General features: G+C 72.0%; 52 protein-coding genes (1 of these 52 only partly in view). 23 read left to right on the forward strand and 29 right to left on the reverse strand.

What is annotated here, in order from left to right; translation table 11 throughout:
- Nucleotides 1-135: 135 nt before the first annotated feature.
- The 4 genes from AB0B66_RS11350 (at nt 136) to katG (ending at nt 4,909) form a co-directional block, all read left to right on the forward strand.
- Nucleotides 136-927 (forward strand): SDR family NAD(P)-dependent oxidoreductase, encoded by a 792-nt coding sequence (locus AB0B66_RS11350; RefSeq protein ID WP_360526649.1) that lies wholly within the window; start codon nt 136-138, stop codon nt 925-927.
- An 8-nt stretch (nt 928-935) separates the two neighbouring features.
- Nucleotides 936-2,033: an NAD(P)-dependent alcohol dehydrogenase gene (locus tag AB0B66_RS11355; protein ID WP_360526652.1), complete on the forward strand. Its 1,098-nt coding sequence runs from the start codon at nt 936-938 to the stop codon at nt 2,031-2,033.
- A gap of 151 nt (nt 2,034-2,184) precedes the next feature.
- Nucleotides 2,185-2,610 carry a Fur family transcriptional regulator gene (locus AB0B66_RS11360; RefSeq protein WP_360526655.1) on the forward strand — a complete coding sequence of 142 codons (426 nt, stop codon included), beginning with the start codon at nt 2,185-2,187 and terminating at the stop codon, nt 2,608-2,610.
- A gap of 22 nt (nt 2,611-2,632) precedes the next feature.
- A complete protein-coding gene (katG, locus tag AB0B66_RS11365) occupies nt 2,633-4,909 on the forward strand; it encodes a catalase/peroxidase HPI (RefSeq protein WP_360526658.1) in 2,277 nt (758 codons plus the stop codon).
- A gap of 52 nt (nt 4,910-4,961) precedes the next feature.
- Here katG and AB0B66_RS11370 read toward each other — a convergent pair whose 3' ends face one another.
- The 10 genes from AB0B66_RS11370 to AB0B66_RS11415 all read right to left on the reverse strand — a co-directional run bounded on the left by AB0B66_RS11370 (nt 4,962) and on the right by AB0B66_RS11415 (nt 15,342).
- On the reverse strand, nt 4,962-6,041 hold the full coding sequence (locus tag AB0B66_RS11370; protein WP_360526661.1) for a hypothetical protein: 1,080 nt from the start codon (nt 6,039-6,041) through the stop codon (nt 4,962-4,964).
- The gene (locus tag AB0B66_RS11375; RefSeq protein ID WP_360526664.1) at nt 6,038-6,649 is read right to left on the reverse strand and encodes a flavoprotein; all 612 of its coding nucleotides are present in this window, start codon (nt 6,647-6,649) and stop codon (nt 6,038-6,040) included. The genes AB0B66_RS11370 and AB0B66_RS11375 overlap by 4 nt, the downstream gene beginning before the upstream one ends.
- Nucleotides 6,650-7,999, reverse strand: coding sequence for a SagB family peptide dehydrogenase (locus AB0B66_RS11380; protein ID WP_360526667.1), 1,350 nt, complete (start codon nt 7,997-7,999; stop codon nt 6,650-6,652).
- Nucleotides 7,996-9,153: a hypothetical protein gene (locus AB0B66_RS11385; protein WP_360526670.1), complete on the reverse strand. Its 1,158-nt coding sequence runs from the start codon at nt 9,151-9,153 to the stop codon at nt 7,996-7,998. The genes AB0B66_RS11380 and AB0B66_RS11385 overlap by 4 nt, the downstream gene beginning before the upstream one ends.
- Nucleotides 9,150-9,656 (reverse strand): hypothetical protein, encoded by a 507-nt coding sequence (locus AB0B66_RS11390; protein ID WP_360526673.1) that lies wholly within the window; start codon nt 9,654-9,656, stop codon nt 9,150-9,152. The genes AB0B66_RS11385 and AB0B66_RS11390 overlap by 4 nt, the downstream gene beginning before the upstream one ends.
- Nucleotides 9,656-11,113: a hypothetical protein gene (locus AB0B66_RS11395; protein WP_360526676.1), complete on the reverse strand. Its 1,458-nt coding sequence runs from the start codon at nt 11,111-11,113 to the stop codon at nt 9,656-9,658. Before AB0B66_RS11395 ends, AB0B66_RS11390 begins: the two co-directional genes overlap by 1 nt.
- Complete coding sequence (locus tag AB0B66_RS11400; RefSeq protein WP_360526679.1) at nt 11,110-11,733, reverse strand: TOMM precursor leader peptide-binding protein; 624 nt, start codon at nt 11,731-11,733, stop codon at nt 11,110-11,112. Before AB0B66_RS11400 ends, AB0B66_RS11395 begins: the two co-directional genes overlap by 4 nt.
- Nucleotides 11,712-12,977, reverse strand: coding sequence for a YcaO-like family protein (locus AB0B66_RS11405; protein WP_360526682.1), 1,266 nt, complete (start codon nt 12,975-12,977; stop codon nt 11,712-11,714). Before AB0B66_RS11405 ends, AB0B66_RS11400 begins: the two co-directional genes overlap by 22 nt.
- Before the next feature lie 82 nt (nt 12,978-13,059).
- Entirely contained in the window at nt 13,060-13,221 is a 162-nt protein-coding gene (locus AB0B66_RS11410; protein WP_203692783.1) for a hypothetical protein, read from the reverse strand.
- A gap of 291 nt (nt 13,222-13,512) precedes the next feature.
- Nucleotides 13,513-15,342, reverse strand: coding sequence for a glycoside hydrolase family 76 protein (locus AB0B66_RS11415; protein WP_360526686.1), 1,830 nt, complete (start codon nt 15,340-15,342; stop codon nt 13,513-13,515).
- 192 nt (nt 15,343-15,534) lie between these two features.
- Here AB0B66_RS11415 and AB0B66_RS11420 point away from each other — a divergent pair, with 192 nt between their 5' ends.
- Nucleotides 15,535-16,839, forward strand: a complete 1,305-nt coding sequence (locus AB0B66_RS11420) for a serpin family protein (RefSeq protein WP_360526689.1) — start codon at nt 15,535-15,537, stop codon at nt 16,837-16,839.
- A gap of 19 nt (nt 16,840-16,858) precedes the next feature.
- On the opposite strand, the gene AB0B66_RS11425 is transcribed toward AB0B66_RS11420, so the two are convergent.
- Both AB0B66_RS11425 and AB0B66_RS11430 read right to left on the reverse strand, forming a co-directional pair.
- The gene (locus AB0B66_RS11425; protein ID WP_360526692.1) at nt 16,859-17,533 is read right to left on the reverse strand and encodes a PhzF family phenazine biosynthesis protein; all 675 of its coding nucleotides are present in this window, start codon (nt 17,531-17,533) and stop codon (nt 16,859-16,861) included.
- 100 nt (nt 17,534-17,633) lie between these two features.
- Nucleotides 17,634-18,845 (reverse strand): GNAT family N-acetyltransferase, encoded by a 1,212-nt coding sequence (locus AB0B66_RS11430; protein WP_360526695.1) that lies wholly within the window; start codon nt 18,843-18,845, stop codon nt 17,634-17,636.
- 153 nt (nt 18,846-18,998) lie between these two features.
- On the opposite strand from AB0B66_RS11430, the gene AB0B66_RS11435 reads away from it, so the two are divergent.
- Both AB0B66_RS11435 and AB0B66_RS11440 read left to right on the forward strand, forming a co-directional pair.
- Nucleotides 18,999-19,736, forward strand: a complete 738-nt coding sequence (locus tag AB0B66_RS11435) for a tetratricopeptide repeat protein (protein ID WP_360526698.1) — start codon at nt 18,999-19,001, stop codon at nt 19,734-19,736.
- A 44-nt stretch (nt 19,737-19,780) separates the two neighbouring features.
- Nucleotides 19,781-20,470, forward strand: coding sequence for a type 1 glutamine amidotransferase domain-containing protein (locus AB0B66_RS11440; protein WP_360526701.1), 690 nt, complete (start codon nt 19,781-19,783; stop codon nt 20,468-20,470).
- Here AB0B66_RS11440 and AB0B66_RS11445 read toward each other — a convergent pair.
- The 3 genes from AB0B66_RS11445 to AB0B66_RS11455 form a co-directional block, all read right to left on the reverse strand.
- Complete coding sequence (locus tag AB0B66_RS11445; protein WP_360526704.1) at nt 20,460-21,851, reverse strand: hypothetical protein; 1,392 nt, start codon at nt 21,849-21,851, stop codon at nt 20,460-20,462. The genes AB0B66_RS11440 and AB0B66_RS11445 overlap by 11 nt on opposite strands.
- Nucleotides 21,848-22,348 carry a SigE family RNA polymerase sigma factor gene (locus AB0B66_RS11450; RefSeq protein WP_360526707.1) on the reverse strand — a complete coding sequence of 167 codons (501 nt, stop codon included), beginning with the start codon at nt 22,346-22,348 and terminating at the stop codon, nt 21,848-21,850. The genes AB0B66_RS11445 and AB0B66_RS11450 overlap by 4 nt, the downstream gene beginning before the upstream one ends.
- Before the next feature lie 76 nt (nt 22,349-22,424).
- Complete coding sequence (locus AB0B66_RS11455; protein ID WP_360526709.1) at nt 22,425-23,582, reverse strand: GyrI-like domain-containing protein; 1,158 nt, start codon at nt 23,580-23,582, stop codon at nt 22,425-22,427.
- A 105-nt stretch (nt 23,583-23,687) separates the two neighbouring features.
- On the opposite strand from AB0B66_RS11455, the gene AB0B66_RS11460 reads away from it, so the two are divergent.
- Nucleotides 23,688-25,247, forward strand: a complete 1,560-nt coding sequence (locus tag AB0B66_RS11460; protein WP_360526712.1) for a glycoside hydrolase family 43 protein — start codon at nt 23,688-23,690, stop codon at nt 25,245-25,247.
- Here AB0B66_RS11460 and AB0B66_RS11465 read toward each other — a convergent pair.
- Nucleotides 25,232-25,645: a cupin domain-containing protein gene (locus tag AB0B66_RS11465; RefSeq protein ID WP_360526715.1), complete on the reverse strand. Its 414-nt coding sequence runs from the start codon at nt 25,643-25,645 to the stop codon at nt 25,232-25,234. The two genes, AB0B66_RS11460 and AB0B66_RS11465, sit on opposite strands and share 16 nt — an antisense overlap.
- 180 nt (nt 25,646-25,825) lie before the next feature.
- On the opposite strand from AB0B66_RS11465, the gene AB0B66_RS11470 reads away from it, so the two are divergent.
- Both AB0B66_RS11470 and AB0B66_RS11475 read left to right on the forward strand, forming a co-directional pair.
- On the forward strand, nt 25,826-27,034 hold the full coding sequence (locus AB0B66_RS11470; RefSeq protein WP_360526718.1) for an amidohydrolase family protein: 1,209 nt from the start codon (nt 25,826-25,828) through the stop codon (nt 27,032-27,034).
- A gap of 113 nt (nt 27,035-27,147) precedes the next feature.
- Complete coding sequence (locus AB0B66_RS11475) at nt 27,148-29,559, forward strand: EAL domain-containing protein (protein WP_360526721.1); 2,412 nt, start codon at nt 27,148-27,150, stop codon at nt 29,557-29,559.
- 14 nt (nt 29,560-29,573) lie between these two features.
- Here the strand turns inward: AB0B66_RS11475 and AB0B66_RS11480 are convergent, their stop codons facing one another.
- The 4 genes from AB0B66_RS11480 to AB0B66_RS11495 all read right to left on the reverse strand — a co-directional run bounded on the left by AB0B66_RS11480 (nt 29,574) and on the right by AB0B66_RS11495 (nt 32,722).
- Entirely contained in the window at nt 29,574-30,530 is a 957-nt protein-coding gene (locus AB0B66_RS11480) for an MASE1 domain-containing protein (protein WP_360526724.1), read from the reverse strand.
- Between the two features lie 37 nt (nt 30,531-30,567).
- Entirely contained in the window at nt 30,568-31,305 is a 738-nt protein-coding gene (locus AB0B66_RS11485) for a methyltransferase domain-containing protein (protein WP_360526727.1), read from the reverse strand.
- Nucleotides 31,306-31,344: 39 nt separating this feature from the next.
- Nucleotides 31,345-31,950 (reverse strand): TetR family transcriptional regulator, encoded by a 606-nt coding sequence (locus AB0B66_RS11490; RefSeq protein WP_360526730.1) that lies wholly within the window; start codon nt 31,948-31,950, stop codon nt 31,345-31,347.
- 64 nt (nt 31,951-32,014) lie between these two features.
- On the reverse strand, nt 32,015-32,722 hold the full coding sequence (locus tag AB0B66_RS11495) for an SDR family oxidoreductase (RefSeq protein ID WP_360526733.1): 708 nt from the start codon (nt 32,720-32,722) through the stop codon (nt 32,015-32,017).
- Nucleotides 32,723-32,869: 147 nt separating this feature from the next.
- Here AB0B66_RS11495 and AB0B66_RS11500 point away from each other — a divergent pair, with 147 nt between their 5' ends.
- Nucleotides 32,870-33,091: a hypothetical protein gene (locus AB0B66_RS11500; protein WP_360526736.1), complete on the forward strand. Its 222-nt coding sequence runs from the start codon at nt 32,870-32,872 to the stop codon at nt 33,089-33,091.
- A gap of 182 nt (nt 33,092-33,273) precedes the next feature.
- Nucleotides 33,274-34,155: a phosphotransferase gene (locus AB0B66_RS11505; protein WP_360526739.1), complete on the forward strand. Its 882-nt coding sequence runs from the start codon at nt 33,274-33,276 to the stop codon at nt 34,153-34,155.
- A 257-nt stretch (nt 34,156-34,412) separates the two neighbouring features.
- Here the strand turns inward: AB0B66_RS11505 and AB0B66_RS11510 are convergent, their stop codons facing one another.
- Nucleotides 34,413-35,219 (reverse strand): hypothetical protein, encoded by an 807-nt coding sequence (locus AB0B66_RS11510; protein ID WP_360526742.1) that lies wholly within the window; start codon nt 35,217-35,219, stop codon nt 34,413-34,415.
- A gap of 279 nt (nt 35,220-35,498) precedes the next feature.
- Here AB0B66_RS11510 and AB0B66_RS11515 point away from each other — a divergent pair, with 279 nt between their 5' ends.
- Complete coding sequence (locus AB0B66_RS11515) at nt 35,499-36,572, forward strand: hypothetical protein (protein ID WP_360526745.1); 1,074 nt, start codon at nt 35,499-35,501, stop codon at nt 36,570-36,572.
- An 18-nt stretch (nt 36,573-36,590) separates the two neighbouring features.
- Here the strand turns inward: AB0B66_RS11515 and AB0B66_RS11520 are convergent, their stop codons facing one another.
- Entirely contained in the window at nt 36,591-37,199 is a 609-nt protein-coding gene (locus AB0B66_RS11520; protein ID WP_360526748.1) for a VOC family protein, read from the reverse strand.
- A gap of 177 nt (nt 37,200-37,376) precedes the next feature.
- Here AB0B66_RS11520 and AB0B66_RS11525 point away from each other — a divergent pair, with 177 nt between their 5' ends.
- Nucleotides 37,377-37,964 (forward strand): NADPH-dependent FMN reductase, encoded by a 588-nt coding sequence (locus tag AB0B66_RS11525; RefSeq protein ID WP_360526751.1) that lies wholly within the window; start codon nt 37,377-37,379, stop codon nt 37,962-37,964.
- Between the two features lie 18 nt (nt 37,965-37,982).
- Here AB0B66_RS11525 and AB0B66_RS11530 read toward each other — a convergent pair whose 3' ends face one another.
- From AB0B66_RS11530 to AB0B66_RS11545, 4 genes are all read right to left on the reverse strand, one after another.
- The gene (locus AB0B66_RS11530) at nt 37,983-39,023 is read right to left on the reverse strand and encodes a magnesium transporter CorA family protein (RefSeq protein WP_360526754.1); all 1,041 of its coding nucleotides are present in this window, start codon (nt 39,021-39,023) and stop codon (nt 37,983-37,985) included.
- Between the two features lie 17 nt (nt 39,024-39,040).
- The gene (locus AB0B66_RS11535; protein WP_360526757.1) at nt 39,041-40,981 is read right to left on the reverse strand and encodes a zinc ribbon domain-containing protein; all 1,941 of its coding nucleotides are present in this window, start codon (nt 40,979-40,981) and stop codon (nt 39,041-39,043) included.
- Between the two features lie 205 nt (nt 40,982-41,186).
- On the reverse strand, nt 41,187-42,344 hold the full coding sequence (locus AB0B66_RS11540) for a DUF1996 domain-containing protein (RefSeq protein WP_360526760.1): 1,158 nt from the start codon (nt 42,342-42,344) through the stop codon (nt 41,187-41,189).
- 79 nt (nt 42,345-42,423) lie between these two features.
- A complete protein-coding gene (locus tag AB0B66_RS11545; RefSeq protein ID WP_360526763.1) occupies nt 42,424-42,999 on the reverse strand; it encodes a hypothetical protein in 576 nt (191 codons plus the stop codon).
- A gap of 89 nt (nt 43,000-43,088) precedes the next feature.
- On the opposite strand from AB0B66_RS11545, the gene AB0B66_RS11550 reads away from it, so the two are divergent.
- Nucleotides 43,089-43,700, forward strand: a complete 612-nt coding sequence (locus AB0B66_RS11550) for a hypothetical protein (protein ID WP_360526766.1) — start codon at nt 43,089-43,091, stop codon at nt 43,698-43,700.
- 26 nt (nt 43,701-43,726) lie between these two features.
- The gene (locus tag AB0B66_RS11555) at nt 43,727-44,812 is read left to right on the forward strand and encodes a DUF1996 domain-containing protein (RefSeq protein ID WP_360526769.1); all 1,086 of its coding nucleotides are present in this window, start codon (nt 43,727-43,729) and stop codon (nt 44,810-44,812) included.
- A 67-nt stretch (nt 44,813-44,879) separates the two neighbouring features.
- Here AB0B66_RS11555 and AB0B66_RS11560 read toward each other — a convergent pair whose 3' ends face one another.
- The gene (locus AB0B66_RS11560) at nt 44,880-45,629 is read right to left on the reverse strand and encodes a hypothetical protein (RefSeq protein WP_360526772.1); all 750 of its coding nucleotides are present in this window, start codon (nt 45,627-45,629) and stop codon (nt 44,880-44,882) included.
- Nucleotides 45,630-45,934: 305 nt separating this feature from the next.
- Here AB0B66_RS11560 and AB0B66_RS11565 point away from each other — a divergent pair, with 305 nt between their 5' ends.
- The 5 genes from AB0B66_RS11565 (at nt 45,935) to AB0B66_RS11585 (ending at nt 50,856) form a co-directional block, all read left to right on the forward strand.
- Nucleotides 45,935-47,653, forward strand: coding sequence for a ricin-type beta-trefoil lectin domain protein (locus AB0B66_RS11565; protein ID WP_360526775.1), 1,719 nt, complete (start codon nt 45,935-45,937; stop codon nt 47,651-47,653).
- Between the two features lie 36 nt (nt 47,654-47,689).
- On the forward strand, nt 47,690-48,088 hold the full coding sequence (locus tag AB0B66_RS11570) for a hypothetical protein (RefSeq protein ID WP_360526778.1): 399 nt from the start codon (nt 47,690-47,692) through the stop codon (nt 48,086-48,088).
- A 29-nt stretch (nt 48,089-48,117) separates the two neighbouring features.
- The gene (locus AB0B66_RS11575; RefSeq protein WP_360526781.1) at nt 48,118-48,987 is read left to right on the forward strand and encodes an oxidoreductase; all 870 of its coding nucleotides are present in this window, start codon (nt 48,118-48,120) and stop codon (nt 48,985-48,987) included.
- Between the two features lie 170 nt (nt 48,988-49,157).
- Nucleotides 49,158-50,102, forward strand: a complete 945-nt coding sequence (locus AB0B66_RS11580; protein WP_360526784.1) for an acyltransferase domain-containing protein — start codon at nt 49,158-49,160, stop codon at nt 50,100-50,102.
- A 34-nt stretch (nt 50,103-50,136) separates the two neighbouring features.
- Nucleotides 50,137-50,856 carry a hypothetical protein gene (locus AB0B66_RS11585; protein ID WP_360526787.1) on the forward strand — a complete coding sequence of 240 codons (720 nt, stop codon included), beginning with the start codon at nt 50,137-50,139 and terminating at the stop codon, nt 50,854-50,856.
- A 4-nt stretch (nt 50,857-50,860) separates the two neighbouring features.
- Here AB0B66_RS11585 and AB0B66_RS11590 read toward each other — a convergent pair whose 3' ends face one another.
- Complete coding sequence (locus tag AB0B66_RS11590) at nt 50,861-51,412, reverse strand: M15 family metallopeptidase (RefSeq protein ID WP_360526790.1); 552 nt, start codon at nt 51,410-51,412, stop codon at nt 50,861-50,863.
- A gap of 153 nt (nt 51,413-51,565) precedes the next feature.
- The gene (locus AB0B66_RS11595; RefSeq protein ID WP_360526793.1) at nt 51,566-52,234 is read right to left on the reverse strand and encodes a hypothetical protein; all 669 of its coding nucleotides are present in this window, start codon (nt 52,232-52,234) and stop codon (nt 51,566-51,568) included.
- A gap of 144 nt (nt 52,235-52,378) precedes the next feature.
- Between AB0B66_RS11595 and secA2 the strand changes: the two genes are divergently transcribed.
- Nucleotides 52,379-54,847 (forward strand): accessory Sec system translocase SecA2, encoded by a 2,469-nt coding sequence (gene secA2 / locus AB0B66_RS11600; protein WP_360526796.1) that lies wholly within the window; start codon nt 52,379-52,381, stop codon nt 54,845-54,847.
- Nucleotides 54,848-55,025: 178 nt separating this feature from the next.
- Nucleotides 55,026-56,740 carry the 5' portion of a multicopper oxidase domain-containing protein gene (locus AB0B66_RS11605; protein ID WP_360526799.1) on the forward strand. Its footprint extends 190 nt past the window's final position, so only the first 1,715 of its 1,905 coding nucleotides appear in the window; the start codon lies at nt 55,026-55,028; its stop codon lies beyond the right edge, outside the window.

The following is a 56,740-nucleotide window of genomic DNA, read 5'->3' on the forward strand; positions in this document are numbered from 1 at the left end:
CCCCGCCCCGGGGGGGGGGGGTGACTGGGCTTGGGGCGCGGGGGGGGGTTGCAACAACCCCACCGCTCCCTCCGGTGTCGGGGGGGGGGGGGGGGGCCCCCCCCCCCCCCCCACCCCACCCGGAACGGAGCGCCGATGACCGAACACGGCCCCCACCACGGCAAGGTCGCCGTCGTGACCGGCGGCGCGGGCGGCATCGGCGCCGCCTGCGCCGAACGCCTCGCCCGCGGCGGCGCGCACGTCGTCGTCGCCGACATCGACACCGAGCGCGGCAGCGCCGTCGCCGCCCGGATCGGCGGTGAGTTCGTCGCCGCCGACGTCACCCGGCTCGCCGACAACACCGCGCTGTTCGACACGGCCGTGGCCCGGTTCGGCCGGCTCGACGTCGTGCACCTCAACGCCGGGATCATCGGCGGCACCACCCCCGGCGACGGCTTCGACCTCGACCGCTACCGCCACATCGTCGCCACCAATCTGGACTCGGTGGTCTTCGGCGTCCAGGCGGCCCTGCCGCACCTGCGCGCCACCGCCGGCGCGGTCGTCGTGACGGCCAGCGCCGCCGCGCTGCGGCCCTCGATCGAGGTGCTCTACTCCGCGACCAAGAGCGCCGTGATCGGCCTGGTCCGCTCGCTGGCCCCGGTGCTCGCCGCGGACGGAGTCACCGTCAACGCGCTGTGCCCCGGCCTGGTCGACACCCCGATGATCGCCGCCCGCCAGGAGGCGATCCGCGCCGCGGGCGTGCCCGTCGCCGATCCCGCGCTGGTCGCCGACGCGCTGGAGGCCGTGCTGGCCGGCCGCGGCACCGGCGAGGCGTGGCTGGTCATGGCCGACCGCGACGTCGCCCCGTTCCCGTTCCCCGACCTGCCCGTGCCGGGCGCGCACCGGTTGCGCTACCGCGACGGCGTCCTGGTCACCGACCACAGCTAGGAGAGACCATGCCGACCAGCCGTGCCGCCGTGCTGCGCGCCAAAGGCGGACCTTTCGCGATCGAGGACGTCCGAATCGAAGAGCCCCGGCCCACCGAGGTGCTCGTCCGGGTCGTGGCCACCGGGCTGTGCCATACCGACCTGCTGGCCCGCGACCAGGTCATGCCGCCCGGTCCGCCCGCGGTGCTCGGCCACGAGGGCAGCGGCGTGGTCGAGGCCGTCGGCGCGGGCGTGCGCTCGGTGGCGGTCGGCGACCCGGTCGTGCTCGCCCCGGCGAGCTGCGGGCGCTGCGTGAACTGCCTCGGCGCGCACCCCATGCAGTGCCGGACTTTCCTCGGCCTCAACCTGCGCGGACGCCGCCCCGACGGCAGCACCGCCTACCGCGGCGCGGACGGCACGGAGCTGGGCGGCCACTTCTTCGGACAGTCCTCGTTCAGCGGGCTGGTCGTCGCCGACGAGCGTTGCGTCGTGCGGGTGCGCCCGGACGCGCCGCTGGAGCTGCTCGGGCCGCTCGGCTGCGGTTTGCAGACCGGTGCGGGAGCTGTGTTCAACGTGCTGAAACCGCGGCCGGCGGGCAGCATCGCCGTCTTCGGCGCGGGCGCGGTCGGCCTGGCCGCGGTGATGGCGGCGGCCGTCGCGGGATGCCGGGACATCGTCGTCGTCGACCTGCACCCCGGGCGGCTCGCGCTGGCCGCCGAGCTCGGCGCGACCGCCGGTTTCGACGCCGCGGACGACGACCTCGTCAAGCAGATCACCGAGGCCACCGGCGGCGGGGTGGACCACGCCGTGGACGCGGTGGGGCTGCCGCAGACGGTGCGTAACGCCGTCGACGTGCTCCACGTCGGTGGCAGCGCCGCGGTCGTCGGCTCGGCGGGCACCGGGCGGGAGGTGTCGCTGGACATCTCGCGGCTGTTCGGCCGCACGGTCACCGGTGTCGTGGAGGGCGACAGCGTGCCCGGCATCCTCATCCCGCAGCTGGTCGACCTGTTCCTGGCGGGCCGGTTCCCGCTCGACAAGCTGATCACCCGGTACGGCCTCGCGCAGGTCAACGAGGCCGCTGCCGACGCCGCGGCGGGACGGGTGGTCAAGCCGGTGCTCACGCACTGAGCCCGAAATTCGCCGTCCACAGCGTGTCCGGCACCGGGTGCCCTGCCCCGGTGCCGTAAAAATGCTGTCAAGAGCGCTGAAGAGGTGCGACACCACCCCGCAAACTCCGAAGTTAACTTGAATCGGTCCAGATTATGGCAATATTGAGCAGATGACGGGCTTCGAGGCGCAGCTGCGGGCGGTCGGCCTGCGGGTGACCAAGCCCCGGCTGGCCGTGCTCGCCGTGCTCGGCGAGCATCCGCACGTCGACACCGAGACGGTGATCGCCCTGGTGCGCGCCGAGCATCCCGCGGTCTCCCACCAGACCGTGTACGACGTCCTTCGCGCGCTCACCGAAGCCGGCCTGGTGCGGCGCATCCAGCCGGCCGGCGCGGTCGCCCGCTACGAGTCCCGCGTGGGCGACAACCACCACCACGTCGTGTGCCGCTGCTGCGGCGTCATCGCCGACGTCGACTGCGCGGTCGGCGAAGCCCCCTGTCTCACCGCGTCGGACGACCACGGCTTCGTGGTCGACGAGGCGGAGGTCGTCTACTGGGGCGTCTGCCCCGGCTGCGCGACCGAACGTTTTTCCCAGTGATCGGCCAGTTCGGAGGAAGCAGATGAGCGACACCCAGGACAACATGCCCGCCAGCGCGCAGGGCGTGGAGGAGAAGACGGCGGCCGGCTGCCCGGTCGCGCACGACTCGGTGACCGCGCACGGCAGCGAGAGCGAGAACCCGGCGATCCCGTCGCCGACCCCGAAGACCGGGGGGCGCCCGCGCACCAACCGCGACTGGTGGCCCAACCAGCTCGACCTGTCGGTGCTGCACGCCCACTCGGCCAAGGGCAACCCGCTGGACGAGGACTTCAGCTACGCCGCGGCGTTCGGCAAACTCGACGTCGAGGCGCTCAAGCGCGACATCACCGAGGTCCTCACCACCTCGCAGGACTGGTGGCCGGCCGACTTCGGCCACTACGGCGGCCTGATGATCCGGTTGAGCTGGCACGCCGCCGGCACATACCGCATCCACGACGGGCGCGGCGGCGCGGGCGACGGCGGGCAGCGGTTCGCCCCGCTCAACAGCTGGCCGGACAACGCCAACCTGGACAAGGCCCGGCGGCTGCTGTGGCCGGTCAAGCAGAAGTACGGCCAGCAGGTCTCCTGGGCCGACCTGCTCGTGCTCGCGGGCAACGTGGCGCTGGAGTCGATGGGCTTCAAGACCTTCGGCTTCGGCTTCGGCCGCGAGGACGTCTGGGAGCCCGAGGAGATCTTCTGGGGCCCGGAGGACGCCTGGCTCGGCGACGAGCGCTACGTCTCCGAGAAGGAGATGGCCGCGGGCGTCGGCGCGACCGAGATGGGCCTCATCTACGTCAACCCCGAGGGACCCAACGGCAACGCGAACCCGGCCGCGGCGGCGCACTTCATCCGCGAGACCTTCGCCCGCATGGCGATGAACGACGAGGAGACCGTCGCGCTCATCGCCGGCGGCCACACCTTCGGCAAGACCCACGGCGCGGCCCCCGCCGGCGACCACATCGGCCCGGAGCCGGAGGGCGCGCCGCTGGAGGCGCAGGGCCTGGGCTGGCTGAGCAGCAACGGCAGCGGCAAGGGCCCCGACACGATCACCAGCGGTCTCGAAGTGACCTGGACCGACCGTCCGACGCAGTGGAGCAACCGCTTCTTCGAGATCCTGTTCGGCAACGAGTGGGAGCTGACCACCAGCCCCGGCGGCGCGAAGCAGTGGGTCGCCAAGGACGGCGAGGCGATCATTCCCGACGCGTACGACGCGTCGAAGAAGCACAAGCCGACGATGCTCACCACCGACCTGTCGCTGCGCGTCGACCCGGCGTACGAGAAGATCTCGCGGCGGTTCCTGGCCAACCCCGACGAGTTCGCGCTCGCCTTCGCCAAGGCCTGGTACAAGCTACTGCACCGCGACATGGGCCCGGTCAGCCGCTACCTCGGCCCCTGGGTCCCCGAGGCGCAGATCTGGCAGGACCCGGTCCCGGCCGTCGACCACCAGCTCGTCGGTGACGCCGACATCGCCGCGCTCAAGGCGAAGGTCCTGGAGTCCGGGCTGACCGTCGAGCAGCTGGTCTCCACCGCCTGGGCCGCGGCCGCGAGCTTCCGGTACACCGACCGGCGCGGCGGCGCGAACGGCGCCCGGCTGCGCCTGGAGCCGCAGCGCAGCTGGGACGTGAACCAGCCCGCGCAGCTCGCCACGGTCCTGCAGACCCTGGAGGGCATCCAGCGCGACTTCAACGCCGCCGGTGGCGCGAAGATCTCGCTCGCCGACCTGATCGTGCTGGCCGGCTCGGCGGCGGTGGAGACGGCGGCGCGCGACGGCGGGTTCACGGTGACGGTGCCGTTCCGCCCGGGTCGCACCGACGCCACTCAGGAGCAGACCGACGTCGAGTCGTTCAGCGTCCTGGAGCCGCAGGCCGACGGGTTCCGCAACTACCTGCGGCCTGGCGAGAAGCAAATGCCGGAGGTGCTGCTCGTCGACCGCGCGTACATGCTCAACCTGACCGCGCCCGAGATGACCGTCCTGGTCGGCGGCCTGCGCTCACTCGGGGCCAACGCCGGTGGCGCCAAGCACGGCGTGTTCACCGACCGGCCCGGCGTGCTCAGCAACGACTTCTTCGTCAACCTGCTCTCCCCCGGCACCCGGTGGAAGGCGGCGGAGACCGGCGAGCACGTGTACGAGGTGCGTGACGTGTCCACCGACCAGGTCAAGTGGACCGCCACCGCGGTCGACCTCATCTTCGGCTCGAACTCGCAGCTGCGGGCGGTCGCCGAGGTGTACGCGAGCCAGGACGCCCGGGAGAAGTTCGCGCGCGACTTCGTCGCGGCCTGGACCAAGGTAATGGAACTGGACCGGTTCGACCTGAACTGATCCTGTCCGTACCGGCGAGGCCCGGCCGATCCGTGGTGATCGGCCGGGCCCGTCAGCGAGCCATGGGCTCCGCTTTGGCCGTCATGTAGTCGAGCCGCGCCAGCAGGTGCCGGGCGACCTGCTCACCGGTGGTCCATTCGAACGCCGGATCAGGTCGGCCTTCGGCGCGCATAGCCTCGTTCATCAGCCGCCACTGCTCAGCGGTCGACACGGTGGCCTCGCCGTGGGTGGTCATGCCCGCCTCGCTCATCGCCTTGACGCGCAGCCCGAACGAGTCCGGGTAGGACACGGCCGGGTGGGTCATGGCCAGCACCGGTATCCGGTTCCACACCAGGTCGCAGGTGACGGTGCCGTTGGCGTTGGTCACCACGAGGTCCGCCGCGGCGTAGTACTTCTCCGGTTCGGCCGTGAACCCCGCCCAGACGACGTCGGCGGCCCGGTCGGCAGGCACCTCGCCGAACGGCTCGGCCAGCACGAACAGCCGATGTCCCGGTGGCGCGTGCTCCAGCCAGGCGCGTACGGTCAGCTCGGCTATCGCCGCGTTGTCGACCATCCGGGTCATGCCCCCGATGGTGAGCACCACGATCGTCTCGGACTCGGCCGCGCCGAGGTCGGCACGCGCCTGCTCGCGGCTGACGACGAAGTCCGCCACCACCGGGCCGAGCGCCTGGATCGGCCTGGTGACGCCGAACGGGCCGGGGTGCGCGACGGAGAAGTCCAGCAGCAGGATCTCCCCGGCCTGGTCCAGGATCGGATCGGACTCCGGCGCGCCCAGCTCGGAGTAGAACCAGTCGGTCAGCAGGATCGCGCGCCGCCGCCACTTCTTGACGCAAAACACCAGCGACCACACCACCTCGTCGGCGACGACCAGGTCGAACGGGTCGTGCTCGCCCATCAGCTCCCACACCCGGGCGCCGGCCGCCGGGGTCATGTCCTCATGGTCGCCGATCCCCATGTCGATACACGACTCGCCGTAGAGGTCCAGGTAGACCGCGGCGCTGCCGGAGGCCATCACCTGGATCGCGACGTCGGGCCGCTGGGCGCGCATGGCCCTGATGATGCGCAGGTCCCGGGCGGCGTGGCCGAAGCCGTGGCCGCGGGCCAGGAACAGCACTCGCGGGGCGGAGCTCACGCGGTTTCCCCCTGGAGCCGGTGGCGCAGCAGTTCGGCGGTGCCCAGCGCGGCGGTGAACGGCGGCGGCCCGTACGCGTCGTCGCGGCCGGTGGTGAAGCTGCGCACCGGCACGGGCGGCAGCACGGTGACCGTGGGCCGCTGCGCCAGTGCGGCCACGTGCGCGGCGGTGACCGGGCTGTCCCAGCCGCCGGGCGGCAGCGCCGGGGCCACCACGACGGGAGCGGTGCTGCACTGGATCGCGAGCAGGCTCGGCGAGTCGGCCAGGCCCACCGCCAGCCGCGCGAGGTAGTTCAGGCTCGCCGGATACACCAGGACGGCCTGCGCCCACTGCTGCCAGGTCACGTGCACGGCCTCGGCGGCCGGGCCGGCCCACTCGTCGACCGCGGCGGCCCGGCCGGTGATCGCGCCGGCCGCGGTCGGGGTGAGGAACTGCAGCGCCGAACGGGTCAGCACGACCTGCGTCTCCAGCTGCGGGTAGGCCAGCCGCAGCCAGGCGAGGTCGCGGGGCAGGAAGGCGGCGTGCAGCGAGCCGGTGGCGACCACCAGCAGCCGCCGGAAACCCAGCGGTGGCAGCCGTGGCTCGGCGGAGGGGGTCGAGTCGTCCATTCACACATCCTCTCCGGGAAGGGATCCGATGACGATCTCGGCCACCGCGGACACCTCGGCGGGATCGAGGCCGGTCGCCTCGGCGAAGTCGGCGGCGTCGCCGCTGCCGACGGCGCACGCGCCGAGGCCCATCGCCGTGGCGGCCAGGTACACCGACTGCAGTGCCACGCCCGCGTTGCGCAGCGTCAGTGAGTACGCCAGGTCGCCGTATTTGCGGGTGGTCCGGTCGCCGCGGGCCGCGAGGCTGATCAGCACCTGCGGCACCGACACCCGGTTGAGGGCCAGGTAGGCGGCGTTGATCAGCCGGACCAGCGGCACGGTGTCGCGGTTGACGACGGCGAGCGCATGCCGGTCCGGCCGGTAGCGGTAGACGCCGGGGGCCAGGCCCTGGCAGGCGCGGACCGTGAGGTAGTAGTCGAGTTCGTGCATCGCCCCCGCCGAGGGGGTCGGCCGCAGCGTGAAGGAGTAGGACCGGTCGTCGGCGGGGTCGGCGGGCAGCCGCTGCTGAATCCGGGCCACCCGGTGCAGCAGCTCGCTCAGCTGCGGCAGGGTGAGCGGCGTGCCGCCGAACCGGCGTACCGAGCGGCGGGTCTCCATGACCTCGGCCAGCGTCGGGTCGCTGTGGCGCAGCGCCGCCAGGTCGGGCACGGGAAGCGCGATGTCGGTCTCGGCGGCGGGCTCGGCGGGCGGTTCGTCCAGCGCGCCCGGCGTGGCGGTGCGCAGTTCGACCAGGCCGTTCCTGCTGCGGGTATGGGTCCACACCGCGTGCGGTGCACGTCCGGTCTCCGGGCCGGGCGCGGTCACCAGGCCGACCGCGGCCAGCAGCCGCAGCAACCGCTCGCCGCCCGGGGCGAGCCCGGCGGCCGCCGCCGCGACGGTCGGCGCGCACAGGCCCGCCACCACCGCCGCGAGCTCGGGGCGATGCAGCTCGACGGCGGTCCCGTCGTGGGCCGACTCGACGACGGCCCGGCCGTCGAGCCGCCGCAGCAGCGCGTACGGCGACAGCTGAATGGCCTGCTCCAGCGTCGTATCGGCATCGGGTCGCACCACGGCGAGCCGGGAGCGGAACCGGGCGGTGGCCACGTCGCCGTGCTCGTCGGCGCAGCCCAGGGTGATGACTCCGGTGACGAGCAGCCGGCGGACCAGCGCGTCGAGCCGTCCCGCGCCGAGCGGCACCTGTTCGCGCAGGTGCTGCCAGGGCGTCGGGCGGTGCAGCGCTGCGAGGACGGCGGCCACCGACCCGTCCGCGTCGTGCAGGGCCACCGGATCGCGGTCCGGGCCCGTGATCAGCAGGTCGGCGGACGGGGTGGTGGTGACGGTCAGCTCGCCGCCGCGGCGCAGCGTGATCATCGCCGGGCGTGGCGGTATCCGGCCCGGACGGCGTCGAGCATGAGTTCGCCCAGGGGCTGTTCGAGGCCGTCGAGCACGTCGCGGGTGGCGACCGGGTGCAGGTGCGCCTGCGGCAGGGTGGTGAACGCGCGCCGCACCACCGGGTCCGCCAGCAGGTCCGCCAGGGCAGCCTCGTCGGCGACCGGGAACCGGCTGTGCAGGGGTGTGCCGTCGGGCTGGTAGAGCCGGACGGACGGCAGGGTCAGGCTGACGCCGATCGCGAACGGCGTCAGCCACAGCCGGTCCAGCAGTTCGTCGGCGAGCTGCGGATGCTGCCGCCGCCACCGGTCGGTGTGGGCGCGGGCCAGTGCCGTGACCGCCGCCGGGTCGAGCCCGGTGTCGGCGAGCCACTGCTCGGCGGACCGGATCGACCAGGGCATTCCCCCGTCCTCCAGCGGCTTGCGCAGCGCGAGGTACGGCCGGGAGCCGAAGTCGGGCATCTGGTAGTGCGCGAACGTCGGCAGCAGGTCGGCCACGCCCAGCAGCGCGTCCGGGCGGGGCGGCACGTCGTCGGCGAAGCAGGCCGAGCGGCGCGGGCCCTGGTGGAGGTTGCCGGTGAGGCTGTCCGGGGAGTCGTGGTCGATGAGGTTCGGGATGCGGCAGATGGCGGCGACGTGCCGCTCGCGGAGGTAGTTCATCAGCGCGACGTCGTCGGTCGGGGTCCACTCGCGCTGGTTGCGGGTGGCGGCCTCGCCGAACTCGCGGGCGATCCGGGCGGGCAGGACCAGGGCGACGCTCGGCACGTACTCGTCGACCACCCCGGCCCAGGTCCCGCCCGCGAGGGCGGCCATGCGCAGGTGATGGGCGGTCATCGAGGTCCACTCGGTGAACAGCGCCAGGGCGGCGTCCGGGTGCTGCGCGATCGCGGCGTGCACGGCGTCGGCGAAGCCCCGGCACGGCACGGCGTCGTCCTGCAGCACCAGGTGGTGGGTGGCGTGTTCGGGTACGAACGACCAGGCCACGGCGGCGGTGCGCAGCGACGACGGCGGCCCGTGCGGGTCCGGGTCGACGACGATGTCGGGTTTGAGTTCGGGCAGGCCGTCGGCGAGCCTCTCGGCGAGGGCGAGCCGGCTCGGATGCGCCATGATCACGGTGGACAGTTGGTATTCGGTCATGGTGCTTCCTTGCCGGTGACGGTGGTCAGATGGGTCGTCGCGGTGTCCAGTGGCCAGGCGATGGTCTCGTCGTCGCAGGTCACGTGGTGCAGGCTGCCGCCGAGCAGAGCGGCCAGGTGCGCCGACACGACTCCGGCGGCGACGGCGAGTGCCCGGTAGTCGGCGGGCGAGGCGGTGGCGGGGCCGCCGAGCAGCACGGCCACGTCGGCGTCGAGGTGCCCCACCGGCGGCGGTTGCGCGTGGACCTGGTGCAGAAGTCCGTCGACGTCCACGCGGTAGGTGCCGGTCGCCGCGCCGGCCGGGCCGAGGATGGCGACGCAGGCCGTCAGCGGCTCGGGTGACTGTGCCAGCGATCGGAGCACAGCGGCCCCGATGCCGTCGTCCGTTGCCGGTGACGCGGTCAGGGGTCGAACCGCCGCAGGCCCGATGCCGGGACGGCGCGGTCCGGTGAAGTCCAGGCGCAGTGCGGCACCCAGGGTGGTGTCCTTGGGCTGGATGGGCATCAGGGCCGCTCCGGGTAGAGTCCGACGACGGCCGCGAGGTGTTCGCCGCCGTCGTGCAGTTCCAGCAGATCGGCCAAGGCCGGATCGACGGTGTCGGCGAGCACGGTGTGGTGTGCGGCGGCGACGGCCGCGATCGCCCGGCCGGCCGCCAGGAACGCCCGGCGCAGACCCTGCTCGGCGTATGCCGAGGTCAGCCGCGCGGTGGCGGAGACGAACACGAGCACGGCGGCCGGGTCGTCGGGCAGTCCAGCGATCGGCGGGGCGGCGCTGAGATCGCCACGGGTCGCGATGAGCGATTGCGTGGACGGCGACCAGCGGTAGACCGGGTGCGGCAGGCCGTCCACGCCGAGCAGGTAGGTGTCGGCGTACGGCCGGGCCGTTGCCGACGGCAGCAGGGTCCGCAGCCAGGGCGGCGCGTCGCTCAACGGGATCCGGGGCGAGGACGCCAGGTCGGTGTCGGCAGTGGCGGGAATCGCCAGGTCACCGGTGACCTGCCAGGACACCCTCCGATTGAGCCACTCCAGCTTTCCGAGCACGCTGTCGCCCGCCATGGCGCAGGTCCCGCATGCGGCCGACGGGGTGACTTCGTGGACGCTGCGGCGCAGGTCGATCGTGTCGATGCGGTGCAGGCGGCGGCCGGTGACCGGATCGGCGAGCCGGGTCAGCAGGCCGGCGGCCTCGGCCACGGCCAGCCCGCACAGCAACTGTGCCGCCGCCTGCCCGAAGCCGGGAGCCCCGGTGGCCCTGCCGTCGGTGAGGAAGCAGTCCGGGCAGGCGGTGTCCGCGCCGGTGAACAGCGGTCCGAGTTCGACGGTGCGATCGTCGCCGCCGACACGCAACACGGGCACACCGGTCGCCACGACGGAGGCGAGCTGGTCGTCGGTGGCGATGGCCAGTGCCGCGGCCCGGAACGGGTCGGCGGCACGGGGTTCGCGCACGGTCCCGGTGCCGACGCCCGGTAACGCTGCGGGGATGCCGACGCGGCTCGGGCTGGCGCCCAGAACGGCCAGGTCCGTAGTGACAGTGCCGATGCCGGACAGGGCCAGGTCCGTGCTGAGCAGCTCGCCCAGCGGACCGGCCACGGCGACGACGACCGTGGCCTCGGCCAGCCGTTCGCGCAGCGTCGCCGGCCGGTCGTGGCTTACGGAGGCGGCCAGGGCGCGGGACCGGAACGCCTCGGCGGCGTCGCCGGGTTCGGCGGGTCCATCGTGGAGCAGCCCGCTGCGGTGCACCAGCGCCACGGCCTGCGCGACCTGCGCGACGGATGCCTCGGCTGCCTCGGCCACCGCAGCCAGGTCGGTGCGGCCGTCCAGCAGCGGCAGCAGCCGTGGCAGCAGGTCGCGGGCGGCGGCTCCGGTGAACAGCCGCCGACTCGGGCCGCCGTCGATCAGCAGCCCGTCGGCGGTGTGCACGACGGCCAGTCCGGCCGCCAGCGCAGGACGCCCGAGGCGGCTCACGCGAGCGCTCCTTCGGCCAGCCGGTTCACGGTCTCGGCGAGGGTCGCGGCCAGCCGGGGGTCGCCCCAGGTGTCGGCGGTGCCGCAGCGCGGGCAGCCGTGCCTGGCGATGACGTCCACCCGGCTCACCAGCATGGTGGACAGGTCGACCATGCTGGTCATGCCCGGCTGCGGGTGCTGCAGCATGAGCTGCACCAGCGCTTCGGCGATGCGCAGGTGGTGCGGCAGGTGGCCGTACACGCCGAGTCCGTCGTCGGCACGGTATGCGGCCAGCAGCGCGGCACGGTGCCGCGCCTTCGGGTCGTGCTGCTCGCGGCGGAAGCCGTAGCAGTCGTAGCAGGGACCGCCGGGGGCCACCCAGGGGCCGACGATCAGCCACGGGTGTTCCATCACGACCGGCAGCCAGCCGATCCCGGCCCGGAACGCGAGTTCGTCGAACCGCCGGGCCAGGTCCGGTTCGGGCCGCCACGACACCAGCACCATCGCCCGCGCACCGCCCGGTTCGGGCCGGTCGGCGTCCAGTGCCGTCGCACCGGCGGCCAGCAGGCGGGCCTGCACGGCGTGGCCGAACTCCCCCACGGCGGTGACCGCCGTCTCGGTCAGGCGAACGGTTGCGGCCACGGGTTCTGCTCCTGTTCGGGGGAGGCGGGCACGCCCATCGCCGCGGGCGCCTGGGTCAGTCGCGGGTGGGCGCGGAACTGCGCCAGCGGGGCCAGGGACATCGGCTGCAGCTGCGGCACCACCACGGTCAGCGCGACCAGGCCGACGCGGCGCAGCTCGGCCGAGGTCCGGTCGACGCACACCGCCTGTGCGCCGATCCGGCGCAACCGCTCCAGCACCACCGCGAGCGCCTCGGCCGGATCGGCCGGCAGTTCCCGGCAGTCGTCCGAGGTGGGGCGTCGGGCGAGGTCCTCGGTGAGAAAGGCGAAGGCGTCGGCCCGCTGCGCCACGGCCATGTACCGGGCGCCGTCCATGATGTCGGTGAACCGGGTGTCGCCGTGCACCGGCGCGGTGCCGTGCGGGAACAGCTGCCGGATGTTGGCGATCTCGATGAGGGCCTTCTCCGCCGCGTCGGCCAGGGTGCGGCCGGTCGCCGCGCCGACCAGGTTCGCGGCCTGCGCGTCGTGGGGTGCCCGCTGCAGCGCGTACACCGTCGGGATGCCCAGGTCGGTGGTGGCGTTGAACAGCACGTTGTCCAGGAAGCGGCGGCGGCCGTGGTCGAGCAGGTAGCGCACGTCCGGGCTGAACCCGGCGGGGCCGAGCAGCGGCAGCCGCAGCCGCCGCAGCCAGGTCAGCGCGATGGCGTCGCGTTCGATGACCTCCATCAGCCCGCCGAGCAGCGCGCGCCGCGGTTCGACGTGCACGGCGTGCCCGGTGGAGATCTGGAACACGAAGCGCTCGGCGGGTTCGGGGTGCAGTCCGTAGCAGGCCATGACGGCGGGCACCCAGGTCGGTTCGCCGGACATCAGGTCGGTGCCGCGCATCCAGCGGATCTCCGCGGCGGGATCGGCCGGGACGACGGGGCAGCCGGGGTGTGCGTACTCGGCGTCGGAGCAGCGGGGCAGCGAGGCCAGGTCGAGGACAGCGCCGGGCAGGTCCGCGGCGGTGGCCCGCACGGTGTCGGCTTCGGGGTAACTGCCCACGTAGCGCTCGGCGGCTTCGGCGATCGCGACGGTGGTGGCGAGACCGGCGTCGAAGCCGCGGCCGGTGCCCAGCTGGGGGTTGCCGTCGTGGTGGCCGGTGTGCGAGTCGCCGCCGGCGGCGACCACGTGGCTGAGCCGGTCGAGGCCGCGGTCCGGCAGCAGTGGCCGCAGTCCGCTGACCACACCCAGCGGACTGACCAGACTGGCGAGATCTGCGCTCATTGACATTCCCGAAACAGAGTCCGCAGGAGGCGCGACGGTGGCGCGGCTGGGCCGGCCACCGTCGCGGGTTCGTTTCCGAGGTTCAGCAACCGCAGCCGCAGGCGCACCCGCAACCGCAACCGGTGACGGGGGCGAGCTCCGGGTCCTGCGGGGTCAGCTCGCCGGCGTTGCGCATGATCTCGGTGACGAGCATGTCCCAGTCGCCGGTGGAGACGTCCTGGACGTCCAGGTCGAGGTGGTTCATTCTTCCTCCAAACCAGATCTGTTAACAAACCTTGCTGAGAAGGTAGCAGCCACTCTCCAGCAACGGAAGACTCAAATAGATCATTACCGTCCGTGATCACGGACTCCGATGAGGACGCATACTCCCTGGTAGCGGCCCAGCCGCGACGGGCGCGGGAGTGACTGAGGGGACGGCCACCCCTCAGGACCGTCCCCTCAGCAGAGCGCGAACCGGCCCGCTACGGGCTCGTTCAGCACCACGAAGACACCATAACGGGAAATCAGCGCAAAGCACGTCATCCGTGCGTGTCGGCTAGGAATTTTTCGGCGTCGCGGCCAGCAGCGCGCCGAGTCCGGAGGCCTGGGTGCGCCAGTCGCGGGCGTTCGGCGTCCCGCCGGCCCAGCGCTGCCCGATCCGATGGAGGCTGTCGCGGTCGTACTGCCAGATCGCGTCGGCCTGCCGCTGCGCGTAGGTGCGGTACGCGGCCACGCCCGAGGCGTCGGCCAGGTCCATCAGATACCGCATGAAGATGCCCTTGAACTGCTTCTGGTTGTCGTCGCAGCTGTTGGCCGGGTCGCACGACTCGGTGAGGATGCCCGAGCGCGTCAGCACCGCCGAGTTCATCGCCGCGTCGGCCAGCTGCCGCGCCGAGGCCAGCAGCGACGCGTTGCCGGTGGCCCGCCACAGCTCGACCGCCGCGCCGATCGCCAACCCCTGGTTGTACGTCCACACGGTCTGCCCGTTGTTCGCGCAGCCGCCGGTGATCCCGTCGTTGACCAGCCCCGAGCCGTTGATCATGCCGCTCGCGGCGAACCAGTTCCAGCCCGCGGTGGCCCGGCCCAGCCACAGCGTGTCGCCGGGAATCCGGTTGTGCAGCGCCGCGGTGAGCCGGACGTACAGCCCGATGGTGACCGCGTTCTTGTATGTGCGCTCGCGGTTCCACCAGACCCCGCCGCCGCAGACGCCGTCCCAGTACGAGTGCATGTAGTTCGCGATCGTCACGGCCATGTTCAGGAACTTGGCGTCGCGGGTGACGTCGTACGTCTGCACCCAGGCCAGCGCCCACCAGCCGGTGTCGTCGATGGCGCGGCTGATGAAGTTGCCCTCGATCGGGTCGGTGCTCTTCTGCCCGGCCGGCATCACGCCCTTGTTCAGCTCGAACGTCCGGTCGATCAGCCAGCGGTAGTCGGTGCGGCCGGTGCGCCCCGACCAGTCCCCCAGCGCGGTGACCGCGACCGCCGAGTTCCACCAGCTCGACGGCCACCACGCGGTGTCGGTGCGATAGGCGTACACCAGCGCGTCCGCGGCGGCGGCCGGTCGGTCGGCGGCGGGCCGGGCCCAGGCGGTGCAACTGCCGTTCGCGCCGCTGACGGCCCGGCCGCACGCCCGCACCACCCCGCCGTACAGCAGCGAGCGCGGATCGCGGGTGTTGACCATGGTCGTGCGCACCGAGGTCGCACCGGCCGGGACGCCGACCCGCCCCAGCGAAGAGCCGCCCGGCCAGGACGCGCCCTCGTCCCACGAGCGGTCCAGCCACACCTCGTCGCCGGCCGCGCCCGCGCCGAGCGTGGCCCAGGCCAGGCCGCGGTTGTCGATGTGCAGGTCGATGCGGCGGTTGCTGATGGTGGTCCCCGGCACCGGCTGGTTGTCGCCGACGGCCGTGGCCGGGTCCGCTCCGTCGCAGACGGCGTCGCAGACCTTGACGTACACCCAGGCGGTGCAGGTGACCCCGCCCGCGTTGCCGCAGGCCCGGACCATGCCGCGCCGGTGGGCGGCGGGGTCGGCGACGTTGTACATCAGGGTCCGGGTGCCGGTCCAGGTCGACGGGATGCCGGCCTTGCCGAGCAGGCCGTCCCAGGTGGAGCCGTCGGTCCAGCTGCGGTCGAGCCAGACGGAGTCGCCCACGACGCCGTTGTCGATGCTGCCCCAGGCCATCCGGTCGGCGTCGGAGACGTGCAGGACCAGCCGCCGCCCGTTGAGGTTGACCTCGGGCACGGGGAAGGTCTCCTGGCGGGCCAGGGACGGATCGCGGGTGTCGCAGTACAGCGCGCACACCGCCGGGGCCGCGGCCGCCGGGGTGGCGACCAGCGCGCCCGCCGCGCCGACGAGCAGCACCGTCATGAGGACTGTCAGCTCGCGCATCGGTTCCACCTCGCTCCGGCCGACCGGAAAGCACAACGGACGACAACCCGCCACATCCATCGATATCTCTGGATCGAAGTTAACAAACTTAACCGTTGACTGTCCACGATGTGCGCATGCCACCCGAGGCCCGCGCAACCTGCCCGGGGGCCGAAACGTCTCACACACCGACGACCGAACCCGGAGGCGACCATGCACGCAGGACATCCCGACCCCGCCACCGCCACCCGGCGCGCGCTGCTGCTGGGGCTGGCCGCGGCCGCCGCGCTGCCGCTCGTCGGCTGCGCCGGCGAGGACGGCGGGCCGGAGCTGGTCACCGCCGCGGACGTGGACCGGGTCGTGCCGCCAGCCGACGCCCCGGTCGCCGCCTCCGTGGACGGTGTCGCCGACTTCGGCCACCGCTTGCTGCAGGCCGCCGCCGAGCCCGGGGCCAACTTCGTCGCCTCACCGTTGAGCATCGCGCTCGCGTTCGCGATGGTGCGCGTCGGCGCGGGCAGCACGACCGCCAAGGAACTCGACACCGCGTTCGGCTTCCCGGCCCAGGGCCGCGACGAGGCGTACAACGCCATCAGCGCACAGCTCGCCACCGTCGACATCCCACCGAAGCCGAACGGCGGCCCGCGCGACGGGAGCGACAAACGCAATCCACCTGTGGTGAGCATCGGCAACGCCCTGTTCCCCCAGCAGGGCTTCACCGTCGGCGAAGCCTTCCTGCGCACGCTGGCCGAGCAGTACGCGGCGGGTGTCCGCCCGGTCGACTTCGGCGGCGATGCGGCCGGCCAGATCAACGCGTGGGTCAACCGCCAGACCGCGGGCCGGATCGCGAAGGTGTTCGACAGCCTGCCCGCGGACACGAAGCTGGTGCTGGCCAACACCGTCTACTTCAAGGCGGACTGGCGAAGCTACTTCATCGAGATCGCCGACGCCGCGTTCACCAAGGCCGACGGCACGGTCATCCAGACTCCGACGATGCGCAACGGCCTGCGCATCCGCTACGCCGAGACCGCCGGCATCGCCGCGATCGAACTGCCCTACGCCGAGGGCCCGTATGCAATGTGGCTGATGCTCCCGCCGCCCGGCGGCAAGTCGGAGGACGCGCTGTCGCACCGGGTGCTGGCCCGGCTGCGCGACTCGTTCACCGAACTGCAGGTCGACGTCGCCGTCCCGAAGTGGGACTTCGACTTCTCGATCGACCTAATTCCGACGCTCACCAAGCTCGGCGTGACCGCCGCGTTCGGCGCCGGAGCCGACTTCGACGGCATCGCACCGGGGCTGTTCATCTCCGACGCGGTGCACAAGGCGAACATCACCGTCGACGAGTGGGGGTCCGAGGCCGCCGCCGTCACGGGCCTGGCGTTCGCGATGAGCGGCCCGCCGCCCACGCAGGCGACGTTCATCGCCGACCGGCCGTTCGCGTTCGCCATCGTCGGCGGCGAGGACCACATCCCGCTGTTCATCGGCCGGGTCAGCGACCCGTCGGCCAAGCGATCGAGCTGACCCTCCAACGCGGCCCTGCTTACAGCGTCCGAACCTCGTCGAGGGCGACGCGGCCGCCGACCTCGATCCAGCCGTCGGGCCGCGGGCGTGCCAGGATCTGCGACGCGACACCCTGCCGGATGTCGAGGGCCTTGCCGAGGGTGTGCGCGAGCAGCAGCGCGGCGGCGCCGGTGGCCTCGTCTTCGATGACGGAGTCACCGCGCCGGGGAAAGGCGCGCGCCCGGGTCACACCGCCTGCCTCGTCCTGCCAGGCCCAGGCATACAGGAAGCCGCTGCCCGGCGGCGGCGACGGCAGCCCGTCGACCTCGGCTGCGGATGCGTGCTGTCGCAACTCGCGGTCGGCGGCCCAGTCGGCGCGACCGGCGATCCAGGTGAAGTCACCGTCCTGCCAGGTGGAGACGTCGCCGGCGGGCGGCCGCAGCACGTCGACTCCGGTGCCCAGATGCCGTAGCAGCCAGGATGTCCCGACCAGCGGGTGCCCGGCGAAGGGCAGGCGAACGCTGGGAGTGTAGATGTCGACCACGCCGCGCGCCGGATCGTCGACGAAGACCGTCTCGCTGAAACCGAGCTCTGCGGCGACGGCCAACCGCTGCCGCTCACCGACCACCGTCGCGCCCTGGCTGACGACTCCGAGCGGGTTGCCGCCGCACCCGCCCGGCCCGCAGAACACCCGCAGCACATGAAGGTCGGCCACAATCGCCATCGAACCACAGGCGTGCCGCCCAGACCCGCACCTGCGCAACGTCGAGTCCTGATCGAAGAGGTGACCGCGGGTGCGCGGTCGCCGAGCGCGCTCAGAACCAGTGCAGGCAGTGCGGGGTGCGCTCGGCGCGGAAGAGGTCGTCGGCGAGCGCGGCCACGCCCGGTCGATGGGCCTGGACATGTCCTGCCCGCACGAGCGTGCTCGGCGCGGTGCCACCGAGATAGACCGAGCCCAGGTCGCGTACGTCCAGGGACAGGTCCGGCGTCCGGTCCGTCGGGACGCAGTCGGCCTTGCCGTCCCGGACGGTCAGCAGGTAGCGGCCGTGCTCGCCGAGGAACGGGTCGTCGACGTCGAGGACGAGCTCACCGTCCGTGACCCAGCCGCGCGCGGTCAGCGCCCGCGGGACGTCCAGCAGCCGCACCCAGAGCCAGTCGGTGTCGCTGACGACCTCGACGGCACGGAAGTCCGCGAGCTGCCAGCGCAGCGGGTGCTCGGGCGGGAAGTGCTTGAACACGGCCTTGGTCACCAGGTCGTGTCCGATCGCGAACCGGGCCAGGGCCGTGACGACGGCGTCGTCGGTGGCGATGATCTCGTCGACCGTCAGAACGCCGGCCTCGCCGAGGGCGTAGCTGGCGTACCCGTCCGGCACGCCGTCCGCATCGTGGTGCACGGCGACGTAACGCGGCGTAGCGGCGATCGGGGGCTGCCCCGCGCGCAACGCCCACCAGCGGCTGGGCCGGGACAGCGCGCCGGGCAGCGTGCGGCGGTACCGGTCATAGATCTGTTCCAGGATCTCGGCACAGTCGGCGCTGCGCAGCAGCTCGATGGAGCCGGCCGGCGGGGTGGCGGGGGCGCGGGGCGGGACGAGGGCGGCCTGGTGGCGTTGTACGGTCAGCCGTTTCGTGTAGGTCGCCGGTCCGTAGCCGAAGCGGCCGTAAATCGGGGCTTCGGAGGCCAGCAGCACGGCGAGGAACTCGCCGCGGGCACGCAGGTCGGCGAGCTGGTGGCGCATCATCGCGCTGAGCACGCCCTGGCGTCGGTGTGTGGGCAGGACGCCGACGAAGCTCACCCCGGCGGCCGGGGCGATGTGCCCGCCGGGCAGGGTCAGCTCGAAGGTGTACGCGCCGGCGGTGCCGGCGGGCCGCCCGTCCGCTGTCACGGCGAGCAGGTTGCGGTCCATTTCGAGAGCCGACCACCACAGCCCGCCGCCCTCGGTCGGGGTCTCGGGGAAGCGGCCGAACGCGGCGTGCATGGTGCCGACGAAGACCTCGAGGTCCTGGTCGGTGGTAGGACGGATCTCCATGCGGCCGCTGCCTCCTCGACGTACCGGGACCACGACTCGTGGCGCCGCGCCACAGTGCAGCGTCGGCCCGTGGCCAGGCAAGCGAATTACGGCCGGGCAAGGCGGAGGCCGCATATGGTCGACGAATACGACACATGGAGGGCGACCACCCGAATGAGCTTCAGCGACGAGGTGCGCGCGGCCTTCCGGCGCGGTGAGACCGATGCCGTGGTGCGCATGAGCCAGGCCGAGATCGTCAGGGCGCAGGCGGCCGGGGACCTGGCCGGCGAGGTGGAGGCCAGGTATGCCCTGGCCCGAGTCGCCATCCGCGGCGGCGATCTGCCGGGCGGCGAGGTCCGGGCCCGGGAGGCGCTCGCGGTGGCGCAACGCTCCGGGGACCGCGCCCTGGAGGAGCGGCCCCGGCATGTGCTGGCGGCGGTGGCCCGGATGTCGGGCGACCTGGCCCGCGCCCGGGACCTGTACCGGGAGAACATCGCGCTCAACGAGGCCTTGGGCCGCCCCGAGGTCGTCAACTCGGAGTACCACAACCTCGCGTTCTGCGAGCTCGGACTCGGCAACCTCGATACGGCCAGGGCGCTGTTCGCGGCGGGTCGGGAGCGGGTGTTCCAGCAAGGCTGGGCCGATTTCGTGCCGTACGTGTGCGTGGCCGGTGTCGCGCTCGCCTCCGCCGAGGGTGATAACACGCGGGCGGCGCTCCTGGTGGGCGTCACGGACGCGGCGTTCGCCGCGCTCGGGCAGGTCCCCGACCCTGACGACGCGGCCGATCTGGCCAAGGCACGGGAGGCCGCGATCGAGAGGCTGGGCCCGGCGGTTTTCGCCGAGCGGTACGCGCAGGGTCAGGCGCTCGACCCGCGTGAGGCGTTCGATGACGGCGGGACCTCCTACACGTAACCCACCGACGTCATACGATTACACCTCGTAGGGAGGTGGGGTGGATGAAGGTCCTGATGGTGATTACCTCACATGATCAACTTGGTGACACCGGCCGCAAGACGGGCTTCTGGCTCGAGGAACTGGCCGCGCCCTATTACCGCTTCCGGGATGCCGGATGGGACGTCACGCTGGCGTCGCCGCTGGGCGGGCGGCCGCCGCTGGACCCCAAGAGCAACGAGCCGGAGTTCCGGACCGACCTGACCCGCCGGTTCGAGGCCGACGCGGCCGCCGAAGCCCAGCTCGACACCACGCTGCGCCTGGACTCGGTGTCCGCCGACGACTTCGACACCGTGTTCTACCCGGGCGGGCACGGCCCGATGTGGGACCTGGCCGAGGATCCCGTCTCGATCGCGCTGATCGAGCAGGTGGTCCGGTCGGGCAAGGCGATCGCGCTGGTGTGCCATGCCCCGGGCGCGCTGCGCCACGTCACGACGCCCGAGGGCACTCCCCTGGTCGCCGGCCGGAAGGTCACCGGCTTCACCGACACCGAGGAAGAAGCGGTGGGCCTGACGAAGGTGGTGCCGTTCCTCGTCGAGGACGAACTCGTCGCCAAGGGAGCCCACTTCAGCAAGGCCGACGACTGGCAGCCGTACGTGGTGACCGACGGCCGGCTCATCACCGGCCAGAACCCGGCGTCCTCGGGCCCGGCCGCCGACCAGCTGATCTCCATGGTCGAGAAGCTCACGAAATAGCCTCACCGGCCCGCCTGCGCCGGACCCGGCGTCGCACCAGCCAGACCACCGCGGCCAGGACGGCGACCGTCGCGAGCGCCGCGATCTGGAAGCCGACGGGCCACGGTCCGCGGTCGGCCGACTCGGCCGTACGCGTGCCCAGTCCGGGCAGCAGGCCCGCGGCGACCGAGATCTCGTACGGCACGCAGCGCTGCGTGCCGAACTCGCACCGGTAGGAGTCGTCGAACCGGCTCAGCACCCGGGCCGGGCTCCCGTCGAGGGGCACCGCCGACAGCGCGCCGGTGTCCGAGCCGTAGTCCCAGGCATGGCCCAGCACCTCGGTGTCGGACAGCCAGCCCAGGAACGTCTCCGTATCGGCGGTGCCACGCAGGGCGGACGGCTCGGCGATACTGACGGTGCGCACCGCACCCGGCGTCCCGGAGTCGAAGATGTAGACGCGCTGGCTGTCGACGCCCTCGGACCGCCATGGCACCACGGCCAGCAGCAGCCCCGACGGCGACCAGGCGTTGTGCACGGTGATCCCGTAACCCTGCGGCACCATCACCTCCCGCTGCCGCTGCCCGTCCAGCCCGATCAGCCAGGTCCGCAGCTCGGACTGCACCACCAGCCGCTGCCCGTCGGGCGCGAACGCGGCGGCCGACACCGGCACGACGCCGGTCCCGGTGGCCTGCCCGGTACGCAGGTCCAGCAGCATCAGCTCGCCGTGCCCGGTGGCGTACCACGCGACGTAGTTGCCGGCGTCACGAGCCGCCTCCTCCGCGACGGGCCCCAGGTCGACGACCGAATACGCCAGGATGTTGCCGTCCGGGGACAGCGCCAGCGGGACGACCCCGCCGGGGCGCGGCACCGGCACCTGCCGGGTCTGCCCCGTCTCCAGGTCCACGACGCGCACCGCGGCCACCTCGCGGTCGGATTCGGACAGCACGATCGTGCGCCCGTCCGGGGACAGCAGCCACGGCTTGGTGCGCTCGGGCACGGCGTCGAGCTGCCGGTACACGTCGGCGTCGGCGCCCAGCACGAGCGTCTGGTAGGTGCGCAGCATCTCGCTGTTGCCGTACCCGTACAGCAGCAGCGCCCGTCCCGGCGGGGCCGCGCTCACCGAACCGGTCAGCGGCGAGTATCCGGCGATCCGGTCGGGCAGGCCGGCCGCCTTGCCAGGCGACGGCCGCGCGGGGACCGCGTCGCGGTTGCCCGCGGGGATGAGCAGCGCTCCGGTGCCCAGCAGCAGGGCCACCACCGCGCACAGCGCGGCCGTGGCGCGTCGCCGCCGGACGTCGCGCCGGGCGGCCGGCACCAGGCCCTCCAGCAGGCCGGGCGGCAGCGGCGGCTCAGGTTCCTGCGGGGCCGCGGCCAGCAGGGCCGCGATCTGCTGGTCGTTCACGCTCGGTCTCCTACATAGTTGGGCAGCAGCCGCCGCAGGGCGGTGATGGCGTACGACGTCTGGCTCTTGACCGTGCCCGGCGAGCAGCCCAGCGTCCGGGCGGTCTCCGCGACGTCCATGCCCTCCCAGTAGCGCAGCACGATCACGGCGCGCTGGCCGGGGGCGAGCCTGGCCAGCGCCGCCATCAGGTCGAGGCGGTCGGCGACGTCCGCGGCCGGTGCGGGGACGTCCGGTGGTTCGGGAAACGGCCTGACCCGTCGCGCCCACCATGTCTGCCGCTGGTCGAGGAAAATGTTGACGAGCATGCGGCGCACGTAGGCGTCCGGCGAGTCGGCCTGTGCGACCCGTGTCCAGTGCCGGTAGAGCCGGATCAGGGCGGACTGGGTCAGGTCGTGCGCCTCGTCCCAGTTCCCGCACAGCCGGTATGCCGTCCGGCGCAGCTCCAGCACCCGTGCTTGCGCGAACTCGGTGAAGGCGTGTTCGTCGTCGGCCCGCATGTGACCCCTCTCGTCCGTACCCCCTGACCGGAGCAGCTCGCCGGACGGTTGTGCCGTCCGGTCGTCGAATTCTCGGTCAGGCCGGTTTGACGGGCTGCCGGAGGATCGTCTTGAGCTTGGCCGGTTCCGTGCGCCGGGCGTCGCTGAGGTAGATCTCGTGATGGTCGCCGTTGAAGGTCAGCCCGTTGTCGGGCAGGTAGCGGTGGTGCAGGCGGTCCAGGGTCGGTGCTTCGTCGTCGTAGGAGCCGATGTGCAGGATCTGCACGCTCTTCCCCTCGGTGAGGCTGATCAGCCGTACACCCGCCAGCGCCGGGTTGTCCTTCTTCTTCGCGGCCTCGGCGAGCGCGGCGCGGACCATGTCCTCGGTGATCCAGTCTGGCTGGTTGATCAGCATCATCCACGACCAGGCCTGCTTGTCACGGGTCACGAAGGACTGCGGGTCGTCGGCACGCCACAACCCTTCCAGCGGCCCCACCACGAAGTCGCGGTCGAGGGCCTTCTTGCTCGCGAACTTCAGCGTGTACGCCGTCGTGAACAGGGCCTCGACGGCCTGGGCGTACGCCGGGGAGGTGTTCGGGTCGCCGTGGCCGTCGACCGCGAGGTATTTCAGCTCGGGCACGTCCACGACGACGAAGTCCTTCGCGGGCGGGGCGTACAGCTCGCGGCGTGCCTTCTTGACGTCGTACTTGTCCATCGCGGTCTCCTTGGTCAGTGTCGCGAGCGTGGCCTCGGTCCAGCCGACGTCGGCCCGGAGCATCGCCTCGCAGTAGTCGAAGATCGCCGAAGCGGCACCGGGCAGCGGCTCCTGGTGCGCCCGAGCGGCACGGACCTCTGCCAGCTGGTCCCGCAGCGCCGCCAGCCGCCGGGTCAGCCCTGCGGCCACGTCCTCTTCCGGCAGGCCGGGGCTGTTCGCCATGCCGATCAGGACCCGGGAGCGCACCGGCGTCAGCGACGCCAGCGCGTCCCTGGTGGCGGCCGCGCACAGGTCACGGCCCGCTGCCGTCACCCGGTAGGTCGCGCGCGACTTCGCCGAGCGCCGCTCGGTCGCCGACGCCTCGATCAGACCACGGCCGGCGAGCTTGTCGAGCAGGTAGTAGATCGACGAGAAGCCCAGCGCGGTCCAGGTCCGCACACCTCGTTCCTCGATGACCCGTTCCAGCTCGTACCCATGGCGTGGCTGTTCCAGGAGCAGCCCGAGGACGGTCAGCTCGGCGTCGGTCAGTGTCGGGTCCACCCGATTATTCTAGCGCTAGAATAATCGGCAGCCGTGGGGGCGCACTCAGCACCGGCCTGTCCCGAGCAGCGGGCGCGCATCGGGACGCGGCCATAGCATTGCCGGGTGTCCGATCTCGAATCGCCGCTCCCCCGCCATCACGACGGCACCACCGGCTCCGACGCGCACGGCTGGACCGGCGGGGCTTTCGCCAACCCGGTGATCCCCGGGTTCCACCCGGATCCGAGCGTGTGCCGGGTCGGCGAGGACTACTACCTGGCCTGCTCCAGCTTCGAGTACTTCCCCGGGGTGCCGGTCTTCCACAGCCGGGACCTGGTGCACTGGGAGCAGATCGGCAACGCGCTGGACCGGCCGAGCCAGCTCGTCCTGCCGCCCGGCATGCCGTCGTCGGCCGGCGTGTACGCCCCCACCCTGCGCCACCACGACGGCCGCTTCTGGCTGATCACCACCAACGTCGCCCCCGGCGGCGGCAACATGCTCCTCACCGCGACGGACCCCGCCGGGCCGTGGTCCGATCCGGTCCGGCTGCCCGACGTCGGCGGCATCGACCCGGACCTCGCCTGGGACGAGCAGGACCGCTGCTGGTGCACGGTCGCCGGGATCCAGCAGGTGCGCATCGACCCCGACACCGGCCAAGCCGTCGGCGAGCCGCGGCGGCTGTGGTCCGGCGAGCCCGGCGCGCAGGCCCCGGAGGCCCCGCACCTGTACCGGATCGGCGGGTTCTGGTACCTGATGATCGCCGAGGGCGGGACCGAACGCGGGCACGCCGTGTCCATATCCCGCGGGCCGGCCCCCGACGGGCCGTTCGAGCCGTGCCCGGACAACCCGATCCTGACCCACCGGGGAACGAACCGTCCGATCCAGAACACCGGGCACGCCGACCTCGTGCAGGCGCCCGACGGATCGTGGTGGATGGTGCTGCTCGCGGTCCGGCCACAGGGCGGCACCCCGGGCTGGCACGTGCTCGGCCGGGAGACCTTCCTGGCCCCGGTGGCCTGGGTCGACGGCTGGCCGGTGGTCGGCGAGCTCGCCCCCGTCATGGCCGCTCCGCCGTGGCCGGCGCACCCGCTGCCCGCCCCGCCGGTCCGTGACGATTTCGACGGCGACGCGCTGCACCCGCGGTGGATCTGGGTACGGTCCCGGCCGGAGGAGTTCCGGTCGGCCGACCGCCCCGGCTGGATCACCCTGCGGGCGCGCGGCGCGGGCCTCGACTCACCCGACGTGACGTTCGTGGGCCGCCGCCAGCAGCACCAGTGCTGCCGGGCGCGGACGCTGGTCGACGCCACCGCGGGGCGCGGCGGGCTCGCGGTGCGGATCGACGAGGCCCACCACTACGAGATCGAGGCGGGCGACGGCCAGGTGCGGGTGCTGGCGCGTGCGTCGTCGCTGCTCTCGACGGTCGCGACCCGGGCCGTGCCGGACGGGCCGGTCCGGTTGCGGATCGACGTCGCCGCCGCCTCACCCGAAAACTGGCATCCCCGGATGGAGCCCGACCTGCTCCGCCTCGGGGTGGAAGCCGCCAACGGCACGTTCGACGTGCTCGCCGAACTCGACGGGCGCTACCTGTCGACCGAGGTGGCGGGCGGCTTCACCGGCCGGGTCATCGGCCTGTACGCCGCAGCCGGCGAGGTCGCGTTCGACTGGTTCGACTACGAACCGCTCTGACGCGGGGCGCGCCGGTCGCGGCGGCGTTCCAGCTCGTCGTCGTCGACATAGGTCAGCATCGGCTGGCCCGGCACGCAGTGCATGATGACGACGAAGCGGCTGGTCGCGTCGGGCAGGTTGTTGCCGTCCTGGTAGTGGATGACGTCGCCGCCCGGCTCGAAGAACGCCTCGCCCGCCCGGATGACCCGTTCGGGCTCGCCTTCGAGTTCGAAGAGCATCTCGCCTTCGATCATGTATCCGAAGATCGGGCCGGAGTGCTTGTGCGGCGGCAGTCCCTTGCCGCCGGGCGGGATCTCGACCAGCAGGGTCATCACATCGACCGGCTGCGGGGTGCTGTCGAGCAGCCGCTGGTTGAGCATGGTGAGCACGGAGGTGCTCCGGTTGTCCGCGGGGTCCATGTCGGTTCACCTCTTCGCACGGTGCCAGCGATGGCCGCTGAGCTGGTCCGGCACCGGTCCCTGCCGGTACGCCGGTCGAACCCATCCTCGCAAAGGGCGGCAGGTCCCGTGCTCGGAACCGTTCACTCGGGTGGGGCGGCCGGTCTGGCACGGTCCGGCGTGACACGGGATCCTGACGTGATGACCACGCAGACGCACCCCCGCCCGAACCTGCTCGTTCTGCGCGCACGGCGCCTGTTCGACGGCGGTGCCCTGCTCGACGACCCGTCCGTGGTCGTCGACGGCGGCCGGATCGTGTCGGTCGCGCAAGGACCGGCGGGTCTGCCCGAGGGCGCGGACGTGGTCGACCTGCCCGAGGCCACGCTGCTGCCCGGCCTCGTCGACACCCACCTGCACCTGGCGTTCGACGCCAGCGCCGACCCGATCGCCCGGCTGGGCGAGCGCGACGACACGGCGGCCTACGAGGCGATGTGCACGGCGGCCCGCGCGGCCGCGGCCGGCGGCGTCACCACCGTGCGCGACCTCGGCGACCGTGGCTACCTGGCGCTACGGGTACGCGCGGCGGCTCGCGCCGGCGACCATACGCTGCCCGAGGTCGTGGCCGCGGGCGTGCCGATCACGACACCCGGCGGGCACTGCCACTTCCTCGGTGACTGCGCCGCCGGTGTCGCGGACCTGCGCGCCGCGGTCCGGGCTCGCGCCGAACGCGGGGTCGACGTCATCAAGATCATGGCGAGCGGCGGCAACATCACCCCGGGCAGCCGCCCGGAGCTGGCGCAGTACTCCGTGCACGAGTTGCGGGCGGTGGTCGAGCAGGCGCACGGGCTCGGGCTGCGGGTCGCGGCGCACGCCCACGGCACGTCGTCGATCGTCGCGGCGGCCGAGGCCGGCGTCGACAGCCTCGAACACGCCACCTTCATCAACGCCGGCTCCGTCGACGACATCCCCGACGGGCTGCTGGACACGATCGTGTCCCGCGGCATCGCGCTGAGCCTCACGTTCGGCACCCGGCCCGTGGACGGCCACCCGGTGCCGCCGAGCATCGCCACCCGGATGCCGCGGTTCACCGCCAACGCGGCCCGGATGCGGGCCGCGGGCGCGCGGATCGTGATCGGCACCGACGCGGGCATCGCCCCCGTGAAGCCGCACTTCGTGCTGCGTCATGCGGTGCCCCAGCTCGCGCCGCTGGGCATGGACGGCGCGGAGGCACTGCACGCGGTCACGGCACGGGCGGCCGAGGTGGTCGGGCTGGGCCACCGCAAAGGGCGGATCGCCGCCGGTTACGACGCGGACATCCTGGCCGTGTCGGGCGACCCGGTCGCCGAGCCGGCGGCGATCCACCGGCTGCTCGCCGTGTACGTCCGCGGGGTCAGACTGCCTGATCTTTGAGCCCTCTGCACCCGATAGATCTGGTGTATCGTAATTTGGGGGGTTTATCCGGACCGGGCCGGTCCGAGACTGCTGAGACGTGATCAGGCGCTAATCCAGGGGTGCGCCCGGACATGAGCGTGCACAGGTCGATCGTGAAGGCGCTCCAACGGCTGACCGGCACAGCCGCGACACCGACGGAACGCGCTCTCGCCGAGCCCGCACGAACGAGCATGCAGGACTATCCCGGCCAGGCGTTCGGGCTGCCCACCGCCGTCGAGATCACGTCCGGCAGCGAGCTCGGCGAACTCGCCGCCTCACTCAACGCCGTGACGCAGCACGTCCGGGCCAGGGCACGGGAACAGCGACGGGTCCGCGACACGATCGCCGCCGAACGCGACCTGGTGGACTCGGTCCTGGAGATCGCCGGCAGCCACATCCTGGTCGTCATCCTCGACCAGGACGGACGCGTCATCCAGTTCAACCGGGCTTGCGAATCGACGACCGGCTACACCTGCGACGAGGTCACCGGACGGCGGGTCTCGGAGCTGTTCCTGCTCCCGGCGGAGAAGGGCCGGGTGTCTCCGGCATTCGGCGAACCCCTGGTGTCTCCGCCGGAGTCGGCCCTGCCCAGAAGCTTCGTGTGCACCTGGGCCGGACGGGACGGCAGGCATCACCACATCGCGTGGTCGAACGCCACCGTGGTCGACCGGCTGACCGGAAACCTCTATGTCATAGCCACCGGGCAGGACATCACCGACCGCCTGATCGCCGAGGCCGAGCTGCACGAGGCGCGGGAGCGGTTCCGCCTCGCCTTCGACAACGCACCGATCGGCATGTGCCTGGTGAGCCTGGAGGGCCGGTTCCTCCAGGTGAACCGGGCGCTTGGCGAGTCCCTGGGCCTGCCGGAGGCCGAACTGCTGAAGCAGAGCGTCGCCGACGTCGCCCACCCCGGCGACGTTGAGGCGATCCTGCAGACGACGACCGACATGCGAGCAGGTCAGAGTTACTCCAGCCACGACGAGGTCCGCTTCCTGGCGCCCGGTGATCGCGTTGTCTGGGCTCGTATGTCCGTTTCCGCGGTGCATCGGGACAACGGCGAACTGCTCTACTACCTGACCCAGATCCAGGACGTCACCGCGCGCCGGGCGGCCGAGGAGCGGCTCGCCCAGCAGGCACTGCACGACCCGCTCACCGGGCTGCCGAATCGCGCCTCGCTGATGGCCCGGCTGCAGCAGGAACTGGAGCGCGGGCATCCCCGCACCGGCCTGATCGGGTTGTTGCACATGGATCTCGACGGCTTCGCGATGGTCAACGACAGTCTTGGCCAGACCGTCGGGGACGAGGTTCTTCGCGAGGTCGCCGAACGTCTGCGGGCAAGCGTCGGCCCGTCGGACACGGTGGCTCGCGTCGGGAGCGACGATTTCGCCGTTCTCTGCCCGGCGACGCCCGACCAGCCCCACCTGCTCGACCTGGCCAAGCGGGTCGCGGACGCCGTGTCGGCGCCGATCATCGTCGGCGGGCGGCGCGAACTGGTGATCTCCATCAGCACCGGAGTCGCCTTCGGCCCGTCCGACGACCTCGACGCGGACCGCCTGGTGCGCAACGCCAACATCGCCCTGTGCCAGGCCAAGGCGGGCGGGAGAAGCGGGTGCCGGGTCTACGACGAGTCGCTCGGCAAGTACGTCATCGACCGCGCGCGCGTCGAGGAGGCGCTGCGGCAGGGGCTGCGCGACGGTCATTTCATGCTCCAGTTCGAGCCCATCGTCGACGTGGCGACCCATCACGTCGTGGCGGTCGAGGCACTGGTGCGCCTGAACCATCCGCAACTGGGCCTGCTGATGCCCGGTGCCTTCATCGAGATCGCCGAGGACAGCGGCCTGATCGCGCCGATCGGCGCCTGGGTGCTGCAGGAGGCATGCCGCCGGCTCTCCGCGTGGCGAGGCGACGACAAGGGCTGCGACCGGCTCGGCGTCACGGTCAACGTGTCGGCTCGGCAGGTGGCCCGGCCGGACCTGGCCGACACCGTGGCCCAGGCCCTCGCGGAGTCGGGCATCCCGCCCCGGTGCCTGTCGCTGGAGCTGACCGAGAGCGCCCTGATGGAGGCCGACGTCAGCGCGCTGCGGATGCTGGAGCGCATCCGCGACATGGGGGTCCGGCTCGGCATCGACGACTTCGGCACGGGCTACTCGTCGTTGCTGTACCTCAAGCGCCTTCCGGTGAGCTTCATCAAGATCGATCGGTCGTTCGTGTCAGGGCTCGTCCCCGATCCCACCGACCGCGAGATCGTCACCGCCGTGATCAGGTTGGGCCGGGCGCTCGGCCTGGTCACCATCGCGGAAGGCGTGGAGACTCCCGAGCAGCTGGACATCCTGAAGACGCTCGACTGCGAACTGGCGCAGGGCTACCTCTTCGGACCGTCGACGTCGGGCGCGCCCGACGTCGCGCAGCCCCGGCAGATCCTGCTCGACCACGGCCTGCGCGCACCGGGCGCGGACTCGGCCGTCTCGCCCGGGCCCGGCATCGGCGGCAGAGCCCTCCGCTGAACAGGCCCTACGGCTCAGTCGAGTTCGGTGGCCACGTCCGAGAGCTGCCGGGCCGCGCGTTCCAAGAGCTGGAAGGCAAGATTCCGCTCCGTGGTCAGCGCGGCGAGCAGCAGCCCGGTCAGGGCCGCCGAGCCGTTGAACGCCTGCAGAGTGATCATTTTGACGAGCAGGTCCTGGCCGGCGAACGGTCCTGCCCCGACGGCCGCGGCGTGGATCGCCAGCCCCGACACGCCCAGCACGCAGAACGCGGCGCCGCCCAGTTGGAAGCGCACCGCGGCCCAGATCAGGAAGGGGAACACCAGGAACAGCAGATTCACCGGTAGGCGGGTCACCGTCACCGTCACGGCCAGCGCGCTGATCACCAGTGCCCCGGCCTCGACGCAGCGCCGCACCGGGACATCCCGGGGCCGTCGGGCCGTACGCAGGACGAGCAGCACCGGCGCGACGACGAGCACGCCCATCGCGTCTCCCGTCCACCACACCGACCACACTGCCCAGAAGCCGTCCGCCTCGATCGCGCCGGCCGCTCGCAGCGCCGCGGTGCCGATCGTCGCGCTGACCAGCATGCCCGCCAGCGCGCCGAGCAGCACCAGCGCGAGGCCGTCGCGCAGCCGGTCCAACTCGACCCGGAACCCCACGCGGCGCAGCATCCAGTACGCGCAGAGCGGGGCCAGCGTGTTGCCCGTCGTGATCGCGACGATGGCGACCGCCGACGGGCCGATCGGCGCGTTGACCAGGAACGCCCCCAGCGCGATCCCCGGCCACACCCGCCCGCCCAGTAGGAGCAGGCAGACCAGCGCGACGCCGGTCGGCGGCCACAGCGGCGTGACCTGGCCCCGGACGAGTTCCTGCAGCAGACCGATCCTGGCGGCGACGTAGTAGGCGGCCGCCACGGCGAGGATCCGCAGGGCGGCGTTGACGCTGGGCGGCAGCCGTCGGCGTCTGCCCTGGTCACGCGCCATCGCCGTCATCGGGTCCCCATAGGGTGATGGTAAGCGCGCCGTGACGCTACCGGGGCGATGTCACCAGCCGGTAGCCGACGTCGGCTGCGCCTGCGCCCGCGCGACCGTGGCGCTCCTGCCATCGCCCGCCGTCCAGGTCGGCCCGCAGCCGCTGCGTCGCCTCGGCGACCCGGGCCGGGTCCAGCCTGGCCAGCGAGGAGATCGAGGCCCGCACCGCCGGGTCGAGGTAGGCGTGCGGCCGGTCCCAGTACGCCGCCAGGAAACCGTCGCTGCAGTCGTGCGGCACCGGCACATCCGCCACCCGCGCGGGAGCCAGGTGCCGGGCGATGAAGTCGTGCTCGGGCAGCTCCCGCTCGGCCTCGGCGATCTCGGGCAGGTAGTCGGCGATCAACCAGAACCGGGACATGACCGTGTGATCCCAGGTGAGCACCACCTGGCGGTGCGAGACCCGGCGCAGCTCGGCCAGCCCGCGTGCCGGGTCGGTCCAGTGGTGCACGGTGAGGATGGCCAGGCCGACGTCGAAGCGCTTGTCGGCGAACGGAAGCCGCTCGGCGACGGCGCGCACCACGGGCGCGCTGCCCGGCGGCCGTTGCGCGATCATCACCGGCGACGGCTCCACGGCCAGTACGCTGCGGTCGGCCGGTTCGTAGGAACCCGCGCCCGCCCCGACGTTGACGACCGTATGGGCATCGCCCAGCGCTGCTTCGATGATCGCGGCCACGCGCGGGTCCGGGCGGCGGCGCTCGGCATAACCTGCGCCGAGAGTCCGGTAAGGATCGTTCATGCGTGTCTTCCTACCATCATCACCGGCAGGGATCGGTGTTCAGCCCTGGCCGGGTGCCGGTTCGCTCACCCTGCGGACCGCCGCGAGCAGTGCCGCACGGTGCTCGGCGAGCCGGCCGGGCGACATCGGGTCGTCGCCGGCGGTGGCGAGCAGACCCGGCGAGGCGCTGAGCCAGCCCTCCGTCATGCGCAGCACGATGGCGAACAGGTCGACGGCGGCGATGTCGTCGCGGAGCCGTCCGGCGCGCTGTGCTGAGGCGACGGCGTCGACGCGGGCCTGGAAGGCTTCGCGTTCCAGTGCGGTCGGTTCGGAGCGTTCCAGGACGCGCCAGGTGGCGAGACGGCGTGCCCGGGGGTTGGCGAGCATGTAGTCGAAGCGCGCGGCGGCGAAGGCGCACAGGTCCCCGTCGTCCAGGGACGCGGCCGCGACCACGGCCCGGGTCTGCTCAGCCAGGACGGCGTCGAACAGGTCGTTCTTGTCTCCGAAGTAGACGTACAGCAGGCGTTTGTTGGCTCCGGCGCGCTCGGCGACACGGTCGATGCGCGCACCGGCCAGCCCGCACTCGGCGAACTCGTCCGTGGCGGCTTCGAGCAGCAGCGCCTTGGTGGCCTGGGCGTCGCGGGCCCGCGGCATGGGTGTGGTCATGTGATGCTTCCTCGTCGAAGGGCGGGCCGGCCCGGCGGCCGTACGGTCACCGGGCCCTGCCGGATCACCAGGGAATCACGCCGTCCTTGTCGAAGAACCCGCCGGTGGGTCCGTCGGGGCCGAGCTGGGCCATGCGGACGATGGCCTCGGCTCCCTCCTCGACGGTCTGGGTGCCGGCGTGGTGGTTCAGGTCGGTGGCGGTGAAACCCGGGTCCACGGCGTTGATCCTGACGCCCGGGTACGCCTTGGCGTACTGCACCGTGAGCATGTTCACCGCGGCCTTCGAGGCCGGGTAGGCGATGTCGGGATAGAAGTGCGACGGGGAGTCCGGGTTGGCCAGCTCGCGCATCAGCGACGTGCCGCTGCCGACGTTGACGACGACCGGGGCGGCGGAGCGCTGCAGCACCGGCAGGAACGCGTGCAGCATCCGCACCTGGCCGAACACGTTCGTCTCGAAGACGGCGCGTACGGAGTCGGCGGTCACCTCGGCCGGCGGCACGAAGCCGCCGCCGGCGGTCCGCGGCTCGATGCCCGCGTTGTTGATCAGGACGTCGAGGCCGCCGTCGGCCTCGACGGTCTTGACGGCGGCGGCCACCGAGGCGTCGTCGGTGACGTCGAGCTGGATGAAGCGAGCGCCGAGCCGCTCGGCGGCCTGACGGCCCCGCTCCGGGTCTCGGGCGCCGACGTACACGATGTGTCCGGCGTCCACGAGCCGGCGGGCGGTCTCGAAACCGAGTCCCTTGTTGGCCCCGGTGATCAGCGTGATGGTCATGATGTGCTTCCTAATCCCTTTTCACCCGCGCTGTCCCGGTAGACGGGTCCTTGCCCGTCGACCGAGCGAGTATCTAACTAGTTGGTTACTACCATAGCGCGCTCCCTCGGTGAGCGACATCCAGTCGGCGGAACCGGGCGGGGAACTGTGCGGAACCGCGTGGACCTCGACGCCTTGGCGACCGCCAGAAAGATCCGGCAGTACCGCGAACTCCGCTTACGGGTGATCGAGCGGCAGCGGTCGGCGCTGCTCTCGGCGCGGGCGACCGGCCGCCACGACTCGCGGGTGCTGGAGAAGGTGCTCGACACCCTCGACGCCGAACAGCTCATGGTGGAGTTGCGGACGGCGTCGGCCGTCGACGACGGCTAGGGCCGCGACCTGATACGTCACCGGCTTTGGGATCGGTGACTCAAGGCCTGAGTGGGCTGAAATAGCCTCAGTGGGAAGCCGCCGCGTCCCACGCTGCGGTCACCGCGTCGCGTATGGGGTGCGGGTGGATGCGAGCAGGTTAATCGATCGCCGCCCGAACAGGCATCTGATTGACTCGCCGGATGATCGATTCCGACAGGTTGTCCGGCTTGCTCGCTGACCATTGGGGCCTCGCCGACGTCCGCGTCGAGGTGCACAACGGTGGTATGAACTCCGCGACCTGGTGGGTCGACCACGACGGCCGTCGCGACGTCGCCAAGCACATCCCCGGCTGGAACCGCAACCAGTTCGTCGGCGGGCTCACTGTGGCCTCGCACGTCCAACGTGCTGGTATCCCGGCGGGTGCGCCGATCCCCACGACCTCCGGGCAGCTGGCGGTCGAGACCGCCGATGGGCCGGTGGCGCTCCTGCAGTACGTGCCGGGTGCCGAGCCGCCCGATGACGAGAGCGGTCGGCGCGTCATCGGGGAGACTCTCGGGCGCGTGCACGTGGCAGTCCGGGACATATGCGTGGCCGGCGCAGAGCAGTTTCACTGGGTCGACCCGAACGCCGCGCACCTCGATCATGCCCCGGGTTGGGTGAAGCCCGGTATCGTGAAGGCCCTGGCGATGTTCGACGCGCTCGACCCGCCGTCGCTCACCTGGGGCATGTTGCACACCGACCCGGCGCCTGAGGCGTTCCTCGTCGATCCCGCGACCGGCGATGTCGGATTGATCGACTGGGCGGCCGCCATGTCGGGTCCGCTGCTTTACGACCTCGCCTCGGCAGTCATGTACGTAGGCGGGAAGGCGCAGGCGCAGTCTCTGCTCGCGGCATACGTTCGGACCGGCGCCCTCGGCGAGGACGAGATCGAGCGAGGCCTGGATGTATTCCACCGGTTCAGGTGGGCAGTTCAAGCCGACTACTTCGCGGGGCGCATCGCGACCCGCGACATGACTGGCATCGAGGATGCACGAGAGAATGAGATGGGCCTGCTCGCAGCGCGGGAGTTCCTTGTCGACTGACCAAGGCATGTATTGGAAGTAGCGGCTCGAACACATGGCCATGCCGTTGCCTCCGAGCCTCCGCCGCCTGGACATCGATGGCCAGGACATGGTGCTGCTCGACGCGGACGCCTACGGCTACACTTCCAGCGCCCTCAAACACCGGGTCGAGCCGTGCTTCACGCTTACCTCCGCTGTGGTGGACGCCCACTCACCGCGGCGGCCCGACCAACCCGGCGAACGTATGCGGTCGGAGCGCCGGCCTCGCCCGGAGCGGCTCAGGAGGCCGCCTCCCAGACGTGCACGTCGAGCTTGACGTCCCCGGAGTCCGCGGACACACCCGTGATCTTCACCCACGCCCACCGCCCCTCGCTGGTGCGTACGCAGAACGCGGTGCCGGCGCGGGTCTTCTCCTGCTCGATGCCGCGTTGCAGGGCGGTGGCGGCCACACAGGTCTGGTGCGACGGCTGCCCGCTGACGTACGTCAGGTCACGGTTCGAGGCGACGCCGTACGGGCCGACGCCGAGTGCCCCGCGCAGGTCCCAGCCGGACACCGAGCCGCGGACCACGTTCCAGTTGGGCGCGTCGGAGTCGAGGTCGATGGAGTAGTAGATGGGCAGCGTCACGGAGGCCGCCCGCTTGACGGCCGGCTCGCCGCCCGGGGCGGACGGCGCGGTCGGTGACGGCGACGGCGTGCTCGCCGACGGCGAGGCGCTCGGGCTCGGGTCCCCCGTCGGCGCGCCCGGGGTCGCCGAGGTCGCACCGCCGGGCCCGGTCTGCCCGGCGGCCGTGACAGCGGCCGGCTCGGGACGCAGCAGGCGGTCGCCCGCGGCGCCGACGGCGGCGGATACCGCGATGACGGCGAGCAGCAGGAAGACGGCGGGCAGCGCCTGCCGGTTGGTCCAGGTGCGGGCCAGTCCCCAGCCCGCGAAGACGAGCGCGGTCGCGCCGAGCAGCACGATGGCCAGCGCGCCCAGGTCGGTCAGGAATTCCAGCAGTGCCACGACCGTGCTGACGACCGTGGCGATCGCCGACAGGGCCGCGCCGCGCGCACCCGGCGCAGGGCGTTGCGATTGCTCCACCACGTGTGCCACCTCGAAAAAGGAGCAGGCGCTCTCCACACCAGAGCGCCTGAGACCAACGGAAATCCAAAGCCGTCCCGGACTGTAATCGGACCGACACTGTCCGGTTTCGAGTTGTCCTCGATCTGACGCAGCGTCACCGCTTCGGCCTAGCTGACCTGCCCGAACGGCCAGGACGACCGCCAGGACGGACCACCGCAATCCGTTGTCGCGCGCTGGGCAGAACGTCACCCCGCTCCGCTAGGTTCGCAGTCCGGTGATCAGGCATGAGCGAGGACGGACATGCACGAGAGAGCACTTGTTTCGGAGGCCGTCGCGCTCGCCTCGGCCGGGCAGCCGGCACGGATCCAGCGCACGCCACAGGCGACCTACGCGGTCGGCCCGGAGGGGCTCGTGGCCGTGGTCGAGCCCGGCGACCGGCCGGACGGCACCGCAGTGCGCGAGCGCGGGCGGCTGTTCCTCACCGGCCCGTTCCCCGAGGAGGTGAACGCGCTCCTGCTCGCCTCGTTCCGCGAGCGCTGGGACGAGCCGACCGTGCACGGCTTCGTCCGGCTGCCCGGCGGCTGCCTGCCGCTGGGCCCATTGACGCATAAGGCGGGTGGCTACGACCCCGACGAGGGCGCCGTGACCGAGTACGAGTTGGGGCTGGATCATCCGCTGCCGTTCGACGTGCTCGACCGGGTCCGGCCCGTGTCGGCGGCGCCGCGCACCCCTGGCACCGAATGGCTCGACCTGCTGCCCCACGCTCCCATTGACGCCACCAGCGCGTTCATCGCCGACTGGTACGCCGACGCACCCGCCCCCGAACACCACGTGCCGCCCGCGCTCGCGCTGCCGACACCGCTGGCCGCGTTCTACCGGGCCGTCGGCGGCCGCGAAGAACTTCTCGGCCGCCAGGACCGGGTCTTTCCACCGGCCGGGTTGCGCAGGCTCGACGACGGCTCGGTGGCCTTCGGCTCCGAGAACCAGGGCGACTTCACGCTGACCATCGATCCGACCGCGGCCGACCCTGCGGTCTACTACCTCGGCTGGGCGGATGGACCTGTCCGCGACCCGCTGCCGCTGAGCATGTTCTTGATGATGTTCGCCGTGCGCGAGGCCTCGTTCACCGGGCCCTGCTATGCGAGCGGCGGTGTCGACGAGGACCAGGCGCAGGCTCTCACCCGCGGCCTGCGGTGCGTGCCGACCGGCGGGTGGCTGCTGGGCCGCGACACGGAGTTCCACGTCGGTGAGGGACTCGTCCTGCAGGTGGACCGCGGCGGTCGCGGCCCGCACGTGTTCCTCAGTGCCCGGCACCGGGCACATCTGGCTCCGCTGCGCGCCTTCGACGTCGCGTGGCACGCATTCGCCGGGTGACGCGACGGCCGGGCCGGGTCATTGCGGCAGCGGTGCGCCCGACGCCTCGGCCACCATGTACGCCGCGTACCAGTCGGGCCAGTCGGGGTCGGCCGCGCCGAGGCGCTTCTCGTGCTCGCCATGGGCCACCGAAGCGCGGCGCATCGCGGTCGCCAGGTCCGTCGTGGAGGTGAACTGCGTCGCGCCCGGGTCGACGCGGCCGGGCAGCCGGTTGGTGATCTCCTGCAGCACCCAGGTGTTGCCGTCGGGGTCGGCGAACTCGGCCCGCGAGGCGTACGTGCCGCGAGCGGGGTCCGGGCCCTTGATCGGGCCGTCCGGGCCGAGGTGGAAGACGTCGCTGATCTGGACACCGGCGGCGGCGATCGCATCATGGGCCTGCTCGATGTCGGCGACGATCAGGAACGACCGGGCCGACCCGGGTGCGGCCGTGGTCAGGTTCGTGCCGAAGTGGACCGAGCACTGCGAGCCGTGCGGCGTCAGCTGGATGACACCCGATCCCGGCGGGGTCTGATCCGAGCGCCAGCCCAGCCGCCCGTAGAACTCCTCCGCCCGAGGGATGTCGGAGACCGGGACCACCACGACTTCGAGCTTCATGTCGACGTCGGCGACACCAGGTGTCGTGCCCATCGCTTCCTCCCAAGACCACGGCGGTTTCTCGTCCTCGACGATACTGGCGAAACGTATTTGCCGTGCCTTATCGGCCCAATCCAACGTGCTACCCGGGCGAACTGCGCGGAACCGCGTACGGCGGGGCCCGGGTGGAGGTATGCAGGCCGGAGGAACCGTTAGCCAGGAGGCTGTGCCATGACCACGTACAAGGTCGGATACTTCATCGGGAGCCTGTCGTCGACGTCGGTGAACCGGGAGCTGTCCCGGGTGCTGATCCGGCTCGCGCCGGAGGAGCTGGAGTTCACCGAGATCCCGATCGGCAACCTGCCGCTGTACAGCCCGGATCACGACGCGAACTACCCGCCCGAGGCGGTGGCGCTCAAGGACGCCATCCACCGCTCCCAGGCGATCCTGTTCGTCACGCCCGAGTACAATCGGTCGATCCCGGGCGCATTGAAGAACGCGATCGACTGGGCCTCGCGGCCGTGGGGCAAGAACTCGTTCGACCACATCCCGGCGGCGGTCATCGGCGCTTCCATCGGCCAGATCGGCACCGCGCTGGCCCAGCAGGCGCTGCGCGGCGTGCTGAGCTTTTGCAACGCCCGGCAGATGACCGCGCCCGAGGCGTACATCCAGTTCAACCAGACGCTGTTCCCCGGCAACGGCGAAGTCGTCGACGACGCGGTGCGCACGTTCCTGTCGGACTACATGGCCGAGTTCCGCGACCACATCGTGCGCGTGCTGTCGGTGCTCCCCCGCCAGGGCCACGAGCAGCCGCAGTGAGGCCCGGCGCGGGTCGGCTCAGAGCCAGTCCTTGCGCTTGAAGACGGTGTAGAGCAGGACGGACAGGATCGCGATGAGGGCCGTCGAGACGAACACGCCCCACGCGCTGCCGTAGCCGGGAAAAGGAACGTTCTGCCCGTAGAACCCGGTGATCGCCGTCGGCACCGCGATGATGGCCGCCCAGCTGGTCACCTTCTTCATGATCATGTTCAGGTGGTTCGCCTGGGTGATCAGGTTGGTCTGCACGGTGGTGGCGGCGAGGTCGTGCAGGGCGTCGGTCCAGTCGGCCGCGCGCATCGCGTGGTCGTAGAGCTTCTGGTAGTACGGCGACACGGCATCGTCGATCGCGAGCACGTCCTGGTTCAGCAGCGACTCGACGACCTCCTCCATCGGCTTGACCACCCGGCGCAGCGCGATCAGGTCGCGGCGCAGCTGGAACAGCCGCTGCTGCGCGGGCCGCACCGCGGACCCGCGGGCGCCGAACAGCTGCTCCTCGAGGTCGTCGACGGCCTCGTCGAGTTGGCGCACCGCCTGGAACTGGCCGTTGACTATGTGATCGAGCAGGCCGTAGAGCAGGTAGGCGACGCCGTGGCGGGTCAGCCCGGGCGCGGCGTCCCAGCCCGCGATGACCGGATCAAGGTCGAGGCCGCAGTCCTTGCGGATCGTGATCAGCACGCGGTCGGTGCAGAAGACGGCGATCTCGTACAGCGTCAGCGACGAGGTGTCAGGGTCGAGGGCGGCCCCGTACGCGTCCAGGGCCAGATGCTCGGGGTAGCGGTTGAGGCTCGGGCGCTGCCCCTTGTCCAGGCACTCCCCGATCGCCAGCTCGTGCAGCCCGATGTCGGTCTCCAGCATTCCGAGGTCCTCGGCGCTCGGCCGGTACAGGTCCAGCCAGAGCACCGCCGCCGGGTCGGCCAGGTGCTCGGCGACGTCGTCGACCGGGAAGTCCGCGAGCGTGCACACGCCGTCGCGGTACAGCCGTGACCTCGCGAGCCGCACCGGCTCCGGAGCATCACGGTCGCCGCCGGGGCCCGCGACGACCCCGCCGTCCCCGACCACGCCTCCAGCGTCTCTGATTACCTGTGTTTGCCTGTGTGTTTCGGGCGTTTCGGGTGTGGGCGTGGCCGTGTCGTGCCAGGTCCGTAGTCGCCGGTGAGGGTGATGACGGGAGTGGCGCGGACGTGGTGGAAGCCGGTCCGAAGGTGCTGGGGTTTCAGGTGATCGTGTGCAGGTCCTGACGCCGCCACCGTCCGGTGGTGGTTCTTGGGTGCCTGCCCCGCCGGACGCTGGCCACCCGAAGGCGGGGCGGGGGCCGTGCGCCGGTCGGGCACACGGTGGGAGAGTCTGCTGACTGAGTGTTGTTTCGGGGTGGGGCGGGTCTTGCTCCCACGCGTGGTGACAGTTGTGGTGGGGCGTCGTACGGTCGCGACGTCGCCTTCGACCACGTTGGTGATGTGGTGCCGGCCGGTGGTGCGGTCGGTGCGGACGTGGTGCTGGGCGAGTAGGCCGCGGGCGGTGATGCGCATGGACGCGGCGTGGTCGCGGTCGGTCGACAGGTTGCAGCCTGGGCAGATCGCCCACTTCCAGCCCCGCTCGCCGGGCCGGTCGGGCGCCGGGGTGTGGGTCAGTTCGGTGCGGCCCTGTCCGCAGCGGGGGCAGTAGCGGCTGGTGCCGCGGGCGGGTACGGTCACGACCGCGATGCCGGCTTTGGCGGCCAGGTGCACGATCGCGTCGATGACCTGTCCGCGGACCTGCCCGGACAGCCGTGCGTTGCCTTTGCGCCGGCCGTGGGCCTGCAGTGTGGCCAGGTCTTCGACGTAGACCACGCCGGCGTGCAGGGCCTGTGCCTGGTCCACGGTCCAGCGGCCGGCCGACCACGCAAGTGTCTTGTTGAGGTGCCGGATGCGGGCACAGACCCGCTCATGCTCGGCGGCAGCGCGTGCCGCCAGCGCCGTCAGATGCCCGGCGCGCGGGCCGCCGTCGGGCAGCCCGGCGGTCAGGGCGGTGTGGTGGTCGCGTTTGGCGGCGAGGCGTTCGCGGTGTCGGCGCAGCCGGTGAAGTTTGGCGGAGATCGCGGTGGCGTCGTAGCGCAGCATCCGACCGTCGGTGACGACCCGGCCGGTGTCGGTCAACCTTCCGACGGTTCCGGTCAGCAGGGTGTTGACCCCCCAGTCCAGGCCGAGCGCGACCCGGTGCCCGCGGGCGGGCGCGGGCGCGACCGGAACACGGTGGGGTAGGTCGACGCGTACCCGGTGCGCGGTGATGCGCAGGGTCGGGGCGCACAGCCTGGCGTGGTCGGGCACGTGCGGGGGCAGGGTGAGGGGCAGGGCGTGCCAGGCCCAGTCGGCCGGTGACCCGGGCCGGGCCGTCAGTGGCAGCTGCACCCGCAGCACGGCCCGGCCCGGCCCGTCGCGGCCGATGCTGGTCAGTTGCCTGTCGGCGGCGGCCAGCAACACCTGCGCCGCGACCGTCGGCGCGTTCTCCAGGTCGGTCAGGTCGCCGGGCAACCGGCCTTCGGTGTGCTGGTAGGCGCGGACCTGGCGGGTGCGGTCGGCTACCACCGCGCTGGTCACCCCTGCGGGCAGCAGCTCACGCAGCGCCCGCCAGTCGGTGTCGGCGCGTGTGCCGTCGGCGGGCCAGGTCGCGACGATCGCCTGCAGGACCTCGCGGCGGTACACCGCCAGGCGCAGGGCGCGGGCGGCCTGCTCCTGCGCACACCGGCGCACCCGATCGCTGACATACACCCCGTCAGGCACGGGCGCCGTCCAGCCCAGCCGCCGCAACGCCGTCCAGCCCTTGACCGGTAGCGCCCGCCCGTCCGGGCCGACACCAGCAGCCAACATCGCCAGGTCGGCACCGGTCCAGTGTTCGGCCACGATCTGCGCGGCCATCTGCCCGACCAGGCCGGCCAGCCAACCGACCCGCACGGCCAGGACCCGCTCACCGACCCGCTGGCCGTCTGTTTCGACCGTCGCCGACATCGCCGCACAAGTCGCGGTCGCGGTGAGTTGACTCACCGCCACCACTACACCCCCAAGCACCGGCCAATCAGGACGGTCATGAGCCTACGACCCGCCCCTGACACAACCGCCACCTACGGCCAACGCCCGGCCACACCGCCACCAGAGCGAACCGAAATGCAGTCACGCTTAGGTAACACGACCAACAGTTCACAGCCTAGGCGAGCGGGCCGGTCACCGAGGGCGGTCGCCCACCGGCGCCTCACTGCTGATAGCCGAAGTTGTCGCAGGTCCGGCGCTGCTGGACGCAGTTCTTCGTGCGCTTGTTCATGGCGTCGACGTCCCACATCACGAACGCGTCGCCGTGCATCGACGAGGCGCTCTTGCCGTCCTTGTCGGAGGACAGGTAGAAACCCGCCGCGCTGCCCTGCGAGCCGTACGCGATGTCGAAGGTGATCGCCGGGATCTTCACCGGGTGGCTGCGCGGGCAGGCGTTGCCGCGGCCGAACGACACGTGCGCCTTGTGGTCGGGGCTGTCCAGGTGCTTGCCGTCCCAGCAGTCCGGGAACTGCATGATGTAGTGCAGCGTCGCCTTGCCGTCGCAGACCGGCCAGTTGCCGTTGCCGCTGCGGGCCACGCCGTCGACGTCACCGGGGCCGTAGTAGGCGCAGAAGAACTGGCCGCCCGCCCCGCGCGGGGTCGGCTTCTTCTTCTTGGCGTCACCGACGATCATGCGCAGGCCGTTGGGCATCGGCAGCTGGTTCGCCGAGGTGTTCATCAGCGAGCGGTAGTAGACCCGGAAGCCCGTCGTCTCGACCGGCTTGCCGGTCGCGTTGTCGTAGAGCGTCGGCACCCAGTACGAGGAGTGGTCCTCGACCGGCTTGCAGGTGGTCGCCGTGAACTTCATCAGGTCGGCGGCCTTGGTCTGCGCGTCGACGGCCTTGTTGCCGACGAACGAGTGCATGTGCGAGGCGCCCGGCAGCCCGGGGGCGACGATCGGGTCGTCGGGCAGCGAATGGCTGTACTTGCAGTCGGCCCGGAACTCCGGCAGGTTGCCGACCCCGGCCGGGACCGGATCGACCTTCCTCGCCCGGTACGCGTCGACCTGCGCCTGCCAGGCCGCCTGGTCGACGGGCACCCAGCCGGGCTTGGGCGCCTTCGGCGCGGCCGCACTCGGTGACGGCGGGCTCGCCGCCGAACCGGTCGGCGCGACCGGCGACGCGGTCAGCGCGGGGCTTTCGGCCGCGTTCGACGGTTCCGGTTCGCCGGCCGCGAACACTGCACCCGCCGCCACGGCGGTCACGACGGCCAGACCGGCGGCGACGACGAGGACGTTGCGCCGGTTGCGGGCCAGCCGGCCAAGCAGGCCGGAACCGGGCTGCGGGTCCGGTCCGGACCCGTCGATCGTCTGGTACGACACGCTGACTCCTGGCAGGCAAGGCGATCTCGGGCCGCTGGCATGGTAACCGCGCCCGGTGAACACGATGTCTCCGGACGGGTCAGCCGCGGATCGTGATGAGGTAGACGAAGGCGGCCGCGTCCGGACGCTCCTCGGAGACGTGCGCGCGTGACGTGATCAGCCGATGCCGGCCCGGGGTGAGGCCGGTGAGCAGCACGCAGTTTGCCCACATCCACATGTCCCGGGACCGGCCGGTGGTCGTGATCGGATTGCCGAAGACGCCGTCGACGGTGAACTTGCGACGGCAGACCACTTCGAGGATCGGCAGGTCGATCTCCTCGTCGTTCTCCAGGGTGGCGTACGCGACCCCGGCGTCGGCGGGCCTGCCCTGCGGGGCGTCGTCCGTCCCGTACGCCCACCAGATCGGCAGAAAGATCGGCAGGCCTGCCGGAACGGTCACCCGCCGGAAGTTCTCGGGATCGTCACCCGCGTCACCGAACTGTCCGGCGAGGAACCACACATCCTTGGGCTGGTTCGTGGCGTAGTACTCGGCGCGGTCGCCGAGCGGCGTCCGCCACGCCGGAATCGAAGCCGCCCACCGCAACCAGCGGGCCGCCAACCCTTGCGGGGACGCCTGGGGGTAGGGCAGCGGCGACGGCTTCGCACGACCGAACATGTGCGGCACCCTACTGCCTGCAGACCAGGTCGCGGACGCGGAACCACCCGACGTTCCGGGTCGGTCGGTGACCGTGCAAGATGGCCTCCGTGAACGCCCCGACGCGCAGCGATCCGGCGACCGGCGAGCAGCCGCCGCCGGACGTCCGCGGCCGCCACCGGCCCGGTCTGCGGGCCAGGCTGACCGGCGGGCAGTCGCCGTCGCCGGGCCTGGTCGCCATCGTGATCATCGTGACGTGGCTGGCGGTGCTCGCGGAGTCGACCCTGGTGCCGGTGAACCCGGCGCTGCACCGGGTGGCGCTGTTCGTGCACCTGTCGTGCCTGGTCGTCGGGTTCGGCGCGGTGGTCGCCGTCGACTGGATCGCCCTGAAGTGGCTGCTGCGCCGGTGCCAGCTGCGGCAGGTGCTGGCCGTGGCCGACCAGGTGAACCTGCTGATCTGGCTGGGCCTGGCCGGCATGGCGGCCAGCGGCGGGCTGCTGCGGCCGGACCTCGGTTCGACCCTCACCCAGATCAAGCTGCTGCTGGTGCTGCTCGTGGCGCTCAACGGGGTCCAGGCCTCCGCGCTGCACCGCAGGATCGCCGCGTTCACCGGGCCCGTTCCCCGGTTGCTGCTGCTGCGCTCGGTGCTGGCCGCGCTGGTGTCCCAGGGCGGCTGGTGGGGCGCGATGGCGATCGGATTCCTCAGCAGCCATCCGGCCTAGGCGCACCCAACCGCAGGAGGACCTCTGTGCGTACTGAACAACCGGCCCTGAATCCTGCTGGACGGGCGTCCAGGCTCGGCCGCCTCGGCCCGATCCTGATCGCGGTGCCGGTCGTGCTGGCGATCGCGGTGGTCTCGTTCATCGTCGCCGACACCGGCGAGGCTTCCGCACCCGAAGCGGCCGCGACCGGACCCGCCGCGGCGACGTCGCCTGCCGCGACACCGGCGGGCTCCCCGTCGGCGAAAGCCTCGCCCAAGCCGGCCAAGCCGGGCTGGATCGCCGTCGACCCCGACGAGCAGAAGGCCCGCACCGCGGCGTTCTTCGCCCGCAAGCCGCGCACGGTGACCGGCAAGCCGGTGAAGGTCCCCGAGTTCCACGCCACCTGCACGGTCAGCCACCACGGCGACGACGATCCGATCGTCTTCCCCGGCCTGCCCGGCGCGTCGCACAACCACACGTTCTGGGGCAACAAGACCACCGACAGCCACACCACCGCCGCGTCGCTGCGTTCCGGCGCGACCACCTGCAACCCCAAGCAGGACCGGTCCGGGTACTGGATCCCGACGCTGTTCCAGAACGGCCGCGTGATCGACCCGGACGAGATCACCGTCTACTACGGCTCACGGCTGAAGGACCCCGCCAAGACCCAGCCGTTCCCGTACGGGCTGCGAATGGTCGAAGGCGACGCGAAGAAGACGTCTGACCCGAACGGCAACCGGTTCTGGTGCGCGGGCATCGGCGGCGAGGTCGGCCGGTCCTCCGACGGGGTCTTCCCGGTCTGCGCGTCCACCGCGCACATCGTCCGGCAGATCACCTTCCCGGACTGCTGGGACGGCAAGCACCTGGACAGCCCCGACCACAAGGCGCACATGTCCGGCGCGCTGCACACGGGCGTGTGCCCGCGCAGCCACCCGGTGCCGATCCCGTCGGTGTCGTTCGTGATCTCGTACAAGCCGCTGAGCGCGAAAACCGACGGCATCACGCTGTCGTCGGGCAACTCGTTCTCCATGCACGCCGACTTCTTCAACGGCTGGGACGAGGAGGCGCTCGCCGCCCGCGTACGCAACTGCCTCGACCAGGGCGTCAAGTGCAACGCCGCCGGCGGCTTCTGACCCGCGGCGCGCAATGGCGTGGCCGCCGTCGGTCTCCGACGGACGGCGGCCACAGCCGGCTACGCGGTTACACCGGCACCTTGTCGGCCGGCGCGGCCCCGCCCTCGGCCGTGGCCGGTTTGGCGACGAGGCGGTAGAACTGCCGGTCGTCGTTCTGCCGGACGATCACGCCGAGCTTGGTCAGGTCGGCGCGGAGTTCGGCCGCGTCGTCGGCGGCGTTCTCCTCCAGCGCCTTCTGGCGTGCCTTCAGCAGGGCGTTGGCCGTCGCGGACAACTCGGGCAGGTCTTCGACCCAGCGCATGTACTGCTCCAGGTGCGGATCGGCGTCGAAGAACGGGTACCCGTGGCGCAGGAACGCCTCCTTCACCGCGTCCTCGTCCAGATTGTTGTTCGCCCTGGCCAGTTCCCCGGTGTCGGCGCCAAGGAACACGAGGTCGTCGAAGCCGTCCAGGTAGACGGCCGAGATCTCGGCGCGGGCGATCCGGCGGGTCTGCTTGCCGGCCCGCCAGATGACCAGATCCGGCTGTACGGACACCGCCACCGAGTCCTTCAGCGTGCGCCGGGCCACCTCCGCGCCGAACGCCACGCCGAGCAGCACGCAGAGCACGGTCCCGTACGGGTCGGGCACCTTCGCGAGCACCGAGATCCAGTCACGCAGCGGCATGCCGTCGACGGACGCGGCCCACTCCGACACGGCGCGCAGCGCCCAGCCGAGCCCTGCTCCGATGACGACACAGGTGGCCCACATCGCCGTGACTCTCCTGGTGGACACCTTGAGCCGGGACGGCTTGCTCGGCACGGTCTTGTTCGGACCCATACGACATCTCCTTGACGGCGCTCAAAGCCAGCATTGTCGCGGACCCGCCTACCGCCGCGCCGCCGGGGCCACGACCGCGCCCCACCGCCGGCGCACTCACCTGACCACGATGCGTCGACACAGCGAATGCGGCGATCGGCAGCCCCCTATCCGAACGCTGATTCAGGCTATCAATGGCGCTCGTTGTAGCAGCTGGCAAGCGCTCGAACACTGTTTACCCGGCGTTCATCAGTGCACGTCCCAGCCTTCTATAGGGACGGTGGACAGCAGGTGGAGGCATCATTCACCGCGTGTATTCTTCCGCGGTGCACGACTCATCCAAGAAATTGCTGGCCTATCGATATCAGCTCCTCGACGTCATCGGTCAGGGCGGGCAGGGCCGCGTCTGGCGGGCCCGGGACGAGTACCTCCAACGGTTCGTGGCGATCAAGGAACTGCTCGCGCCGGCCCACCTGACCGAGGAGGAGCGCAAGACCACCCGTGAACGCAGCCTGCGCGAGGCACGGGCCGTGGCGCAGCTGAGCCACCCGAACGTGATCCAGGTCCACGACGTGATCCCGCACGAGGGAGAACCCTGGATCGTGATGGAACTTGTCCGGGCGAGATCCCTGCACCAGGTGCTCGCCTCCGACGGGCCGATCCCCGTCCGGCGGGCGGCGGAAATCGGACTCGCCCTGCTGAGCGCGCTGAACGCGGCGCATCAGGCGGGCATCCTGCACCGGGACGTCAAGCCCGCCAACGTGCTGCTCGCCGAGGACGGGCGGGTGCTGCTGACCGACTTCGGCCTGGCCACGCACCAGTCGGCGGACGCGACGGTCACGCGCACCGGCATCGTCGTGGGCTCGCCCGCCTACCTCGCCCCCGAACGCGTCGAGGGCGACCGTGGCGGCCCGGCCGCCGACCTGTGGGCGCTGGGTGCGACCCTGTTCACGGCAGTCGAAGGCAGGCTGGTCTTCGACCGGCCGTCGCCCGCGGCGACGATCGCCGCGCTGGTGACCGAACCGCCGCCGCGCCCGACGCGGGCGGGAGCACTGACACCGGCACTGGAAGGCCTGCTGCAGAAGGACCCGGACCAGCGCGTGGACGCCGAGCGGGCCGAGGCGCTGCTGCGTGCCGCGCTCGACCCGGCCCGCCACGACTCCCCCACAGCCGACAGGCCGGCTGCCGAGGCCGCCGTTCCCGACGGGCCATCATGGGCCGCACCCACACCGCTGCCGACGATGAGCCACTCGCCCGCCGACGAGCCGCACACCGCCGCCGAGACCGGCGTCGCCACGACCGGCGACGTGCCGCCGATGCCGTCCGGCGCCACCCGCCGCCCCTGGCCGCGGGTGGCGCTACTGGGGGCCGTGGCATTCATCCTGCTGCTCGGAGCGGGTGTCGGCGCGATGACCTGGCGCGACCCGGACCTGCCCGACACCACGTTCGCCAACGCCGCCGAGGCCGCGCCGACCGGAACCGAACAGGCCTCGCCGAAGGCCCGCCCGGCACCGTCCGCGCACCCGTCACCTGCCGCGACCACGGCGCCGACCGGTTCCGGTCAGCCGTCCGGCGCGCCCTCGCGATCGCCGGTGCCGAGCGCTTCGCCCGCCGGGAACACCGGTCAACCGGCCGCACCTCCGGCAGCGAACCGCGTCGGTGAGATCACCGGCATCGGCGGCAAGTGCGCCGACGTCGCCGGCGCCAGCCGCGCCGACGGCACCCCGATCGTGATCTACACCTGCAACGGCACCGCTGCCCAGACCTGGACCATGCGCGCCGACGGCACCGTGCGGGCGCTGGGCAAGTGCCTCGAAGTGACCGACGGCGACGCCGACGACGGCACGTCGGTGCAGCTCTGGTCGTGCGGATCCGGCTTGGCGCGCCAGCGTTGGGTGTACGACGGCGCCACCCGCCACCTGGTCAACCCCGCCTCCGGCAAGTGCCTGGACGCCAGGGACCAGACCAGCGCCGACGGCACCCGGCTGCAGATCTGGACCTGCAACCCGAACTACCAGGCGAACCAGCGCTGGAGCACGCCCTGAACCGCGGCAGTGTCCGCCGGTGGCATGATGCCCGTCGTGATCAACCGTAGTGCAATCGCGCTCGCGCTGGTGGCGACCGGGTTGGTGAGCGCGTGCGGCGTGATCGGTTCGGCGGACGACGGGACGGCTTCCGAGCGCGCCGTGCGCAACTACCTCGACGCCCTGGTCCACGGCGACCACGCCGCCGCCCATGCGCTGATCTGCACCGACGAGACCGGCGTCGAGCGCGGCGAGTTCGACGCCTCGGAGCAGGAGAATCCGGTCCGCTCCTACGAGATCGAGTCGTCGGTCGCCTGGTCGTCGCCGGTCGACGGGCACGGCCGGGTGTACCGGGTCCAGGTGACCCGCACGACGGGAACCCCCGTCGTCCAGGAGATCCGGACCCAGGGCGATCGTGACATCTGCATCCAGCACGGCAACATCAGGAACCTGTGACCGGATCACCCACCACTAGGATCAAGATCATGGCGAAGACGGGCTGGAAACTGGGTGGGGATCTCGACGTCGGCCGCGTCGGGTACGGCGCGATGAAGCTGACCGGCTGGCCGCAGGGCGGGCGGCCCGAGCGCGAGACCGCGCTGGCGATCCTGCGGCAGGCCGTCGAGCTGGGCGTGAACCACATCGACACCTCGCACTACTACGCCCGCGACGGCGTCGCGGCCAACGAGCTGATCAGGACGGCGCTGCACCCGTACCCTGCGGATCTGGTCCTGGTGACCAAGGTCGGCGCACTGGTCGAAGGCTCGGACATCGCCCTGCAGCCGTCGGAGCACACCGGGCTCACCCCGGACGGGCTGCGCCGTGGAGTGGAGGCGAACCTGCGCACCCTCGGTGTCGACCGGCTGGACGTGGTGAACCTGCGGATGGGCGACCGGGGCCATGACCGCTCCGCCGTCGCCGCGCCGCTGGAGACACTGATGAAGCTGCGCGACGAGGGACTGATCCGGCACATCGGCATCTCCAACATCGGCCGCGCCGAGTTCGACACGGCCCGCACGATCGCGCCGATCGTGTGCGTCCAGAACCGGTACAACATCGCCTATCGCGAGGACGATCCGCTGGTGGACGCGTGCGCGGAGGCGGGCGTGGCGTACGTGCCGTTCTTCCCCGTCGGCGGGTTCCAGCCGCTGACCGCCGTGCACCTGACCACCGTCGCGGCGCGGCACGACGCCACGGTCGCGCAGGTGGCGCTGGCCTGGCTGCTGGCCCGCTCGCCCAACATCCTGCTCATCCCCGGCACCGGCTCGCCCGCGCACCTGGCGGAGAACATCGCCGCGGGCAGCCTCACGCTCACCGACGAGGACTTGGACCTACTGGGCCGGCCGTGCCCCTAGCTGCTCGACGGACTCCCGGAGTCCAGGCAGACGACGTCGGCCGCGATCGCCAACTGACGGAGGTCGGACAGCGCCCGTCACCCGGCGGGTACGGCCGGGCCAGCCCATGATCAGGGATCTGCCGGGTTCGACCTGGAGGGGCCGCCCCGCCGTCCGGTAGGGTCGGCCGCGTGGATCTGGAGCACACCGCCGCGCTGCTAGGAGTGCCCGTCGCCGACGTCGAGCGCGTGCACCTGCTCGCCGGTGACCGGCCGTCGGCCCCGCTGCCCGCCAAGACCGACGCGCCCGCGATCCTCGACCGGCTCGCGGTGCGGCCCGACGACGTCGCCGAGATCATGAAAGGCTGGCCCGATCCGGACTCCCCACTGTGGACGCCGGAGCTGCGCTGGCTGCTCGACCGCTCGATCGCGCTGGTCCGTGCCGATCTCGGCGGCCACGACTGGCTGCCGCCCGGTCCAGAGCTGCCGCGCGACCGGGGGCCCGCCTGGCGGCACCTCTACGTGTACGCCTACCTGGCCCTGGTGGACGTCGTCAGGGGGTACCACCGAGAGCGCGGCATCGCCGACGCGGTGTCGTGGACGTCCCTGGCGGACCTTGGCCGCAACCTGGCGATCGACCGGCGGATGAACCGCGAGGGCTGGCCGGTCATGCAGGCGTGGCTGACGCTGCACGCGCGCGGCAGCATCTACGAGCTGGGCCGGTTGCAGTACCACCCCGCCGACACCACCATCGGCCTGCACATCCCCGAGTCAGGGCCGATGACCCCGCAGGCCGTCACGGCCTCGCTGGACGAGGCCCGCGCGTTCTTCCCACGCCACTTCCCCGACCGGACCTTCACGGCGTTCACGTGCGGCTCGTGGCTGCTCGACCCGCAACTGCTGGAGTACCTGCCGGAGGACTCGAACATCGTCCGGTTCCAGCAGCGGTTCGCGCTGGAGCCCTACGAGGAGCCGGAGGGGCTCGACGCCGACGTCGAGGTGCTGCGGTTCGTTTTCCGCAGCATCACCACGCCGCTCGACCAGCTGCCGCGCCGCACCGTGCTCGAACGCGCGGCCGTCGATCACCTGAAGGCCGGCCGCCACTGGCGCTGGCGGCGCGGCGGTTTCCCCGTCTGAGCAGGCCGCGACACAACCCGGATTGGCGGACGGCATGTCCATGCACGACATCGAGGATCTGGTGGCCGAGTCGGTCGTGGTGCTCGACGCCCGCCACGCCGAGGACGACGACCGGCTGCGGGACTGGTTCACGGCGCTGTACGCATTCCAGGCCGGGTTCGACTGCTCCCACACCCAGGGCCGAGTGCTGGACATCCTGCTACGCCGCCGGCACACCTACCGGCTCGCGCCACACGAGCACCCGGACTACGCGCTGCGTCGCGAGTTCTTCGACGGGCTGACCGAGTTCCAGGCGTTGCGCGAGATCGACGAGGACGCCGACGACTTCGCCGGGTACGACGACTGGCTGGCGGACGGCTACGTCGACCCGCCGTGGCTGTACTGCGAGGCGGGCACGGCCCTGTGGCGGCGGCTGGTCGACGCGGGGCGGCTCACGGGCCGCGACGCGGTCCCACCCGCCCGGATCGCGCTGCTCGACGTCGTTACCGTAGTCGCCGAGGCCGCCGAGCGGCGCGGCGATCCGGGGCTCGTCGCGGCCTGGTACGCCCTCGGCCCCGCCATGCTCGTCGACGACCTGATGGATGTCGAGCAGCTGCGGGACGATCCGCGGGTCACCCGGCTGCGGGAGATCGTCGAGCGTTGCGGCGCGGCGGCCGTGGAGCTGCCCGACGGCTACCGCCCCACCGACGAGCAGCTCGACATGCTGGGCGACGAGCGCGCGACCTGGTGGTACGGCATTCTCGCGACCGCCTGACGGGTCAGCCTGCGGACGCGTCGGGCAGTTGCGGCGGGCAGGGGCGGCCGGGCACGGTCGTCAGCTCGAAGTGCCAGATCTCGTTGGCGTACACCTGGCAGAGCCCGTAGGCGACGCCGTTGCGCTGGAGCCACCGGTCTGCCCGCTGCGGCCCGACGTCGATCGCCTTGCCGGTCACGTGGGTGGAGCGGTCAGGGGTGTTGACGCGCTTGCCCGCCTCCTCCGGTCCGTCCTGCGCGACGGCTTCGTCGAGCAGGTGCTGCTGGTGGCTGCGGCTGCGCCAGCCGGAGTTGATCAGCACCTCGACGCCGTCGCGGCGGGCGTCGGCGGCCGCCTGCCGGATTGCCCGGCGCAGGTCGGGGTCGAGGTTGTCGACGGCGGGGTGCCCGTCGGTGAACGGCGACACCGGCTCGTCCAGCGCGCCGTCGCTCGCGGTGAGGCCGCTGTCGGCCGAAGCGATCTCGGTGTACGCGGGAATCGCGGTCAGCAGCGCGGCGGCGGCGATGCCGACGCCGACCCGTTTGGCCAGCGAGGGGCGCGGGGATGGGCAGGACATGTGAACTCCTTCCGGCCACCGGAACGGGGAGCCGGTGACTTACGGGAGATCACTTCAACACGCAGTGTGTTATCACGACGTGAACCGATCACCACACATGCTCTTAACATCGGCGATAGGTGCTTAAGAATGCGCTTATCATCCCTGTAGCAGCTAATCGGGCATATGGCCGTAAACCTCTATCCAGGCAGCCGCCATGACCATGCCCGAGTCGCTGTCTGGCAGGTCCGGGGCACCGTAGGCCATGGCTGCCTCGCGCAGCGCACTGTACGCCGACTTCCACGGCTCGGCGGCCTCCTCCTCGCCCTCGCCGTCGACGACCCAGGCCCCCGGTCCCCCGCGGGCGCGGGCGCTGTCGCTCACCAGCCGGTGCAGCAGCCCGAACCCGGACCCGATCGGCGACCCGAGGCCGCAGGGCGGGGTTTCGTCCCGCCAGCGCTGCCAGGCGGCCCGGCAAGCGTCTCCCGCGCCGGGGTGCCTGGCTCGGGCCAGCCGGTGCGCCGACGGCTCGTCCAGGTCCCGTGCGGTGTCGAGGACCCGCATGACCGCGTCGCCGTCCGTGCCGAACATCAGCGCCGGGCTCAGCTCCTCGACGAGGTCGACGGCCATGGCGTTGGTGTAGCCCGCGCCAGGCAGGATCCGGGTGGTGACCTCGGCCAGCGCTGCCCGCTCCCCCGCCGTCGCCGCGGGCCGTATCCGCACCGCGAACAGCCGTCCGGGCCAGCGGTTGACCAGCACTCGGCCCGGCGACTCGTACACCACCAGCCACGGCGGCCGCGCCTCGGGCAGCCGCACCCGCCCGCCGACGTGCACCGTTCGCACGTGTTCAGGGGCCGAGTGATCGACCCAGAGGTAACCCGAATCCATCGATCGCTCCCCGCCCTCCGCGCAACGCGCCGAGCCTAAACGCGGCGGATGACACGTCCGGGGCGGGCGTGTCGCGGAAGAGGACGTACCTTTGCGGGCATGGGTTTGGGTGATCGGTTGAAGCAGAAGCTGCGCGCGTTCATGGAGCGCCCCGGAACGACGGTCAGTCTGGACCGTTATGAGGCGATCCTGCCGCGCATCCTGGACCTGGAGGACGAGCTCACCGCGTTGACCGACGCGGAACTCACCGAGCGGGCGCTCGCGCTGCGCGACCTCGTCAGCGAAGCCGAGGACGGGCAGCCCTTCGTCACGCTGGCCGAGCCGCTGCCGATCGACGAGCAGGACCTGGCCGAGATCTGCGCGCTGGGCCGCGAGGCCGGCCGCCGCGCCCTCGGCGAGCGCGCGTTCGACGTGCAGCTGCTCGGGGCGATGGCGATGCTGCAGGGCAACGTCGTGGAGATGGCCACCGGTGAGGGCAAGACCCTCGCCGCGTTCATCGCCGCGTTCGGTTACGTCGTGCGCGGCTCGCGGGTGCAGGTGCTGACCGTCAACGACTACCTCGCCGACCGCGACGCGCGCTGGATGGGCCCGGCATACCGGATGCTCGGGCTGACCGTCGACGCCGTCGGGGAGTCGTCGGGCCACGACGAGCGCGCGGCCGCGTACCGCTGCGACGTCACGTACGTGTCGGTGAGCGAGGCGGGCTTCGACTTCCTGCGCGACCAGATGGTGCTGCGCGCCGAGGACGCCGTCATGCCGGGCCTCTACACCGTGATCATCGACGAGGCGGACTCGATCCTGATCGACGAGGCGCGGGTGCCGCTGGTCCTGGCGGGCAGCCTCGCCGACGCGACCTCCGACGCGAGCGCGGCGGCGACGCTGGTGGCGACGATGCGGCCGGGCCGCGACTACGAGGTCGTCGACGACGGCCGCAACGTGCAGCTCACCGACCACGGCGCGGCGCTGGTCGAACGCGCCTGGGGCGGCATCCACCTCTACGCGCCGGACAACCTGTCCAAGCTCACCGCGGTGAACCTGGCCCTGCACGCGCGGGCGCTGCTGACCGTGGACGTGGACTACATCGTCAAGGACGGCCGGATCGCGCTGGTCGACGAGTTCCGGGGCCGGGTCGCCCGCCGCCGCCGCTGGCCCGACGGGCTGCAGGCCGCGGTCGAGGCCAAGGAGGGCCTGGCCGCCACCGACGAGGGTGAGATCCTGGCCTCGATCACCGTGCAGGCGTTCATCGCGCTGTACCCGACGGTGGCGGGCATGACCGGCACCGCCTCCACGATCGGCGACGAGCTGCGCGAGTTCTACCGCCTGGAGGTCGCGGTCATCCCGCCGAACACGCCCAACGTCCGGGTCGACGAGCCCGACCGGGTGTACGCGACGATCGAGGAGAAGGAAGAGGCGCTGATGGCCGAGGTGGCCGCGGCGCACGAGACGGGGCGGCCGGTGCTGGTCGGCACCCTCGACGTGGCCGAGTCGGAGCGGCTGGCCGCGGCCCTGCGCGAGCACGGCATCACATGCACGGTGCTGAACGCCAAGAACGACGCGCACGAGGCGGCGGTCATCGCCGAGGCCGGCGGGCGGGGCGCGGTCACCGTGTCCACTCAGATGGCCGGCCGTGGCACCGACATCCGGCTCGGCGGCAGCGACGAGCAGGACCGGGCGGCGATCGCCGAGCTGGGCGGCCTGTACGTGATCGGCGCGGGCCGGCACGACAGCCGCCGCGTCGACGACCAGTTGCGCGGCCGGGCGGGCCGACAGGGCGACCCGGGCGGGTCGGTGTTCTTCGTCAGCCGCGAGGACGAGCTGATCGTGCGGCACGGCGACGGCATCGGCGGCACGACCGCCGGCGACGGGCGGGTCAGCGGCCCGCACGTGCACTGGGCGGTCGGGCACGCGCAGCGCGTCGCCGAGGGCGTCGACTTCGAGATCCACCGCAACACCTGGCGGTACGGCGTGCTCGTCGAGCGGCAGCGGCAGGTGCTCGCGCTGCGCCGCAAGGCGCTGCTGACCACCGACGCGGCCGCGGAGCTGCTGCGCGGCGACAAGACCCGGTTCCCGGCCGACCTCGACGCGGTCGCCGAAGCCGACCTGCCCGCCGGCTACGACGCCGACGACCTGGCCCACGCGGGGCTGGAGCTGGTGACGGTCGCGGACCGCTTCGCCGAGGTCGAGGAGGCGATCGGCAAGGAGGCGGCCGAGGAGGTCGCGCGGCAGATCGCGCTGTACCACCTGGACCGGGGCTGGGCCGACCATCTTGGCATGCTGGCCGACGCCCGCGACGGCGTGCACCTGCGCGCGCTGGGGCGCCAGGACCCGCTGGACGAGTTCCACCGGCTGGCGGTGCCCGCGTTCAACAAGCTGCTGGCCGGCGTCGACACCGACACGGCGGACACGTTCATGGCGGCGCGGATCGACAGCCCGGACTGGACGCCCGCCGACGCGGGGCTGGAGCGGCCGAGCGCCACGTGGACGTACATGGTGCACGACAACCCGTTCGGGTCGGAGATGGAGCGCATGTTCGCCAACCTGGCCAAGATGGTGCTGGGCCGCCGCTGACGCCACGGCCGTGCTCCCGGTGCGACGACCGCGCCGGGAGCAGGGTTCTCGGTTCGTTTCCCAAGGTCGACTTGTTCGTTCCTCCTGGCAGACGTCACCCGCTGGGGTGACGGGCGGCGCACGAGAGCAGCTCCGCCACAGTTCCGGGAGCACCGCGGCCGCGGTGGAAGGTGTGGACATGGTCGACCGCAGGCGGGTTCTTCAGGTGATGGCGGCCATCGGCGCCGCCACGGTGCTGTCCCAGCAGGGCGGCTGGGCCTGGGCGGCGAGACAGGGCCGCGCGGGCACGCTGAATCCGAAGAGGATCCGCAAGTACGTCACGCCGCTCGCCGTGCCGCGGGCGCTGTCGCCCGCGCGCGACGAGGCGGGCGGCCCGGTCCACTACCGGATCGGCGTACGCCAGTTCCGCCAGCAGATCCTGCCCCAAGGCCTGCCCCGCACGACCGTGTGGGGCTACGGGGACGTGTCGAAGCCGCGCACCTTCCGCAGCCCGTCGGGCACCATCGAGGCGAGTGTGGACCGTCCGGTGCGGGTGACCTGGGTCAACGAGCTCGTCGACGCCGCCGGCGACTTCCGCCCGCATCTGCTGGCGGTGGACCCGACGCTGCACTGGGCCAACCCGCCGGGCGGCCTCTCCGGCCGGGACACCCGGCCCGCCTTCAGCTCGACGCCGGGCCCCTACCGGGGGCCGGTGCCGATCGTCACGCACCTGCACGGCGGCCGTTCGCTGCAGGACAGCTGCGGCTACCCGGAGGCCTGGTATCTGCCGAAGGCGCGGAACATCCCGCGCGGCCACGCCACCGTCGGCACCTTCCACGACCAGTTCGGCGCGGAGTTCGCCCAGCGCCACGGCGTCAGCTGGCAACCGGGCGAGGCGACCTTCCACTACGGCAACGACCAGCGCGCGGCGACGCTCTGGTATCACGACCACGCCCTCGGCATGACCCGCGTCAACGTGTACGCCGGGATGTCCGGCTTCTACCTGCTGCGCGGCGGCTCCGCCGACCTGCCGCCGGGCGTGCTCCCGGGGCCCGCGCCCAGGCCCGGCGACCGGCCCGGTACCCGCTACTACGAGATCCCGCTCATGGTGCAGGACCGCTCCTTCAACAAGGACGGCTCCCTGTTCTACCCGGACAGCCGCGCCTTCACCGACGGCGCGGGACCCTACATCCCGGACGGCCCGTTCGCGCCGATCTGGAACCCGGCGTTCCTCGCCGACACCATGACGGTCAACGGCAGCACCTGGCCGGCGCTGGAGGTCGAACCGCGCCGCTACCGTTTGCGCCTGCTCAACGGCTGCAACAGCCGGGTGCTGATCATGAAGATCGTCACCGATCCCCTGGCGCACCGGCCCGCGTCGCCGGCGCTGCCCCTCTGGCAGATCGGCAACGACGGCGGTTTCCTGCCCGAGCCGGTGTCGCAGCGGCAGCTGCTGCTCGGCCCGGCCGAACGCGCCGACGTCATCGTCGACTTCACCGGGCTGCGCGAGGGCACCGAGCTATATCTGATCAACGAGGGGCCGGACAAGCTCTGCGGCGACGACTTCGACCCGTCGAACACGGCCACCACCGGCCAGATCATGAAGTTCACGGTCGGGCGGCTGACCGGTAGGGACCGCAGCGTGCCGCCGGAGGAGCTGGACCTGCCCCGGATCAGGCCCCTCGGCCGGGCGAGCCGGACCCGTCGGCTGGCCCTCGACGAGCAGCTCGGGCACGACCACTCGGTCAAGATGATGCTCTGCACCATCGACGAGCACGGGCAGGCGGTCCCGAAGCACTGGCACGACCCGATCACCGAGCAGCCCGTCCTGCACGCCACGGAGGTCTGGGAGTTGCACAACTGGAGCGCCCACGCCCACCCCGTGCACCTGCACGTCGTGCAGTTCGAGGTCCT

It is taken from the genome of Catellatospora sp. NPDC049111 (assembly GCF_040648615.1).
Lineage (GTDB): Bacteria > Actinomycetota > Actinomycetes > Mycobacteriales > Micromonosporaceae > Catellatospora > Catellatospora aurea.

Bases quoted from the DNA above. Each gene is read 5' to 3' on its own strand.
- AB0B66_RS11350 (WP_360526649.1), top strand. From the start codon at position 136: ATGACCGAACACGGCCCCCACCACGGCAAGGTCGCCGTCGTGACCGGC.
- AB0B66_RS11355 (WP_360526652.1), top strand. From the start codon at position 936: ATGCCGACCAGCCGTGCCGCCGTGCTGCGCGCCAAAGGCGGACCTTTC.
- AB0B66_RS11360 (WP_360526655.1), top strand. From the start codon at position 2,185: ATGACGGGCTTCGAGGCGCAGCTGCGGGCGGTCGGCCTGCGGGTGACC.
- katG (WP_360526658.1), top strand. From the start codon at position 2,633: ATGAGCGACACCCAGGACAACATGCCCGCCAGCGCGCAGGGCGTGGAG.
- AB0B66_RS11375 (WP_360526664.1), bottom strand. From the start codon at position 6,649: ATGGACGACTCGACCCCCTCCGCCGAGCCACGGCTGCCACCGCTGGGT.
- AB0B66_RS11380 (WP_360526667.1), bottom strand. From the start codon at position 7,999: ATGATCACGCTGCGCCGCGGCGGCGAGCTGACCGTCACCACCACCCCG.
- AB0B66_RS11385 (WP_360526670.1), bottom strand. From the start codon at position 9,153: ATGACCGAATACCAACTGTCCACCGTGATCATGGCGCATCCGAGCCGG.
- AB0B66_RS11390 (WP_360526673.1), bottom strand. From the start codon at position 9,656: ATGCCCATCCAGCCCAAGGACACCACCCTGGGTGCCGCACTGCGCCTG.
- AB0B66_RS11405 (WP_360526682.1), bottom strand. From the start codon at position 12,977: ATGAGCGCAGATCTCGCCAGTCTGGTCAGTCCGCTGGGTGTGGTCAGC.
- AB0B66_RS11410 (WP_203692783.1), bottom strand. From the start codon at position 13,221: ATGAACCACCTCGACCTGGACGTCCAGGACGTCTCCACCGGCGACTGG.
- AB0B66_RS11415 (WP_360526686.1), bottom strand. From the start codon at position 15,342: ATGCGCGAGCTGACAGTCCTCATGACGGTGCTGCTCGTCGGCGCGGCG.
- AB0B66_RS11420 (WP_360526689.1), top strand. From the start codon at position 15,535: ATGCACGCAGGACATCCCGACCCCGCCACCGCCACCCGGCGCGCGCTG.
- AB0B66_RS11430 (WP_360526695.1), bottom strand. From the start codon at position 18,845: ATGGAGATCCGTCCTACCACCGACCAGGACCTCGAGGTCTTCGTCGGC.
- AB0B66_RS11435 (WP_360526698.1), top strand. From the start codon at position 18,999: ATGAGCTTCAGCGACGAGGTGCGCGCGGCCTTCCGGCGCGGTGAGACC.
- AB0B66_RS11440 (WP_360526701.1), top strand. From the start codon at position 19,781: ATGAAGGTCCTGATGGTGATTACCTCACATGATCAACTTGGTGACACC.
- AB0B66_RS11450 (WP_360526707.1), bottom strand. From the start codon at position 22,348: ATGCGGGCCGACGACGAACACGCCTTCACCGAGTTCGCGCAAGCACGG.
- AB0B66_RS11465 (WP_360526715.1), bottom strand. From the start codon at position 25,645: ATGGACCCCGCGGACAACCGGAGCACCTCCGTGCTCACCATGCTCAAC.
- AB0B66_RS11470 (WP_360526718.1), top strand. From the start codon at position 25,826: ATGACCACGCAGACGCACCCCCGCCCGAACCTGCTCGTTCTGCGCGCA.
- AB0B66_RS11475 (WP_360526721.1), top strand. From the start codon at position 27,148: ATGAGCGTGCACAGGTCGATCGTGAAGGCGCTCCAACGGCTGACCGGC.
- AB0B66_RS11480 (WP_360526724.1), bottom strand. From the start codon at position 30,530: ATGACGGCGATGGCGCGTGACCAGGGCAGACGCCGACGGCTGCCGCCC.
- AB0B66_RS11485 (WP_360526727.1), bottom strand. From the start codon at position 31,305: ATGAACGATCCTTACCGGACTCTCGGCGCAGGTTATGCCGAGCGCCGC.
- AB0B66_RS11490 (WP_360526730.1), bottom strand. From the start codon at position 31,950: ATGACCACACCCATGCCGCGGGCCCGCGACGCCCAGGCCACCAAGGCG.
- AB0B66_RS11495 (WP_360526733.1), bottom strand. From the start codon at position 32,722: ATGACCATCACGCTGATCACCGGGGCCAACAAGGGACTCGGTTTCGAG.
- AB0B66_RS11505 (WP_360526739.1), top strand. From the start codon at position 33,274: ATGATCGATTCCGACAGGTTGTCCGGCTTGCTCGCTGACCATTGGGGC.
- AB0B66_RS11515 (WP_360526745.1), top strand. From the start codon at position 35,499: ATGCACGAGAGAGCACTTGTTTCGGAGGCCGTCGCGCTCGCCTCGGCC.
- AB0B66_RS11520 (WP_360526748.1), bottom strand. From the start codon at position 37,199: ATGGGCACGACACCTGGTGTCGCCGACGTCGACATGAAGCTCGAAGTC.
- AB0B66_RS11525 (WP_360526751.1), top strand. From the start codon at position 37,377: ATGACCACGTACAAGGTCGGATACTTCATCGGGAGCCTGTCGTCGACG.
- AB0B66_RS11545 (WP_360526763.1), bottom strand. From the start codon at position 42,999: ATGTTCGGTCGTGCGAAGCCGTCGCCGCTGCCCTACCCCCAGGCGTCC.
- AB0B66_RS11560 (WP_360526772.1), bottom strand. From the start codon at position 45,629: ATGGGTCCGAACAAGACCGTGCCGAGCAAGCCGTCCCGGCTCAAGGTG.
- AB0B66_RS11575 (WP_360526781.1), top strand. From the start codon at position 48,118: ATGGCGAAGACGGGCTGGAAACTGGGTGGGGATCTCGACGTCGGCCGC.
- AB0B66_RS11585 (WP_360526787.1), top strand. From the start codon at position 50,137: ATGTCCATGCACGACATCGAGGATCTGGTGGCCGAGTCGGTCGTGGTG.
- AB0B66_RS11590 (WP_360526790.1), bottom strand. From the start codon at position 51,412: ATGTCCTGCCCATCCCCGCGCCCCTCGCTGGCCAAACGGGTCGGCGTC.
- secA2 (WP_360526796.1), top strand. From the start codon at position 52,379: ATGGGTTTGGGTGATCGGTTGAAGCAGAAGCTGCGCGCGTTCATGGAG.